Source organism: Pectinatus frisingensis (genome assembly GCF_015732285.1).
GTDB classification, from domain to species: domain Bacteria; phylum Bacillota; class Negativicutes; order Selenomonadales; family Selenomonadaceae; genus Pectinatus; species Pectinatus frisingensis.
Genome location: NZ_WIQU01000046.1, coordinates 57,672 through 115,342 on the forward strand (window position 1 = coordinate 57,672; position 57,671 = coordinate 115,342).

A 57,671-nucleotide genomic window follows, 5' to 3' on the forward strand; every position below is an offset into this window, starting at 1 on the left:
TTAAAGGGATTCGGTACAAAAGTAGTCGTTTATGATCCGTATATTGATAAAAGCAAGTTTGCCAATAGCGGTGTAGAATTTATGGAATTGGATCAATTGCTGGAAACAGCAGATTTTGTCAGTGTGCATTTACGTCTGTCAGAAAAAACACATCATTTTATTGGAGCAGAAGAATTACAAAAGATGAAGAAAACAGCATATCTTATCAACACAGCACGTTCCGGGTTGGTAGATACGGCGGCGTTAGTGACATCTCTGCGTAACAAGGACATTGGGGGAGCTGCAATTGATGTTTATGATGAAGAACCCCTGCCTAAAAATCATCCGTATTTGCAGTTAAATAATATTACCTTGACATCTCATTTAGCGGGAACTTCATGTGATACTATGAAAAATTCTGTGGAAATCGGGGTGGAGGATCTTAAACGTTATTTAACAGGAAAATCAATGTTGAACGTACGCAACTAATCGATGCTGATATCAGATCATAAAAAAATTGGTTAATAAAATTATTTTTACTTATTGATAGTGGCAGCGAATGATTATTTAATTGTGGGAATGGCAAGGTTTAATTTATTAATACCTTGCTTTTTCTGCTAATATAAGAAATTAATATTTTAGAATATGCTTTAGTTTTGACTTAGTTTAGTTTAAAATAATAGCAATAATATCTTGCCGGAGCATAAATTGGAAAATAGAATGATAATTAGTAAAAAGGAGCATATAGAGTGACTGTAACGTTAAAGGATAAAATTACAGCGTTAATTAATGCTGAAGATAAAAAAAATCCTCTTACAGATGAACAATTAGCAGTGCAATTATCTATTTTACGTGAAACTGTCACCGGGGTAAGAAAAGAACTTAAAATACCGAATTCACGTACAAGAAAAAGAGAAATAGTAAAGACTGTTGTAAGTAAAATAATGGCAGAAAAACCAGATATAAGTATTGGCGGACTTGTAAATAAACTGGAAGAATCAGGGATATGTATATCAAGAACATATGTAACGGAATTAATAAATGAATTAAAAGATATGCAAAAGGAAAATACAGAAAAATCGTCAGAGAAACAAAAAAATAATATATTTTCAAAATTAATCGGTTATGATGGAAGTTTGTTAAAAAACATAAAGCAGGGACAGGCAGCTATTTTGTATCCTCCTTTGGGACTGCCTACGCTTATTGTAGGCGAAAGCGGGACTGGAAAAACATTATTTGCAGAATATATGTATAAATATGCAGTTGATCAAAAAGTGTTAAAAGAAAATGCACCGTTTATGTTATTTAATTGTGCTGATTATAGTGATAATCCGCAGTTATTGGTTTCTATATTGTATGGGTATAAAAAAGGGGCATTTACAGGTGCTGATAAGGATACGGAAGGTATAGTGGAAAAAGCCGATAATGGTATGCTTTTTTTGGATGAAATTCATCGTTTACCACCAAAAGGACAGGAAATGTTGTTTTCAATTTTGGACAGAGGAAAATTCAGACGCATGGGTGAAGTGGAAGTGGAAAGGACCACTCATATATATTTTATCGGAGCGACTACAGAGAATATAGAATCATCACTGCTGCTGACTTTTAGAAGAAGAATACCGATGATTATTGAACTGCCTACGTTGGAAGACAGATCGCTGCATGAGAAAATAAAGTTGATTCATGGTTTTTTTCAACAAGAAGCTAACAGGATAAATTATAAAATATTAGTTAAGGCAAAAATAATGGAGGCTTTTGTTTTTAAGAAATACTCAGGAAATATTGGACAGTTGAAAAGTGAAATTCAAGTAACTTGTGCTAACGCCTACGTGGATAAAATCAATAATAAAAGAGAAGAAATATATATAGGATTTAATGAAGTGTTATATCAAAAATTTTTTTATGATATAAATACGCAGAAAAATACGATAAGATTCAATGATGCCTTATTTATTCCTAATGATGACGAAATTGAGGATTCAATGCTCACAGTTAAAAACCAGTATTCATTGCCACGTGACATATATGAAACCATTGAGAATAAATATTATGAATTAAAGAAAAACAACGTAAATGTTGAAGAAACAGAAAAAATAATATGGGATTTTTTGCTGGGGTACTTTAATAAAATAAGTTTGGATTCACAAGATAAAAATTTATCATCATTAGACGATCTAAAATATCTTTTTGATTCCTCAATAATACAATTATTGAAAGATTTTAAAGATTTGGTTAAAAATATTTATCCAGATAGGAAAATAAATGAAAAGGTATTGATTTATCTGGCGATACATTTAGAAGAAGCGGTAAAAAGAATAAAATTCAATCAGGAAATAATGAACCCCAATCTTATTTATATCAAGGAAAATTTTACAGATGAATTTGATTTAGCTGGTAAATTGGCGCAGAAATTGGCACAAAGTAAGTCGATTGAGGTGCCCGAAGGCGAAACCGGTTTTATAGCAATATATATACACGAATTGTTAAAGCTGCCGGATAAAAAAAATCGTATAGCTATAATTACTATTTCTCATGGTAAAGTGGCCTCGGAAATGATAAATGTTGTAAAAAAAATGCTGAATGTTGATTTCCCCATAGCAATAGATATGCCACTGGATGTTAATCCAATAAAAATATTTGAACAGGTGGTAGAGGTGGCAAAATCACTAAATGCAGACGAAGGGATACTTTTCTTCGTTGACATGGGATCATTGGTTACCATTGGGGAAATCGTTCACAGCAGAACCGGGATACAAACAAGAACTATTGACAGGGTAGACCTTATTTCTGTCATAGAAGCAGTGCGTAAAGCTGATGCCTCGGAAGAATCACTTGATAATATATATTATGATATTATTAATTCAAAGCATGACTATTCATTGGTGACAGTAGAAAATTCCAATAAACCACCGGCGTTTGTCAGTATGTGTCTTACAGGCCATGGGGTAGCATTGACAATAAAAGATACCTTAGCGCGCTACTATGCTAAGGTAAAAATCATTCCGATGAGTATAATGGATGATAATGTAAAAGAAAAAATTGATAATATAAAACATCAGTATAATATAATAGCTGTTGTCGGAACAATTAATCCTAAGATAAAGGGATTGAATTTCATACCTTATGACAATGACTTTGGTAAAGATAAACGAATGTTTTTGGACTATTTATTACAGGAAAATAATGGCGGTTTGATGCATACACTGATAAAAAAAGAATTTATATTGTTGGAAGTAGAATGTACGTCGAAAAAAGAAATAATTAACATGTTGGGAAAGCTTCTATTTAATAAGGGGTTTGTGAAATTTGAATATATAGACTCCGTGTCAGGCCGGGAAAAGATGAGCAGCACCTATTTTAGAAATGCAGTCGCATTGCCGCATGGATTACCTTCATTTGTAAGTAAATCAATTATCGTTTTTGCAAGATTGAAAAAGAAAGTAGTCTGGGATAAAAATGGAAATGAAGCTCAATTGATATGTTTACCAGCAATAAAAAGTGAGGATGTAGATGCTGTAAATAAGCTGTTTAGGATTCTCAAACAAAAAGAAAAGGTCGATAAATTGCTGCATGTGCAGCAACAACAGGAATTTTTGGAAGAATTGAGCAATATATACGAATAATTTGTGAAATGTCAGGGAGAATGCATATGGCAGTAAAATTAATTGTAAGTGATTTGGATGGGACTCTTTTAAACAGCAGGAAAACTGTAAGTGACGCAACGGCGCAAATATTGCAAAAAGCTTCACAAATGGGAATATATACCTCGATAGCAACGGGAAGAATGCATACCTGTGCGGCTTTTTTCGGTAAAAAAATCGACAGCAAGGTGCCAGTGATATCCTGTAATGGCGGTATGATGCGTACTGTTGATACAAATGAATTGATTTATGAAAAATACGTAGATGACTGTGTCGGAGAAGAAATCTTAGCGTTCCTTTTTGCAAATAAAGTATACTGCAGCTGGTATATAGGAATGAAAAATATTGCCCCGTATTTTTCTTGGTCAATGTTTCCCGATTATACAACTGTAGTTCCGTTTAATTTTATTGAAACAGGAAATGACTATAAAAAATACGCCCATAAAATAACACAGTTTATTTTGCGTGATAATGAAAAACTACCTCTAAGCATATTGGATTCATTAAATGAAAAATTTGGTAAATATGTGTCTTTTCAGCAAAATACTCAATATACGATAGATATTACGCCGTTAGCCACCACTAAAGCTACTGGACTGCAATCATTAGCCGGATATCTCGGCGTTAAACCGGCAGAGGTAATGGTGCTGGGGGATGGCAGTAATGATTTGGAAATGTTTGAATATGCAGGTATCGCTGTCGCCATGGGAAATGCTGACAACAGTGTCAAGGAAAGGGCAACTTTTATAACAGCAGATTGTGATAATAACGGTGTAGCCGAGGCAATAGAAAAAGTATTGGAAATTTAAGTCTTTATTTGCAGTCTTTTTTCGGCAGTCAATATATTCATATTACGGCAGGGATAAATAAATATGAAAGTAAAATATCGCTGCCGGATGCGGAATATTGATATTGTAAGAGTACAGGTCTTTAATTTGTTTTTTGCAAAAAAATAAGGGGCTGTCGCATGAACAACATTGACCTCATAAGGATGCAATCCACCGCCGCTGTGTGGTTCCCCGCCCTTTTAAGGGCGGACGAAAGGAACAGATGCATATTATGAATGAAAATGGCTGCGTGTGACAACCTCTTCAACATGAGCAAAAATTTATGTTAATAAATAATATGATTTATCTTTGAAAGCGTTTTACTTGTTCTTTTATAAGTTCATCATCATCAAAATAATTTATTTTCATGGCGCTTTTCACTGCTTTCAAAGTCTGGGCAGCAACTGCGCGTGCTTTTTGGCTGCCATCTTGCAGCATTTTATATATGGCAGGAATATTTTTCTCAAGTTCAGTACGGCGTTTCTTTATCGGCTCAAGATATTCCATTAATATGGCATAAAGGAATTTTTTTACCTTAACATCACCCAGACCACCGCGCTGGTAATGAGTCTTTAATTCGTCCAGATTGTCATAATCTGGCAGATAGCGTTTGAAATGTTCTGCAGTGCAGAAAGCGTCAAGATAGGTAAAAACAGTGTTGCCGGTGATTTTTCCCGGATCACTGAGACGTATATGGTCAGGATCGGTATACATATTCATTACCTTTTTTTTGATTTCATCGGCGGTTTCTGATAAATAAATGCAGTTGCCGATAGATTTGCTCATTTTTGCTTTCCCATCAATACCGGGCAGACGCTGGCATACCTCATTGCTGGGTAAAAGTATATCCGGTTCAGTTAAAGCTTTACCATAAGTGCTATTGAATTTGCGAACTATTTCTCTGGTTTGCTCAAGCATCGGCACTTGGTCTTCGCCTCCCGGGACGGTTGTAGCCTGGAAAGCTGTTATATCTGCAGCCTGACTGATGGGATAGGTAAAAAATCCGACAGGGATGCTGGCTTCGAAATTTCTTGACTGAATTTCTGCTTTCACTGTAGGATTACGCTGCAAGCGTGAAACTGTTACCAAATTCATGTAATAAGCACATAATTCCGGTAGTTGAGGAATTTGTGATTGTATAAAAATTGTCGATTTTTCCGGGTCAAGACCGCAAGCCAGATAATCAAGTGCAACTTCAATTATATTTTGTCGTATTTTTTCCGGATTATCAGCATTATCAGTGAGAGCCTGGGCATCAGCAATCATAATGAATATTTTATCGTATGTACCTGAATTTTGTAATTTTACACGTTCCCGCAAAGAACCGACATAATGGCCTATATGCAATCTTCCGGTAGGACGATCTCCCGTTAAGATAATTTTTGCCACGCATATTCCTCCAATTGGATATATAATAGTATATATTAAAACTATATCTATTATAGCAGTTTTTATTGTATAGTAATAGAAAAAGATTCCTGTCGCAATAATGCAGGAGGGGAAAATTTATACAAAAAGCTGCGGTAATGATAAAAAGAGGGGTAATCATATGGAAGTAACTGAAAAGGTCAAAGTCGGTATGGTAAAAAAGGTAAGCAGTATTGTGGATAAGAATAATACTGCTTTGGCAATGAAAAGCGGGACTCTTGAAGTTTATGCGACACCGGCTATGACTGCATTGATGGAGCAGGCCGCAGCGGAACTGTTGCAAACAGTTTTACCGGAAGGCTGGACTTCGGTAGGAATAGCGATGTCCGTTGCTCATACCAGTGCGTCACCAGTGGGAATGAAGGTCAAGGCCGAAGCTAAAGTTATTGCTGTTGACAGACGTAAAGTATCTTATGAAGTGGTTGCTTTTGATGAGGTCGGTGAAATAGGCAAGGGCAGTCATGAAAGATTTGCTGTGGAAAAGGAAAAATTTTTACAAAAAGCTGCCAGTAAAAAAAATAATTAATATGATAATACTGTTGGTATAAAATACTGCTGTCATAATGTCAATTATGACAGCAGTATTTTTGTTATATAATAAATAGTAATGGATGACAATAGAAAAATTATATATAATTATCGTTAGAAATTATGAAGGATAATGGAAACTGCAATTGAATATATTTATTATTTAATAAATTGGTTTAATTTAACAGGAGACGATATTAGAATGGCACTGAACAGTGTGAGAAAAAAATTTTTAGCAATTTTATTACCGCTTTTTATTATCAGTTTTGTTGTAATAGCAGGATTGATTTATTATATGGCAGGTAAAATGCTAAATGAAAGTAATGAAAGTATTGCCCAGAATATCAGCCAGCAAGTGTCTTCCAGTATCGAAGCAGAAGTCAGTAAAACGCTGCTTCCGTTAAAAACGGGAAGCCATAATGCGGTTTTTGCTGAACCGGGGAATGAGGCGGCAAAATTGCAGGCTCTGGCAGAAATAAAGGCAGATGATTCTTCTCTTGCAGAGACTTTTTACGTGGATTTAAACGGGAATGCTCTGCGCGGCGATGGCACATATTTGAAACGGGGCGACCGGGAATATTTTAAAAAAGCTGTAGAAACTAAAAAGCCCTATATTGCCGAACCATTTATGGGATCAACTACCAAAAAATTAATGACAATGGTTGTCCAACCAATAATGGTGAATAATGAACTTCGCGGAGTACTTATGGGGTCAGTAAATATAGAAGAATTGGCAAGAAATATTGATAAATTTAAACTATCGGCCAGCGGCTACACGTATATTACTGACGGACGAGGAATGGTGATCGGTTTTGCCCAAAAACCTGAACTTGAAGGCAAATTAAATGTTGCAGGAGAAAAATCCAGTGCCGATAATGGTGAAAAAATAGATGCTGTTTTTGCAAGTACCTTTAAAGAGGCTATGGAGATGAATGCGCAAAAACAGGTATATTTTAATGACACAGATGGAGAAAAATTGTATGCAATTATAACACCTTTTGAGTTGGCAGGTAACACTTGGACTGTTGTGACGGTCGCACCGGTAAAAGAAATAAATGCACCGGTATATACTTTGCTAAAATCAATAGCAGGAATTGTTGCTATTATTTTGGTGATGGTTGTTTTAGTTATTTTCCGTTTTTCTAAAAATATATCCACAGCGTTATCAATATTGCTCAACGAATGCAACCAGATAAATAAAGGGATTATTTTTGATACGAAATGTGCAATGAAACGTGATGATGAAATCGGTAAATTGGCTGAAGGCTTCAGTATTATGAAGCAGACATTACGTAATTTGGTAAAAATGATACAAGTTGAAGCCGAACAGGTATCGGCATCCAGTGAGGAACTTACAGCCAATTCTGATCAGTATTCAAAAATAGCAGAACAGACTGCAGAATCGGTCAATGAAATTGCGCAGGGAAGTGAAGCACAATCAACATCAGCACATAAGATATCTGATATGTCATCCGGGTTAGCTGCAATTGCTGCTTCAATAGCGGAAAAAACAAAAAATATAGCCGATAATGCGGTTGCAGCTAAAAATAATGTAAATAATAACAGTGTTGTTATGACAAAAGTTGTCGCACAGATGAATGATATTGCTAAAAATACAGAACAAGTAGAAACTTCGATACAAAAATTGGATACTAGTTCGCAAAAAATCGGTGATATATTAAAATTAATTATCAGCATATCAGAAGAAACTAATTTACTGGCACTTAATGCGGCCATTGAAGCTGCCCGTGCCGGTGAGGCGGGAAAAGGATTTGCCGTGGTAGCAGAACAAGTCAGGAAACTTGCAGAAGGAACAGCAACTTCTACTCAACAGATAACACAGTTGATAGAGGATAATCAGGCAGATATCAAAGTGGTTGTGGAAGCCAGCCACAGCGGGGGGATAAGTGTCAACAGTGGGATTGATGCAGTTAAATCGGCCAATACCGTATTTGATACAACAGTAAAGAGTATCGATTCATTAGCACAGGAAATATTGGAAGTGGCTGGATATATTGAAAAGATGTCGGATAAGACTGATGTGATGCTTAAGGCAAGTGTTGATATTAATAATGTCAGTGAACAAAGTGCCCAGGAAACAGAAAGCGTGGCGGCAGCAATAGAAGAACAGTCGGCATCAGTAAAGGAGATAGCGGCAGCCAGCCATAATTTGTCGCAATTGGCATGCGATTTACAGGAAAAAGTGCAGAATTTTAAAATATAGATACTAAGCTGTCAATGCTTAAAAAAATTGTTATTACGGTACTGCGTGGGTGTTTGATGAAATAATTCTTTGAAGGCCCGGGAAAATGTGGAGTAATCACGAAAACCGCAGTCAAAACATATTTTGGTGAGAGAAATGTCAGATGATAGCAAAGTACGAGCCTGTAATAAACGTTTATTGGAAATATACTGATGGATGCTGTAACCGGTGGCGTCTTTGAAACGGCGCATCATATGATATTTGCTCATGAAAAATTTCGTTGATAAAGTGTCAATTGTCAATTCTTCTGACAAATTGTCATTGATATATTTTAAAAGCGGTAAAATTTTCTTATCATAAACGGCTACATGTATCTCATCAAGCTCGTGGCTGAGCAGGGATCTGTTTAATAGTATCATAAATTCAATAAATAATATTTCAGTATAAAGATTATTAGCAAAATCATTTTGGCGGGCTGTATGCTCAAGCTTTTCCATATGATAAAGCAGATCATGGCTTTTGCCGGGGGTTAAATGCATAACACTGGAACTGCTGCGGGCCAGGGTAAAACAGTTAGCTAAATCTTCTTGCTGCCGTGTGTATTTTTGTAAAAAATCCGGAGCAACATATATTACTATCCGATCATAGGGAATGTTGGAATCAGCTATTGGGCGGTGAATTTCACCGGCACTGACAAAAATTATATCATGCGGTATTAATGGGTATGACTTGCCTTCTATTATATAATCGACTTTGCCACTGATAAACAAGATAATCTTGTGAAAGTCGTGATAGTGAAAGGGTACGGGAGCTAAACGGTCTTTAAGGCGAAAGACTTTAAATTCCGGAATTAGATACCCTTTTTTTTCATAATTTTCCATGGAAGTGTTCTCCTTAACCAAATATCTATTGAAATATTATAAAGCATTTTTTGCAATATAAAAAGCATATTTAGCATTTTAACTGTATATGATGCCTGATATACTAATACTAATGAAAGGCGGAGGCGATATATGATGCATGTGGTTATGAATTTTCTATATGGAGATATTGAATATATGGTATACGAAGCGGTTGATTATATGCCGGGATCGGCAAGCATGGAATTGCTTTGCAGTCGTAAATATGGTATTGGTGCCGACCGTATGCTGATTTTTACTGATGCACATACTGAACCGTCCTTTCGGGTATTCACAGCCGCGGGGGAAGAAGTAGCTGCGGTTGAACAGGATTTTTTGGTTTTTGCCTATTATTTGCGGCAGCAGAATGTACCGGGGAATGCTGCTGAAATTGTCAGAGTTTTAGGTGATCAGACATTGATTAAAGTTAAAAATATCGAGAAGGATTTATCGACGATAGAAATACATTTAACTGACAATTTTTGCGAAAAGATGCGTAAATTAGATAAAAAAAATAGTAATTTAGCTTGCTGACCTGATTAGAATACAGACCATGACCATTTTTTATGGCAGTTTTCTAATTTTACAATATTATAATATTTAAAGACAGCCTGTTATTATGCAAGATAGCAGGCTGTCTTTGTGTCTATAATCGGATATCTGCATGGATATAAATATTAAATCGTAGCAATGTGCTTATAAGATAACCATAAATGAAATCCTTGCGTGAGATAAAGTAGTTGTATGATAAACAAGAAAGCATATGGTATAATAAAAGCAATTTGATATATTGTAGTGCTTAATCGGGAGGATGACATGGGAGTATTTGATATAATTGGTCCGGTAATGATCGGACCATCAAGTTCTCATACTGCTGGTGCGGCCAGGATCGGTCTGCTGGCACGTCATATTTTAAAATCTGAGCCGACTGCGGTAAAAATAATATTTTATGGTTCGTTTGCTAAAACTTACCGCGGACATGGTACGGATAGAGCAATAGTAGCCGGACTATTAGGGTATGGTGCGGACAATCCGGCGATAAGAAATGCTTTTTCTCTTGCTGCTGAAAAAAAACTGCCCGTGAATATCGAAACATCTGAAAAAGAAATGCTGCATCCTAATACGGTAAAACTGGAACTTACGGGAATTGATGGGAAAAAGATGGAAATTGTCGGGGTGTCATTAGGCGGCGGTAAAGTATCAATATGTGAAATTAATGGTTTTGCTGCTGATGTACGCGGTGAAGAATATACACTTTTGATGGTTTATAATGATCAAAGAGGTGTAGTGGCTGTGGTTTCATCGTTACTATCGGAAAAAGATATCAACATTTCCCGGATGAGAGTTTTTCGTAAGGGTAAACATCAAGAAGCGGTAATGATAATTGATACCGATAGTGAAGTACCGGATGATGTGGTGCAAAAAATAAATTCATTGGAGATAATGAGTGTCGTGATAGCTATTGATCCGCTTTGAAAAAATGTTGCATAATAAGATAATTGAATTGCAGGTGGAATAATAGATGTTCGAATATGGAACATTGGCTGACTTGCTGGCATTGGCGCAGCAGCATGATATGTCTGTTGCACAGGTAGTTTTGCAGCGTGAAGCTGAAGAATATGAGATTACTAAAGCAGAAGTAATAGAAAAAATGCAGATGAGAATTAAGGTATGTGCTGATTCAGTTAAAGAGGGACTTTATGATCAACGGTTGTCAATGAGCGGCATGGTGGGAAGAGATGCTGAAAAAATTGAGCATATGGATCCGCTTTTATTGGGAAATATCGGACACCGGGCGTTGCTATACGCATTGGCAGTGAGTGAAGGAAATGCTAAAATGCATAAAATTGTTGCCTGCCCGACAGCGGGTTCGTGCGGTATTGTACCGGCTGCCGTTTTTGCCGTCGGTGAAGCTAAAGGGGCAAACCAGGAAAGATATTGCAATGCTTTTTTTACTGCGGCAGGGATAGGAAATGTTATTGCCAAAAACGCTTGTATAGCAGGAGCTGTTGGTGGATGTCAGGCTGAATGCGGCACGGCTGCAGCAATGGCAGCAGCGGCTGTGGTGGATATATTGGGAGGCAGCAGTGAACAATTGATGCAGGCAGCAACACTGGCTTTGAAAAATACTTTGGGACTTGTTTGTGATCCGGTGGCAGAATTAGTAGAAGTACCTTGTGTAAAACGTAATGGATTTTATGCGGTACACGCACTGACTGCAGCAGAAATGGCTATGGCCGGAGTGAAGAGTGTCATACCGCCGGATGAAGTTGTTACTGCTATGTATGAAATTGGCCGGATGATGCCGGTAGCCTTAAGGGAAACATCAGAAGGCGGACTTGCCAAGACGCCCACAGCAAGAACCATACAAAAAAAATTACAACATATGAGTTAGAAAATATTTGTCGACAAGAATAAGATGCAACGGGGGTAGATGACGGTATGGTACCGGCAATAATAGCAATATCCGCCTTTATAATAGATACAATTATTGGTGATCCGGATAGCAAATTCCATCCTGTAGCATTGATGGGGAAAGGTATAGCAGGACTCGAACATATATTGCGGCGTGATAAGAATAATAAATGGTTGAATTTAATAATGGGAATGATATTTTCTTTGGTATTATTGGCTGCATCTTACGCTATTACCTGGGGAATATTATGGGGCATGGAGAAATTTGCTCTTAATTGGTGGCTCAGGCTTATGGTCGAGGCATTGCTGCTAAGTTTTATGATTTCACCAAAAGCGCTCATGCAGGCTGGTGAGGGTGTAATTAACAGTTTATTGCACGATGATATAGAAATGGCTCGACGGAAAGTACACTATATCGTCGGACGGGATGTCGATGCAATGGAAGAACCGGAACTGGTGAGAGCAACAGTTGAAACAATTGCAGAAAATACTACTGATGGGATAATTGCGCCATTGTTTTATTTTTTTATCGGCGGGCTGCCATGGGCGGTTTTGTACCGAATGGCCAATACATTGGATTCAATGGTCGGTTATAAGAATGATAAGTATTTTTATTTTGGTAAGGCTTCAGCGCGTATTGATGACGCGCTCAATCTTGTTCCGGCTCGTTTAACCGGTGTTTTAATGATAGTGGCCGCAGCCATTTTACATTTTGACTATAAAAATGCTTGGAAAATGATGAAGCGCGATGCCAAGAAACATCCGAGTCCCAACGGCGGCTTCACAGAAGCGGCTATGGCCGGGGCTCTTGATATAAGACTGGGCGGGCAAAATTTTTATTTTGGACAGCCGCATTTTCGTGCTTACATGGGAGATATTTGTGAGCGTCTGTGCTCAAGACATATTATTTCTGCTATACAAATAATGTATACGACTACTGTATTGTTTATTGCACTGGTAATAGTACTATTGCCTGTTGTGCCGGCATGGTGGCATAATGGCCTTTGATACTGGGAGGGAAAATATGGATACGAAAGGGCTTGTCATAGTTAATACGGGCAATGGCAAGGGGAAAACGACCGCGGCTTTAGGACTGGCAATAAGAGCCTGGGGAGAAAATATGCGAGTGCTGATAATTCAATTTATCAAAGGCGGCTGGCGATACGGAGAACTCAATACTCTGCAGGCACTGCCGGGAGAACGGATAAAGATAATACAGATGGGGGAAGGTTTTACTCATAAAGATACCGGAGTAGAGCAAAAAGAACATATAAAAGCTGCCCGAACGGCTTGGCAAAAAGCATTGGAGGAAGAAACCAGCGGTGAATGGGATATGCTGATTCTCGATGAAATAAATTATGCAGTAAAGTTTAATTTGTTGACAGAAGAAGATGTATTGCAGCTTATTTCTAAAAAACCGGCGAAATTGCACTTAGTATTGACAGGACGTGATGCGCGGGATAGTATAATTGCCGAAGCCGATTTGGTGACTGAGATGAAAGAAATAAAACATCCTTATGCAAAAGGAATAAAGGCACAAAAGGGTATTGAGTTTTAGTGTCGGTATAATGAAGAGAGGGATGCTTATTGCTGTGTCTTGAAGGTGTTAGGAAAGTTTTTCCCTATAAAAATGCTGCGGGAAAAGATGATCTTAAAGTGGCTGTTGCCGGATTGGATCTGCAAATCAATAAAGGGGAAATTTTTGGATTGCTGGGACCAAATGGTGCGGGCAAAACGACTATTATACGGATGCTCACTTTGCTGACTAAGCCGACGGCAGGAAAAATATATTATGATGATTTAGATACGGCGATTGCTGCCAAACAGATAAAGCAATTAATTGGTGTTGTTCCACAACATATAAATTTTGATCAGGACTTGACAGTGGGAGAAAATATGCAGCTGCATGGGCGGCTGCACCATATACCTGCTAAGAAAAGGAAAATTATAATAGATAAGCTGCTGAATTACGTTGAACTGACTGATCGGATTAATGATAATGTACGGGCATTATCAGGTGGTATGAAACGGCGTCTGCTGATTGTGCGGGCACTTATGCATGAGCCGGACATATTGTTCCTGGATGAACCGACTGTCGCTCTTGATCCTCAGGTACGCCGGCGCATCTGGGATTTAATAAGGAAGATGCAGCGTAGTGGTGTAACTATAGTTTTGACTACTCATTACATTGAAGAGGCCGAAGCTTTGTGTGACAGAGTTGCGATAATGAATAAGGGGAGACTTATAGCACTTGATACTCCGCAGGCTTTACAGCAAAAAATTGGCAGTTATGTGGTTGAATGGGATAATGAAAAGACGGAACGTGAGTTTAAGATATTTCACAGCAAAGATGAAGCAAAAACTTTTGCCGATAATCTTTTTCAAGAAAATATATTGCGCCGTCATGCTAATTTAGAGGATGTATTTGTTGAGCTGACAGGAAGAAGGGTGAATAAGTGATGCTGTATGACATTATTACGGCTTTTTGGCGTGATTGGATAGTATTAAAACGTCGTATGATAAAATTTATCTTGAGCCGTATGGTAGCACCGATTCTTTATCTGGTGGCATTTGGCTGGGGACTTGGCCGCAGTATCACGACTGGTGGCGGGGCATACATTAACTTTCTGGTGCCCGGGATACTGGCCTTGAATTCGATGAATATTTCCTTTAACAGTTTAACATCACTGCATGGTGAACGAGTTTATCATAAGAGTATTGAAGAATATTTTACGGCACCGATAAATCCATTGTCATTTGCTATTGGGAAAATATTGGCAGCTATATTACGGGGAATGATTTCTTCAGCAATTATAATAATATTGGCATATGCTTTTGGTGCTGATTTTACAATAACGCCGCTGTTTTTGCTGGTGTTGATATTAAACTGTGCGATATTTGCTGAAATTGGTTTTTATGCGGCGATGACCATTGCTTCATATGAAGACATGGGAAGATTTAATACATATATTTTGTTACCGATGTCTTTTTTATGCGGAACGTTTTTCTCTCCGGATAAACTGCCCACAGCATTTTATTATTTTGTGCATATACTGCCATTGACACATACAAGTCTTTTGCTGCGGGGAATTGGCAGCGGAGGAGTGCCAAATATGATATCAGTAGCCGTTTTACTGTTTTATGTGATTACTTGTTTCAGTTTGTGCGTTTATGTGACAAAAAAAGCGCAGGAATAATCGACCTGAAGGATGAGATTTTGCGTTATAATTTTATCTATTGAATATAATTGTGAGGAAAATTAATGCCAGCTATTACATATGAGTTAATAAAACAATGTTCTGAAACCGGAGCACGAGCGGGGATCATTCATACACCGCACGGCAGTTTTGAAACGCCGATTTTTATGCCTGTGGGGACACAAGCATCAGTAAAAGCTATGTCACCGGAGGAATTAAAGCAGATAGGCGCCGGGATAATTTTGAGTAATACATATCATTTATTTTTACGGCCCGGTTCCGGATTGATTCGTGAGGCGGGCGGTCTGCACAAATTCATGAACTGGGATAGAGGTATTTTGACCGATAGCGGTGGATTTCAGGTGTTTAGTCTGGGAGCTTTGCGCAAAATATCGGAAGAAGGAGTTGCTTTTCGTTCTCATATTGATGGTTCACAAAAGTTCTTATCACCGGAAATAGCCACAAAAATTCAAATGGAACTGGGATCTGACATTGTCATGGCGTTTGATGAATGTATTCCTTATCCGGCAGATTATGATTATGCGAAAAAATCAACAGAAAGAACATTACGCTGGGCGCAGCGCTGTAAAAATACACTTACAAGTTCTGGTCAGGGATTGTTTGGTATTGTGCAGGGGGGAATGTATAAAGAACTACGCAAAGACTGCGCTGAAAGATTGGTCGCGATGGATTTGCCAGGCTACGCTATCGGCGGATTAAGCGTGGGTGAGCCGAAAGAAATGATGTATGACGTGCTTGATTATACTACCGGTTACCTGCCGCAAAATAAACCGCGTTATTTAATGGGGGTTGGGACTCCGGATTGTTTGGCAGAAGGTGTAAAACGCGGTATCGATATGTTTGACTGTGTTTTTCCGACACGTGTGGCTCGTAATGGAACAGCAATGACATGGCAGGGACGGATGATCATAAAAAATGCTGAATTTGAACATGATTTTTCTCCAATTGATGAAAACTGCGGCTGCTATGCCTGCCGTAATTATTCGCGGGCTTATATCAGACATTTAGTACGGGTAAACGAGATTTTCGGTCTGCGGTTGCTGACAATCCATAATCTATATTTTCTCATTGATTTTATGCGGAAAATGCGCCGGGCAATTATTGAAGATCGCTTTGTTGAATTTCATAATAAATTTGCTGCACAATATAAAATAAAGTAGAGGAGTAATTTTATATTATGTCGAAATGTATAATAAGTTATGCTTTTATTAATCATGATTTTATTTAAGGAGTGTTTTTATTAATGGATATGGAGCAATTGCAAGCTTTTGCTTTTCCGGTATTACTAGTTGTGATTTTTTATTTTCTTTTGTATCGCCCACAGAAAAAACAACAAAAGAAACGCCAGGCAATGATTGAATCAATTAAAGTGGGGAGCAGGGTAATTACTGTCGGCGGTGTGTATGGCGAAGTGACTTCGCTCAATGAGGATCGGGCACGTTTAAAAATAGCAGATAATGTGGAAATTGAAGTATCACGTGCCGCCATTGGCAGTAATATAAGCAAGCAAAAAAATGATGCGGAAAATGCAAAGTAAAAAGAACTTACGCAAAGCATCGCTGCTATTTAGGCGCAGTCTCACATCGCAGCAGCTGTCCCAATATAGTGCTGACATATGCAGACAAGTGTTGTCATTACCAGTCTATCAGCAGTCTGAGTGTGTTATGGCATTCGCGTCGATGCCGGATGAAGTTCAAACACAGGATATTTTACAAGATGTTCTGCGGCGGGGGAAAATTTTATGCCTGCCTTATATAGAAGATTTGACTAATGGTATCATGCGGGCTGCTGTAGTGCAGGATTTGGCAAAGCTTACAGCGGGTAAGTCAAATATTTTGACTGTTGCGGCAGATGAAAGGCACTTTGTTGATCCAAGTGATATTGATCTGATAATTGTGCCGGGAGTTGCTTTTTCTTCTTCTAAACAGAGATTGGGGATGGGGGGCGGTTTTTATGACCGCTTTTTGCCTAAAGCAGCCGGAGCTGTTAAAGCCGGAGTATTTTTTGCCGGACAGGAAGCAGCGGTATTACCTGTGGAACCACATGACATACTGTTAGATATGGTCATTACGGAGAAAAAAATTTTTTAATAAATTATTTTATTAAGAACGATGGGGAAGTCTGTCTGTTATGGAAATAAAAGTGGCTATGGCTAAAACTACTCGTTATGCAATGGAATTCAGCGGTGATACCAGTGATGTGGCAGAACGGCCGCAAGGCGGTTTATCGCTTATACTGGCCGATGGACAGGGACATGGACTATCGGCACATCATACTAGCGGGTTAGTGGTAAACCGGGCAGTTTCGTTGATTGGTGATGGAACTCGTGACGGTGCAGTTGCACGTGCTGTGCATGATTATTTATACGCAGTCAAGGATAAAAAGGTTTCCTGTACGCTTACTGTTATCAGTGCTGATCTCGATACACAGACCATGGTTATAAGCCGTAATTCCAATTGTCCCGTTATTATTAAAACTGATGATTATGTTTGCGTATATGACGACAATGTAAATCCGATTGGTGTGCATCACCATACTAAGCCGCTTATCTATGAATTGCCGATAACACCGGGGATGGTAATTGTATCTTATACAGACGGAATACAGTCAGCCGGCAGAAAAACAATTGGTAAAACGGCTGATTTTGATAAAATAATGGACATTGTAAAGGAAAATTCGGCTGAAGACGTTGATTTTATTGTTAACAGCATTATGGAATATGCATTGCAGCTTGATGAAAATAAAGCCGGTGATGATATGACAGTTGTGGCTATGAGCGTATGTGAAAAGGATAATCCACCGGTGCGGGTCAGCCGGGTAAATGTAGTATTTCCATTTTAACGGAGAGACAGCATGAAAATTATGGTCGTTGGCGTTTGTGCATCGGGTAAATCCACATTGGTTGGGAAATTACAGGAAAAAGGCTATGACGCCTGTAATATAGCCCAGGAACATTCCTGTGTAAAAAGGCTTTGGCTGAAAAGAAAACCGGATTTGCTCATAGTGCTTGATGCCACGTTGATGACAGTACAGAAACGCCGCCGTGAACGGTGGACGCAAGAACATATAGATATACAACATGACAGATTATCTGATGCCCGTAGTCATGCCGACTTGTATCTGCTGACGGATAAGCTGACACCAATTGAGGTACTATCAATTGTAGTTGATTTTATTGAATCACGACAATGTGATTGAAATATGGAAAAATTGACATTATGTATTTGATATGGCTATAATAAAAACAGATTGTATCAAAATGATTATGATTATTTTTTATTTTGGGGATAAAGAATTTATTTTGGAGGGATATTGTTGAAGCGGGAAAGTTTTGTAAAGCTCGCTGTCGTAGTCATATGCGTTGTGGTCGCATTTATTGCATTTATTAAGCCATTAGCATATTCGATACGGCAAGGTCTCGACTTACAGGGTGGGACACATGTAGTTTTGGAAGGGGTAGATACTCCACAAGCAAAAGTTAATGATGATGCGATGAATCGTGTTGTTAAGATAATGGAAAATCGTGTTAATGCTATGGGACTGACTGAGCCAGTCATCCAGCGTGAAGGACAAAACCGCATTATTGTCGAACTGCCCGGTGTAAAAGATCCGGATAAAGCTATTGATGTACTTGGCAAAACGGCAATGCTTGAATTTAAAGATGAAGACGGTAACGTCGGACTTACCGGGACCGATTTGAAGGATGCCCGCGAAGAAACCGACCAACAGGGACAAAATCTCGTTTCATTGGAATTCAGTGATGAAGGAGCTAAAAAGTTTGCTGATCTGACAGCTGAAAATGTTGGCAGAACTATTGCAATTGTTCTTGATGGCAATGTTTTAACGGCACCTAATGTTAAAGAACCAATTACTGGTGGCAAGGCGGTCATAACCGGTAACCGTTCTATTGAAGAAGCACACAATCTGGCATTGCTGTTGCGCTCCGGGGCGCTGCCGGTAAAAGTACAGGTTGTAGAAACACGTACGGTAGGACCGACACTGGGACAAGATTCAAAGGACAAAAGTGAATTTGCCTTTGCCATTGGTGTGGGCGCAGTAATTTTGTTTATGCTGGTATTTTATCGAGTGTCTGGATTTGTTGCTGACATAAGCTTGATGGCGTATGTGCTGATTTTGTTGTTCCTTTTGAAAATGCTGGATGCAACGCTCACTCTGCCGGGGATAGCAGGGATTATATTATCGGTAGGGATGGCTGTTGATGCCAATGTTCTTATCTTTGAGCATTTTAAAGAGGAAATGCGATTCGGAAAAACGATTCGCGCTTCAATGAATGCCGGGTTTAAACGTGCTTTTGTGACTATATTGGATTCACATTTGACGACAATAATAGCATCTGTTGTGTTGTTTTTCTTTGGAACCGGACCTATAAAGGGGTTTGCCATCACTTTAGGGTTAGGTGCAGTATTGAGCTTGTTTACGGCGACAACAATGACACAATATCAGATGAAATGGCTTATCGGTGCTGATATAGTACATAATCATCGCCTTTTTGGCGCATCTTTGTTTTCAGAAAAGGCGGTGAAATGATGAATAGATTTGATATAGTTGGTCATCGCAAGATATGGTATACTTTTTCATCGTTGATAATAATAGCCGGGCTTATCTGCATGTTTACCAAGGGGTTTAATCTGGGAATTGATTTTACCGGTGGTACATTAATCAATCTGGAGTTTGAAAATACTGTTGATATAAATGATATCCGGTCAGCAATGAATGACTATGGGCTGGGAAACAGTCAGATACAGATGTCGGGTAATGCCAGTAGTGATACAAAAGCACAGAACGTAATGATAAGGACAAAAGATTTATCGCAGACAGAGCGTCAGGAAGTCATGACTGACTTACAAAACAAATTAGGCGATTATAAAGTATTGCGTGAAGAAAAAGTTGGTGCAACCATCGGGAAAGATCTTATAATGAATGCCGTTTGGGCGACGTTGATATCATGGCTGTTGATAATTGCTTATATTTCCTATCGGTTTGAATTCAAATTTGGGTTGGCGGCAGTATTGGCATTAGTGCATGATACGTTGGTAGTGCTCAGTGTATTTTCTCTGACGCAAAAAGAAATAGATTCTTCTTTCATTGCGGCTATTTTAACTATAGTAGGCTATTCGGTAACAGATACCATAGTTATATTTGATCGTATTCGCGAAAATCTGAAATTACATTTTAAACGCGGTGGCGATATTGAAGAATTGGCCAACCGCAGTATTTATCAGACTTTGACACGGTCTATTTACACGGTGACGACGGTATTGGTGACAGCCGTTGCATTATATGTGTTTGGCGGAGACACAACGAAAGATTTTGCGTTTGCATTGATAGTCGGATTTGCCTTTGGTTCGTATTCTTCTATTTTTACGGCTACACCGCTCTGGGTAACTTTTCGTGAATATGGGGAAAAACGCAGGGCAAAAAGAAAAATTGTGGCTAATCCGGTAAAATAACTAACAAACTAAAAACTCCGCAGCTATTTTTCAGCGGAGTTTTTAGTTTATAATAAATATTATTACATAGGTTGGATGGAAGCGGACATGAAACAAAAAAGAATAGCACTTATTAATGATATAACGGGATTTGGACGCTGTTCGACGACAATCGAACGGCCATTGATGGCAGCCCTTAAAGTCCAGGTTTGTCCGCTGCCAACGGCGATTCTATCATCACATACCGGCTTTGACGGTTACTATATGGATGATTATTCTGATAGGATGCAGTCTTATATAGATAATTGGAGTAAGCTGCAGTTGGAATTTGATGGCATACTGACAGGATTTCTCAGCTCTGAGCAGCAGATACATATTGTAAATGACTTTATTAAGACTTTTAAGCGGAACGGAACAACTGCCGCTGATAAGACACTATTGATAGTTGATCCTGTCATGGGGGATGATGGACAATTATATGCATCATATACACCGCAATTATGCAGGCGCATGAAGGTGCTTCTGCCCGCTGCTGATGTGTTGACTCCTAATTTGACAGAAGCTTGTAATCTCATTGACAGGCCTTATCCGGTTGACGGATGGATAAGTGATACAGATCTTTGCCAAATCAGTGAAAAGCTGGCAGATTTTAATAAAGTACCTTCTAAGATGACCGTTATCATAACAGGAATTGAACGCGGTGTGAATATTGGTAATTATATTTATCAAAATGGACAGGGCAGGCTTTTACAAGTGCCTAAAACAGGGGCTGCTCATTCAGGTACAGGTGATGCTTTTGTGGCAATTGTAGCAGCTTCTATGGTAAAAGGTGAAACTGCTACGATTGCTGTGAATAAGGCTGCTGAGTTCGTGCGCAAAAGTTTGATTTATACTGAAAAAATCGGCATCCCAGGAAAAGAAGGCATTTGTTTTGAGGAATATCTGACGGAATTAAGATAAATATATTATAGTGCTTGTCAAATAATTTATTTCATGCTATATTTATAAGAAATTGAATAATGCTATTTGATAAGGGGAGTAGCTGAACGGCCGATAATCGTCAATACGAGTTATAACCTCCGGTGCGGCCGGCAGATAATGTAAGCAAGACCTTGTTTTACGGAAATATTCTGTAAGACAGGGTCTTTTTGTATATTATATAAAAATTTGAAGGAAATGAGGCGATTAATTTGGCAGGAATTTTTTCATTAGATTGGTTTGTTGCTTTAGGTGGCATACTGATATTGGATTTAATATTAAGTGGAGATAACGCTATTTTGATAGCATTGGCCTGTAAAAATTTGAATGCTGCGGATCGGTTTAAGGCAATGTTGATCGGCTGTGCCGGAGCAATAATCATACGTGTAGTATTTACCGTATTTGCCACAGAATTATTGACGGTGCCTTATTTGCAGTTTATCGGCGGTATAGCATTATTTTATATAGCGTTGAAATTATTGCTTGATGATAAAGCACAGCATGGTAAGCAGGCTTCAACAACATTTTTGGGTGCTGTAAAGACGATTATGGTTGCTGATTTTGTTATGAGTCTCGATAATGTATTATCAATGGCCGGTGTTGCTAATACTGTACCTGATGAAAAATGGAGTCTCATTTTGTGCGGACTGCTGATAAGCATGCCTATAATAATCGGCGGAGCGCAGTTGCTGCTGCTTATTATGAAAAGGTTTCCTGCCATTATCTATTTGGGAAGTGGAATTTTGGCATTTACAGCAGCTAAGATGATGTTGATGGATAAAGCATTGGGAATATATCTGCTGCTGATTGGCGGCTGGCTGGAAGTGATATTTGTTGCAGTTGTTGCAGTTTTGGGAATTGTGAAGATGAAAAAGCGGATTTAACGTAAAAACTGTCATATATAGTGCGTAATCTAAATAAATATACAAAGTTCCATTTTCGGTACTGTATTATGTGTGAGTAAAGATTCCCGATGTTATGGCTGCAGGATAGCTGTTAAATCATTGTAAGGTATAATGGTATGACTGCGTTAACCAGTATCCAGATTATTGACATATTATTTTCTCTTTAGAATAACTTTTTTGAAGAAATGATTGTTTATCTCCATGATTTCACGTGTTTCACGTCCATAAAAATTGACTCGTCCGGCCGCTAATGGTTTACTGAGACGGTCGGGTTTTTTTATTTCCCGCCAGATGTAAGCACGTTCATCAGTCTGGCCTTTATTGTCATAATAAATGATATCCTTGTGATGCGGTTTTTCTGTTCCCTTGCACGGAGTGAAATTTTTATCGATTTGTTCAATAAAAATTTTACAGATATCTGTCGGCATATCCAAGGTACCTTCTCTGTCGGTTGATTCACCGTTATAAGCAGCTATGAAAATGGCTTTGCCGAAAATAATTTGTTTTTCATCAGGTGCGGGAAAACAGCGATTGGGTTTCATACCGAGTACGGCACTAAAATCATTGACGAGGATAAACAAAGAAATATCATTTTGTATTTTAAAAAACTCTAAGGCTCCATAGTTACCCTCTAAAACATCACGAATAGCTTCTTCATGAGTCAGTCCTTCTGTGGGCAATAACAGTATTTCAGGTTTTTTTTCAGGTTCAAGCAATATGGCATGCATTGTATGTTGTTTCATTAATATCTCCTCATAAGGGTTAATTTACCAACAGTTGGTATGTTTCTCTGGTGCGATCAAGGAAAAATCGGCAAATCGTTTCATTTTCCCCTAGTCCATGTAAATAAGTGCTGATACGGAAATTTTGTCGTTGTAATAATGACTTATGGGAAGTCATGTTGTCGCCAGTCATATCATTATAAACATGTTCGCCTGCGACAATCATAAAAGGAAGTAATAAAAGGCGCTTATAATTATTAATTTTCAGCATAGGGATAATTGAGCTGAGATCAGGATAACCCTCAGCGGTATAAACAAAAACAGGCGGTTGCTGCTGGGAACAATTTAATCTGGCCTGTATTGCAGTGTAGTAGGCATTAGCGGGATGCTTAGTACCATGTGCGAAAACCAGCAATGCATCAAAATTGTCTTTTTTAATTGGCAGTTCATGTAAAAATGTGGCAAAAACATCATTAATGTCATCCCGGTGGTTTTTTTGTCCTTGCCAATATAACAAAGGAGTGGACATAGTCATTTTTTTGAAGTGATTTTTATATAGTTCAAACACTTTTTGTTTATAAGCATACTCTATACCGGGAATGATATCCAATGCCACTATCGCAATGCGTGTATAACCGTCTGCAGCCAATTTATCCAGTGCCTGTTCCGGTGTGTTGTATTTAAGGTTTTCATTTTCTTTAATGCGCCGGATGACGATATGCGAAGTAAAGGCACTGACTATTTTTAACAAAGGATAAGCCGCTTGTATTTTGTTGGTAATATTTTCGATAGCGTTCTGCCGGGCCTGTTTTTGTGTAGTACCAAAACTTATCACTAAAATAGCGTCTTTATCGTTCAGGTGCTGTAAGTTTGCTGTTTGATGGCATAACGCACCTATTGAGACCGTAGAATTTTTAGCAGGGCAGGATTTACTGGCAGCAGAATGATTATTAAACAAGATTTTCCTCCTGATCAATGAAATTATATAGCAATAAAATCAGATGATTGCTGATATTAAAGCACCATAACCTTCTTCGGTCATTTTTTCCAAAGGAATAAAACGTAAGGCAGCACTGTTTATGCAGTAGCGTAGTCCGCCGGATTCTCGCGGTCCGTCGGGAAAGACATGACCCAAATGATTTTCGCTGTGCCGGCTGTGCACTTCAATACGTTCCATAGAATGTGAAGAATCATGCCGTGTTTCGACGGCAGCTTTACTTATTGGTTTAGTAAAACTTGGCCAGCCGGTACCGGAATCAAATTTATCATTAGAACTGAATAGTGGTTCACCGGTCACGATATCAACATAAATGCCCTTGGCATGATTGTTCCAATATTTATTCAAAAAGGGCGGTTCAGTACCGCATTGCCGCGTAACACAATATTGTTCAGTTGTTAAAGCGCTGTCGAGTGAAAGATTGGCAGCATGTTCGTTATGATTTTGTTTTGTCATTGGATCTTGGTTCAGTATTGTTAAATCGATATGACAATAGCCGCCGGGATGTTTTTCCAGATATTTCTGATGGTATTTTTCGGCGGGATAGTAACACTTGAGTGGCAAAACTTCAGTTACCAGCGGTTTTTGGTATTTTTGCTGTTCAATGGTGATCTGTCGGTCAATTATCTGTCGGTCAATTGAAACTGTATAGTAGATTCCGCTGCGGTATTGGTTGCCAGAATCATTGCCTTGTCGTTCAAAGGAAGTAGGATCGATAACTTTGAAAAAATGGCTTAATAAATTATTAAGGCTGATAAGTGATGGATTGTATTTAACTTGTACCGTTTCCGCATAACCGGTGGTATTGGAACAAACTTGTTCATATGTTGGATTGGCGGTATTTCCATTGGCATAACCGACAGTAGTGTATGTTATACCATATAGTTTATCTATATAAGCCTGTAATCCCCAAAAACATCCACCGGCAAGATATATTTCAGAATATGATGTTTCATTAATCGGATTGTCCATTATGGTATCAACTCCCTTGCAGATAATTACTTTGATACTATTATGGCATAGATTAGAATTAATTTCAGTAAAATATGATAGTTATTGTGAATTGTTCTGAAAAAAATTCATTTATTATTTAAATTGTACTATGTAAAAACTAGGACAGATAAAGCTTTTCATTGCCCATGAGGTGGGTGATGAGACATTTATAGGCAGTTTTTTATATCAGTAGACAACTGATTTCTTCACAGTCATGCAGTGGCGTATAAAAAAGGTTTTAAATTATATTTTTCTTTGCCCTGAGTAATAGTATCTATAATTTGATCGAGATTTAAATCGGTAAAATACTCAGGCGGTACAGCTGTTTGTGCTGTTTTGTCAGATGTTTTTTTGTAAACAGAATACTATGGAAAAGCATAGTGAGTTTCCTTTCAGATTAAATATTGCTAAAGTTATATTAAATTTTTCAAAATTATTGATAATGCTTATCAGCTATGCTATAGTATTTATAGATAAATAGTAATGATAATTTTGTTAAAACATCATTCAAGAGACACTGCGGTATTGAAGCAAACGTTTCTTGGTATATTTTAAAATATTTTGCAGAGGAGTTGTATTGTCAATGATTTTGGAAAAATTTAAGATTGAAAAAGTAATCGGTCGGGAAATTATAGATTCACGCGGTAATCCAACAGTTGAGGCAGAAGTGTACTTGAAGGATGGCAGTGTTGGACGGGCAGCATCTCCTAGTGGGGCATCCACCGGTGAATTTGAAGCATTGGAAATGCGTGATGATGATAAAAGACGTTTTCTTGGTAAGGGTGTTATCAAAGCTGTAAATAATGTTAACACTATAATAAATGATGCTGTACATGGATTGGATTCATCGGATGTTTATGCAGTGGATCAGGCTATGCTGAAAGCTGATGGTACGAAAGATAAATCTAAACTTGGTGCCAATGCAATTCTGGCTGTTTCCATTGCCAGTGCCAAGGCGGCCGCGGCATCATTGCAAATTCCTCTGTTTCGTTTTTTGGGCGGCATTAACGGTAATAGATTGCCCGTACCGATGATGAATATACTAAATGGTGGAGCTCATGCGACCAATAATGTAGATATTCAGGAGTTCATGATTATGCCGGTGGGAGCACCTTCATTTAAAGAAGGATTGCGCTGGTGCACAGAAGTATTTCATACATTGCAAAAAATATTGAAAAATCGGGGACTTGCCACTTCTGTTGGTGATGAAGGAGGCTTTGCACCTGATTTATCAAGTGATGAAGAAGTGCTTGATACTATTTTGGAAGCTGTTAATACGGCAGGATATAAACCTAAAAAAGATTTTATGCTAGCGATAGATCCGGCGGCCAGTGAATGGAAGGGCAGTAAGAAGGGTGAATATTTGCTGCCGAAATCGGGTAAAAAATTTACCGATGATGAATTGATTGATTATTGGGTGCGGTTATGTGAAAAATATCCGATCGTATCGCTGGAAGACGGACTGGATGAAGAAGATTGGGAAGGTTGGCATAAGCTCACAGAAAAGCTGGGTAAAAAGGTTCAGCTGGTAGGCGATGATTTATTTGTTACCAATACGCAGCGCCTGGCGAAGGGAATTCACGCCGGCTGCGCTAATTCTATTTTAATAAAATTGAACCAAATAGGTACACTTTCAGAAACATTGGAAGCTATCAGAATGGCCCATAAAGCAGGCTATACAACTGTTACATCGCACCGGTCCGGTGAAACTGAAGATACGACAATTGCGGATTTGGCCGTTGCTCTTAACACTTGTCAAATAAAAACAGGCGCACCGAGTCGTACTGAACGTGTAGCTAAATATAATCAGCTGCTCAGAATTGAGGCAGCTTTGGGTGAAAATGCTGTTTATCCGGGAATGGGGGCATTTAATCAATGTCATTTTTGATTAAATGACATGATAATAAAAAACTTTGGTGATAAGTAGTGTGTACCCCATCAGGGGGACAATCAAAAAACAGTGGGAATTCTTTGCAGTTCATCCGTAAGGATGAACTGTTTTTTTGCGGCTTTGTGCTGACTAGGGTACTTGCAGGGTATTAAGTGACGTTGTAAACGTTCAAAGTTGTAGCAGTGAATATAGCCGCGGATCGCATACAATCAGTTTATGGTAACTGATAATTTTATGACGGCCATTTCTTTATTGCGATAACCAGACATCCATTCTCGAAGCGTTTTAGTCCGGCACATTGATAATGATTTTCCATCAATGATATTCCTACAGACCGTTATTTCAATTTCAGGTCAATTTTACTCTTATGTGGCATAAAAACACCTCCAGACAGGACAATGTATTTTTTTACTGTCCTATCTGGAGGTAGAATATCAAAGCTTTTGTCACCAGAGTATTTTATTATAGTTAAAAATTTTAATGAAATGTCTGTTTTGCAGTATTATTATTTATGGAGGAATTTTTTTTGCTGTGGCGGAGCTTATGCCATATCATAGGGATTATCATCATTGGCAGTCCGGTATATAAAGCGGAGCGCAGATCACTGGTAAACAGCATAACAATCAGGCATAATACCTGTATCCAGATGCCAAATAAAGTAAGATAAGGGAAAAATGGGGTTTTATATTTTAAAGTATGGACAAGGTTGGCTTTTTTTAAACGGCAGCGGAAGTTATACTGGCTCCAGCAAATGGAAATCCAGGCCATTGCACCGGTAAAACCGGAAACGGCCAACAGATAAGTGTATGCTAATGAACTGGTATCATAGGTGTATAGCAAAATAATCAACCAACAGCCAATAATGGAAACAAAAATAGAATTCTGCGGCATGCCATGGTGATTGAGTCGTCCCAGCCACTTGGGAGCCATATTGAGTTTCGCTAATGCTTGAAGAGCTCGGCCGCTTCCGTAAAGACCGGAATTTGAACAGGAAATTGCAGCTGTCAGTACGACGAAAGCGAAAAAAGAAGCCAATTGATTAAGTCCATATTCCCGTAGAGCAGCGGCGAAAGGACTTTCTGTAAGCCCTGCATGATTCCAAGGAAGAATTGAAATTAAAAGTGAAACCGGAATGATGTATAAAGCGATTATACGCCAGCTGACATTGCGAACAGCAATAGGTATGCTTTTTTCTGGTTCTTTACATTCACCGGCAGCTAAACCGATTATTTCTGAACCTTGAAAATTTACCAGGATGATTACCATTGTGATGAGAATGGACCAATAACCGTTAGGGGCGAATCCGCCATTATCTAAAAGAATCGATGTGCCGATATAATGTCCGCCGATGATGCCCAGGCAGATAGCTAAAGCTGTGCAGCTGAATATCACTAGCGCAATAATTTTTATCAGGGCAAGCCAAAATTCACTTTCACCGAATTTTCCTACGCTGAAAATATTTATTGACGTTATTAACAGACCGAAAATTATGGCCCAGCTTACTTGACCAATCTGTGGAATAAAGTTATGCATTATTATCCCGGCAGCAATCATTTCTGAAGGTACATAGGCAATCCAATTGAGCCAGTAAGCCCAGCCAACACCGCAGGCCCATGTGGGTGAAATATAATCATTGGCATAGTTTACAAAAGAACCGGATATTGGTTTAGCAACAGCCAATTCGGCTAAACAAAGCATTACACAAAAAACGATAAGTCCGCCGAGCAGATAGGCTAAAATAGAGGCGGGTCCGGCTTTTTCCAATATATAACCGGTACCAAGGAAATAGCCGCTGCCGATAATGCCGCCTAATGAAATTAACTGCAAATGTCTGTTTTTCAGCGAGCGATGCATAGTAGGTTCATTCATTAATATTAACACAACCTTTTTTTACTGATTACATTAAGGTTATTAATATAATCAGCGTACTTTATTTAGTACAATTGAGATAATACTACAAAAAATTAATTATTACTATAAAAAATACAAAAAAAAACGAAAATATTGTGGCGACATATATTAGCTATAAATGGACGAGTTTAAAATAGATGACGGTGAAATTAATATGGTAAATTTAATGGATATAATATTGTGTAATGTATGGTATACTAAATTAGTTGTTATTAATTAATGAATAATTAAATTAAGGTATATATATGATAAGGACAAATAAATTACGAGCATATAAAACAATAGCACATAGTGCTGTTTGTGAGCACGATGTCAATAAATCGCGTTTTATAGCGAATATAAGCAGAACAGATTCAGAAATTTCAGCTGTAGAGTATACGGAGAGCATCAAAAGAAAATATCGGGACGCACGGCATAATTGCAGTGCTTATATTATTGGTGCAGACGGCAGGCAACAAAAATTTGATGATGACGGTGAACCGTCGGGAACAGCGGGCCATCCGATGCTGGAAGTATTGCAAAAACAAAATATTTTTGATGTTACAGTGGTAGTAACGCGTTATTTTGGCGGTATAAAATTAGGCGCCGGCGGATTAATCAGGGCGTATAGCCATGCGGTGTCGCTTGTACTGTCTCAAGCGATTATTGTAAAGAGGATTCCATTTGAAAAAATAGTTATATCTTTCGGTTATGAATTTGTTGGAAATATAGAAAATTATTCAGATAAAAATAAAATTATTATTGTTAATAAGGAATATGCAGATAAAGTGAAATATACGGCTTTGTTCGATACAATTGAAAGTGAAAAAAATTTGGCGGCTTTGATGGATATTACGGCTGGTCAATGTAAAATTAATAGACAATGTCAGGTATATTGTGATATACCTATATTATGAGAGTATTTATCTACAATAAACTATTTAATTTAAAGATATAAATTATTTTAACTTTATATGTAAGGGGAATTTTACTGATGCACTTATTAGCTGATTTGAAAATTAAAACGAAATTGGGATTTTTAGTTTTTTCAACGGTGATATTTATAATTATAGTAGGATATATGGGGCATTACGCCAGTACCAGTCTTTCTGATAAGCTGGATAATATGTATAATGACCGGTTGCAGCCTATTCAGTGGCTGGATTCGGCTCGGGCTGAAAGCCGCAATAATGAAGCACTCACGTATTATATATTTTTGAGTAAAGATTCAACTGAACAGCAGCAATCGCTTGCTGACCTTAATGAACACAAAAAAAATTATATGGATTTCTTGGCTAAATATCAAAAATTAGATCTTGATGCTGCAGAAAAAGATGCTGTAAATAAAATTGAAACAGAAACCCGGATTTACCGTGAAGTATGGCAGAAATCCCTGACAATGGCGATGGCCGGCAACCAGGATAATGCTATGTTGTACTTTAAGCAAAATGCTGCACCGCATTTGACAATAATAAATAAAACATTAGATGATTTAGCCGCTTATGATACTGAAATGGCACAACAGGAAAATGCGCAGGGGAAAAAAATTACATTATTCAATAATTGGGCAAGCATAGTAGTTACTCTGTTAGCCATAATTTTATCAGGAGGACTGGGTTTTTTAATATCACGCTATATTGCAATTCCGTTGAATGGATTAGTAAAAGAAGTAGAAGAATTAACCAAGGGTAATTTTACGGAAAGAAATCAAATTTCGAATTACCATAATGATGAAATAGGGCAGCTGGGCAGGTCTTTAATGATGATGAAAACTGGTTTGCGCGAGCTTATCAGTAAAATTCATACCTCGGCAAATCAATTGGCTGCGTCGGCGGAAGAATTATCGGCTAGTGCCGAACAATCCGCACAGGCATCAGATCAGGTTGCAGGATCAGTTACACAGGTAGCTGATGGGGCAGAAAAACAGCTGAATTTGACTGATAAGGCCAATAGTATCGTAAAGCAGATTTCCATAGCGATTGCGAAGGTTGCCGATAATGCCGAAACCTTATCACAATCAGCCAACCAAACAGCAACAGCGGCTGACAAGGGGGAAGCTTCAGTAAAACATGCAGTAAATCAAATGAGTATTATTGAAGGGAAAACCAATGACACAGCAAAAGTTATCAGTGCATTAGAAGAAAAATCAAAACAAATAGGGCAGATCGTTGATGTTATATCAGATATTGCCAGACAGACTAATCTATTGGCTTTAAATGCCGCTATTGAAGCGGCGGGAGCAGGGGAAGCGGGAAAAGGATTTTCTGTTGTTGCTGAGGAAGTAAGAAAACTTGCCGAACAGTCTCAAGAAGCCGCTAAACGCATTACAGAACTAATTGGTGAAGTACAGTCAAATACTGATAGTGCTGTTGTTTATATGGATGACAGTAAAAAAGAAGTTGATAATGGGACAGGAATTGTGTCAGACAGCGGTGAAAAATTTGAACAGATTCTTCATAAGGTAAATGATATGACAGCACAAATTAAGGGCATATCTTCGGCTATAGAAAAAGTGACGGCACACGCACGAAATGTTGTCGATGCAGTAGATTCCATTGATAAGGAAAGCAAAAAGGCCTCTGCTGAAACACAGAATATTTCAGCGGCTACTGAAGAACAATCAGCGACTGTAGGAGAGATAGCTTCAGCTAGCGGTAATCTGGCGAAGCTGGCTGAAAAACTACAGTCTGCTGTTCAGAAATTTAAAGTTTGATGACAAGTAATTCAGTGTTGATTATATTGCTGCAGATAAGTGTTTAAAATGTTAACACGTTGTTGGTGCAGCCATTGGCCAATTTGTCTGCCCCGCAGATTTGCGGGGCATTTTTTTATATCAATTTCATGAAATAATTTTAAAATCAGTTTGCTGTCTTCAAGATAACATGGCAGACTTTTATTGTCCGCATGTATTATTATGGAAAAATTATCAATGCCAAGTGGATTTTTTTCAGCCGATAAAAGTAAGTCGGCTATTTTACCCGGTTTAGTAAGATGTGCGGCACGCATGTGCTCACTGATAACAAAAGAAGCACTGTTATACCAACGTTTTGGCAGAATTATCCGCTTGTTCCATTTTTGCAAAACAAGCAGGCCGGATTTTTCGTGTCCGTAATGATGTGGAAGCATTGATTGTGGTGTAAGTCCCTTGCCTAAATCGTGGGCTAAGGCGGCAAAACGGGCAGCAATATCAGTCGTTTGCAATGCTGTTTTGTCTAAAATCAACATAGTATGTTCAAAACTATCACCTTCGGGATGATAGATAACAGGCTGGGTTTGACCAATCAAGGCGGCAATCTCGGGAAAAGTGACTGTCAGTAAATTTGCTTTTTGTAAATAACGAAAGAATGTGGAGGGTTTATTGGCGGCCAGTGCCCGGGATAGTTCATTGATAATACGTTCACTGGGTTCATAAAGTAGTTCGGCAGCGCAGTCTTGCATTTGCTGTAAAGTGAGTTCGTCGATTATATAATTGAATTCAGCAGCTTGACGCGCTGCCCGCAACGCTCTCACGGGGTCTTCTTGAAAGTGGCTGGATACGGCACGGATGATTTTGTTTTTTATGTCATAAACGCCGTTGAAGGGATCAATAAGAGTCCTTTCCGGCAATTTTAAAGCGATGCTGTTTATACGGGTATCACGGCGCAGTAAATCATCTTCAATGGTTAAATCAGCATCATAATTTACAGTAAATCCCTTATAGCCGTGACCTTGTTTTTTTTCTTTGCGGGCAAAAGCAATTTCACAAAGTTTATTGTCAATGTTCATTAAATAGACGGGAAATGCATTGCCGACTTTTTGGGCCTGAGGGAAAAGCCGGCAAAACAAAATTTCGGTCATTTTGCATATTACATAATCCTTGTCTTTTGGAATATTATGGGCTATCATATCTCTTACCCAGCCACCGACAATATATACTTCGCCATTGTTATCATTAATTTTTTTTATAAAAGTGGTTTCAGTCAAGGCAGGTTCCTCCAAAAGATTATTTTGATACAGCAATGGGGCTGTATACACGTAAACATCTGCATTCATAAATAAGTATGCCGTTTCTTTTTCCACACTTCAAAGAGCGGGAGACTACATAGCGTAACGGATTGCATTTTTATGAGGTCAGTGCTGTTTATGTGACAGCCCCATTGAATGGGATAAATTAACATTGTATGTAAAGATAACGATTGGTATTACATTTGTTGTTCAAAGATGTTGCTAAATAAGACAGACACCAGTATTGTCGATGTTTAGGGCCATATAATAGGAATCCACATTATGCTCGGCAAATGCCTGTACCATGGCTTGTCCTATGAGATCTTCATTTTCTGTAGCAAAAGCAATGAGAGATGGCCCGGCACCGCTTATTGCTGCACCTAACGCACCTGCCTGTCTGGCTGCCGTGAATACCTCACACATACCGGGAATCAGACAGGCTCGGTATGGTTGATGCAGTTTATCAGCAAAAGCATATGATAAGACGGCAGCGTTGCCCGTGCAAAGCGCTGCCGTTAATGCTGCAACATGACTAATATTGAAGGCAGCGTCCTTTAATGTTACTTTCTCCGGCAGAACCTTGCGCGATTTTTTTGTTGATAAAAAAAATTGTGGAACTGTCACGATCATTTTTAGGGCAAGCTTGGGCAGAAAGGAAAAAGTCCTGATATCATCGGCATCTTTAAAGCTTATCGTTATACCGCCGAAAATAGCAGGTGCGACATTATCAGGATGTCCTTCAATCGAAGCAGCCAGTTTCAGCAGGCCATTTTTATCAAGGGGTTCATTCAGCGCATAATTAGCGGCCGACAATCCTCCTGCTATAGCGGCAGCACTGCTGCCCAGGCCACGTGAAAGCGGTATGGCATTGTGCATTTTTATATAAGCACCCTTATATGGTGCATCGGTTATATCAATCAGATCCTTAATGACTTTCCAGACCAGATTTTTATCATCGGTAGGAATGTACTCAGTGCCTTCCCCGGAAATTTCTATATGCAGATAATTTTCACTGTAAAGTGTAAGCTCCAGAATATTATATATATCACAAGCGATACCCAAAGAATCAAAGCCGGGGCCGCAGTTAGCTGTTGTAGCTGGTATGCGCACTTTTACTGTTTTGCTTTTGGTTGCCATCATATCTCCTGACTGGTCGGAGGTTCGACGCGGATTATATTGCATATTTTCTTTACTGCCGGTAAATTATTCAGCGTTTGTTCAGCCTTACGAATTTTTTCTTCCTGCACTTCATGACTTATGGCCACAATTTCAGCGCATGTATCGACTTTTCTCTTTTGAATTACGGCATTCAGACTTACACCAGTCTGACCGAAAGCCATAGCAATAGTACCTAGTACACCGGGTTGATCATCGACTAATAAACGAACATAGTAAGAAGAAATAGTTTTTTCTATCGGACAAAAAGGTTTATGTTCATAACAGGTGCAGCCGATACGTCCGAAACGGTTTTTTATTATGTCTCTGGCAACATCAATTATGTCGGCAATGACTGCTGATGCTGTAGGCAGCTGTCCTGCGCCGCGGCCATAAAACATTGTTTCTCCGACAGCATTACCCCTTACAAATATCGCATTGAATTCATTACGCACAAAAGCCAGAGGATGAGTCTGCGGCAGCAGCGCCGGATGAACCCGTACATCAATGCCCAGCTCATTTTCTCTTGATACAGATAACAGTTTTATTGTATAGCCAAGTTCTTTGGCATAGGCTATATCCTGTGGAGTTATTTTAGTGATACCTTCAGTTGATACTTTGTCAAGATCGACGCGGCTGTTAAAAGCTATTGAAGCAAGAATCGCTGTTTTTCTGGCGGCATCAAGTCCTTCAACGTCCGCTGTGGGGTCGGCTTCGGCATAACCCTTTTCCTGAGCTGCTTTTAATACATCATCATAGCAGGCATTTTCTTCACTCATTTTGGTAAGCATATAATTGGTGGTGCCGTTTACTATACCGATTACTTCGGTGATCTTATTGGCGGTAAGACATTGTTTAAGTGGTGTAATAATCGGTATGCCACCGCCGACACTGGCTTCAAACATAAAATCAACATTATATTTTTCTGCTGCGGCAAACATGTCTTTGCCAAATTGGGCAACCACATCTTTATTGGCGGTTACGACATTTTTACCGGCTTGCATAGCCTTGAGCATATACTCACGCGCCGGATGTATCCCACCGAGTAATTCAACGACTATTTCCACATTGGAATCATTGAGAATGTCATTAATATCATCAGTCAGGCTGATATCAGCAGGCAGATGACGATTTTTGCTGAGATTGTGTACCAGTACATGAGTAATCTTAAGTTCCGCTCCCACTTTGGGAAGTATTTCGTGCATATTTTCTTGTAATACCTTAACTACACCTGTACCGACTGTACCACAGCCTAAAAGACCTATTTTTATAATCTCACTCATTGGCAGAATATCCTTTCAAAAAATAAGCAGTTTAAGCTTGCCCAACTATTTCAAGCCGACGTACGCCATCGATGACACGCAGTTTATCAAGCAGTGCTTCGAGGTCTATGCTCATATTTTCAGTTTCAACGGACAATGTCACATTGGCCATTCCCTGTAAAGGTAATCCTTGGTTTATTGTCAGAATATTAGCGGAATCAGCGGAAATGATATTGAGTACATTCGACAGCACACCCTTCTTATGATCAAGCATAAATGAAATGGAGACTATTTTATTTAAACTTGCTTCATAGAAAGGAAAGACAGAATCCTTGTATTTATAATAAGCGCTGCGTGATAAACCAGTTGAAGCTATAGCTTCATTGATAGTGGAAGCTTCACCGCGTTTCAACATTTCATTTACCTTTATGGTCTTTTTTATTGCTGTTGGCAGAATATCTTCTTTTACCAGGAAAAACCCGGTATTTTTATTATTTATGACTTGTCTTCTTTTACGCATTTACGTCCTCCATGTTTATATGATGAATATTTTTATTCTCTGAGAGGAATCTCCCTGTGCTATTATAACTTGTTTCTATGATTTTTTCTACCCCTGGACAACATAATATTATTAATTTGTGCTTAAAATAATTCAAAGACAAATTTAAATTTGTAAATTATGCTAAAATATTCATTCGTACAGGAATAAAAAAAATGCCCCATCCTAATAGTATAAACTTTCGGATGAAGCATTTCCATCGATAGTGGAATCAATCTTTAAATATAATACGATCCATAATGTTTATTAACTGGCCTATTTCCGGTTTGGAGATTTGAGCAGTTGCACCTAACCTATCACCTTTTTGGCGCATTTCTTCATTTATTAAAGAAGAAAATAATATTAAAGGAACATTGGCAAGTACTTTGTCTTCCCGAACCAGTTTAAGCAGGCGATGACCATCCATCTGAGGCATTTCAATATCGGAAATTATAGCGGTAACTTGTTCTTCAATCGGACCATTGGCGTCCTTTAAACTTATTAAGTAATCATAGGCCGATTTGCCGTTATTGAAATCACGGACAAATTCGTAACCAGAATTATGGAGCGTTTCAACCAGTAAGTCACGCAGCATTCTTGAATCCTCAGCCACAACGATATGCTTAGTGCGGCGTCTGGCTTCGATAGGAGCGGTAACTTTGTCGACAGTGGATAATTTTTGGTTGATTTCCGTATTTATTTCAGCGATAATACGTTCAAAGTCAAGTAATAATACGATTTTGTCAGGCATTTTTATTACTCCGACTACCATGGCTTCATTGCCTACTTCCGGTGCCGGTTCCATATTTTCCCAGGAAATGCGATGTATGCGGGAAACATTATCAACTAAAAAACCAATAGTATAATTATTGATTTCTGTTACAATAATATTTTTAGGATCATCACTGCCCTTTGCTTTTATTGCTCTGGATAGATTTACCAATGGGATGGCCTTGCCGCGCAAGGTAAATAATCCATCGACATAAGGATGTGCTGACGGCATGGCCGTTACAGGAACTTTAGTGATGACTTCACGTACTTTGGCTACATTGATGCCGTAGTGAACTTCACCAATGTCAAACTCCACAATTTCAAATTCGTTTGTGCCGCTTTCTAAAAGAATCCCCTTATTGTTGTCACTGCTGTCCAACGCGGTTGCCTCTATTTTCTGCATGTTCATACCTCCGATTTTAAGTCACAAATTCATTAGGGCGATAATAGTGAGCTAAAATATAATATAACTTTACCTGATAATTCGGTGATTTTTACCTTAAATCCTTCTAAAAGATTTTTATTTTTTCATATTGTGTAAAAACAGCCAGCCATCTTCTTCTGTGACGGTACCGGTTTTAAGCAGATGTCCTACGGCTCTTTTGAAAGCTGCCTTACTGATATTGAAACGTTCCTTGATTATTTCGGGAGGAGTTTTATCGCTGTAGGGCATTTTACCATTGTGGGCGATAAGTTCTTGTAATATAACGTTAGAATCTGTTATTATTGCTTCTTCTTTTATCGGGCGCAAAGATGCATTTAGACGGCCGTCATCACGTAGATATGTCACACGTATAGTTACATTGGCACCTACGTGAGGGTGCTGGGGCATTTCCTTTTCGGCAACAAAAGCAATATAACGTTCAGTAGTAAAAACAAATGCACCTTGTTCTGTTAAATTATATACAGATCCTTCTAAAATATCGCCGACTTTTACATCAATAGCGGGTTTGGAAGCGCGGCGTATTTCATCTTCAACTTTCATGGTGACTGCCAGGCGTCCTGATTTATCAGTGTACAGTTTAGCCCAGACAAATTCGCCTATTTGCAGATTACCGCGAGTTCCGGCATAGGGTAGGAAAATACCTCGTTCAGCGCCGGCATCAAGGAAAGCGCCGTCTTTTGATATATTTATGACCTTAAGACGGGCAATTTGTCCTTCCTTCATTTGTGGAACCCGCATGCTGGCAGTAAGACGTCCCTTAGGATCTTTATAAAGAAAGACTGTCACTGTATCACCAATTTTTACCGGAGAAAGCTGCTGGGTCTTATGCAATAAAATATCGTCAGATGTGTTGCCGGTCCGGGCGTCCAGAAAAACTCCCATATCATTTTGTCGTACAGCTTTTAATGTAGCAACTGTACTGGGTTTCAGCTGCCTTGCAGAGGCGGTATCATTATCATTCATAATGTGTGACATGGGCATCTCCCCAAAGGTTTTCCAACCCGTAAAATTCACGACTTTCTGCGGTAAAAATATGTGCTACACAATCGCCGTAATCCAATAAAATCCATTCACCGGATTTATATCCTTCACGGTGCAGAAGCTGTTCACCTGCTAATTTCAGCTGATCTTCAATATTATCGGCTATAGCGCGGGCCTGTATAGTTGATCCGCCGTGACAGACAATAAAATAATCAGTTGCCGTAGTTAGTTCCTTCATATCCATTAACAGGATTTTCTCTGCTTTTTTGTCACTGGCTGCATTGGTAATTAACTTGCTTTTATCAAGTGAAGTCCGTTTGCTGTCGGATTTGATATTAATTATAAAAATCATACCTTTCTGATTTGAATTTATTTATTTTAAATTTTATTCATAAAAATTAACATGACATTAATTGCCATTTGAGAGCATTTGGGTCACAGTATCATTTATTTGTTCTGAATTTGGCTGCCATAATTTACCATCAGAGGAAAATTTTCCCGGTAATGTTTTAACTGTGACGGTGTTATTTTTAATCAGCCAGATATAATTTTTTAAATTTGTCAAACTGAATAAATCGATATTAGTGTATAAAGAGTTATTCAATATATTCACAAGACCAGGAATTTTAGGAATGGAATTTACTGTAAGAGTTTCAGTATAAAATGATTTCAAAAAAATTTCCTGCCTTTCTGAGCGTCCGATATCACCCAGATCATCACTGCGATACTGGAGATATCCCAGTGCCTGTCTGCCATCAAGATGCTGATAGCCATTCTTAAGATGAATTGAGATATTACCTTGAGGATCATCATAATCCATATCGCTGCCTACATATAGGTCAATACCGCCAAAAGCGTTGATAAAATCTACTAAAGAAGTTTCATCCATAATGATGTACTGACGGATACGAAAATTTACCAGATTAGATACCGCTCCCAGTGTTTGGTCAATACCGTTTTGTTGGAAAGAGCCTATTGGAACGATAGTATTGTTCAGGGGTACTGCGGTATTGCGAGGAATAGACAAAATCGATAACGAACCATTGCTGTGATCTACATGAAAAATGAACAACGCGTCGGCATAGGCATTAATGTCAGTATAGGTTGATTTATTGATACCAATAAACAGAATATTATCTGCATTATTAAACTCAGGTACTGGGGCAGGTTTTTCCTGTTGGGCAGATTTTCTGGTACTTTGGTAGTTTTTGTAAAGTCCAGCTGCATACGTATAAAGTTCAGTGCTTTGACCATAAGCAAAACGAAGTGCCTGGAACATTGCCGCCAAAATAAGTGCGATGATGATTAAAAATATAATTATCCGCCCTAATTTAGGACGACGTCTTCTCCGTTTGACTGTTTTCCTTGTTCGTCCTGTTGAGGAGGGAAATCGTTTATTTGCCATATTTTTTCTGTTGCTCTAACAAAAAATTGCGGGCAAGGATAGTCTGCGGATGAATCATCTGTTTTTTAGCAATAATGAATGATATTGATTTATCAAAAGCCGCAATCATTATCGTATTGAGATCATTTACTGCCATAAAACTGCGGAATTCGTCGATACCATCATAATCACGATGGGGCTCAACCATATCGGACAGGTAAATGATTTTATCTAAATCAGTCATTTCCGCCCTACCAATGGTATGTAAAGCTATGGCACTCAGAATTCCGGAATCGGTAATACCGTATTTTTCATGGGCTATCGCAGCTCCTAATGGTGCATGCAGCAAGATAGGTTGGTATTCATCTATTGTATAAATCTTTATATGATGTTTTCTGGCTTCATCAATGAGTGAACCAGTGGGAATTTCGCGTGCACAATCATGCAGAAGCCCCGCCACTTTGGCTTTTTCTTCCGAGATATGAAAGCGCTTGGCCAGTTTTACTGCCGTATTGCTGACACTTAGCGAATGGACATAACGATGGTCATTGTTGAGTCTGCATTTTAACTGTTTTTGCATCTCATTATAATTCAACGTTAAATAGCTCCTTTGTAAAATGTGATTGGTAAACCGGCATGATATTGCTGCTTATTCACATAATAGGACATTATATTATAAAATACAATAAATTTTAATTAATTATGAATAAAAAATAAACTGCCTTAAGGCAGTTTTATTATCATTGTGAGTAATCAATAAGCCGAGTTCTGTTCCGCTTAAGCGGTGACGATCATTTATCTGGATCAACAGTTGCCTGCTGACTCTAGCGACACAACCCGGAAGGTTCAGCGGGCCGCTTCATCCCTTCCCTATTCGGTCTTGCTCCATATGGGGTTTACCAAGCCGCACAGTTACCTGAACGCTGGTGCGCTCTTGCCGCACCTTTCCACCCTTACCTGCCAAAACAGGCGGTCTAAATCTCTATGGCACTTTCCCTAAGGTCACCCTCGCCGGACGTTATCCGGCATATTGCCCTGTGGAGCCCGGACTTTCCTCAGATATAAAATATCCGCGATCATCTTTCATACTCATAATAATACCCTTATATTATAGCATTTTTCGAAATAACTGTCAATTATAATGCTTTTGACGCATGATTTCATACATTATCATTGCAGCCGCACTGGAAGCATTAAGCGATTCATTTCTACCAAACATGGGAATGAAAATACATTTATCTGACAGACTGCACATCTGTGTGGAAATACCGGCGCCTTCATTGCCAAAAATAACGGCGACCGACTGTTGGTAATTTATTGAAAAACACGGAGCAGCATCTGTAGATAAAACTGTAGAAATTAAAGTAATACTATTTTTAACGGCAAAAGATTTAAGGTCGTTTGGCAGTACTCCGGTGACTATTGGCAGATGAAAAAGAGAACCCATTGTGCTTCGAACGACTTTAGGGGAAAATACATCTACAGTTCCCTTCGTCAAAATGACGGCATCAATACCAGCAGCATCTGCTGTTCTTATGATAGTGCCCAGATTGCCAGGGTCTTGCAGGTGATCTAGAATTATCATGGCAGGAACTGGTTTATTGGACAATAAGTTTTCATCAAGCGCGGCAGTGTTCTTTTGCACGACAGCAATAATACCCTGAGGGGAATCGGTGTCAGTTAATTTTTGTAATGATGCAGTTGTTATTTTGTGGAGAAAACAATTTTCCCGTTGAGATAATTGTTCTATTAAGGTAGCAGCCCGATTGTTTTCCAAGATTGCCGGAAGGTAAAAACAATCCCTTATACTGGCATTACTTTGCAGTGCCGTTTCAACCAATCGTATCCCTTCAATCAAAAACAGGTTGTTTTTGTCACGAAATTTTTTCTGTTTTAAAGCAGCAGCATTTTTTATCTGGATGTTTTCAGGGCTGGTAATGATATTCATGCAATAAATCCTTTGTAAAATTATAATATGTTTACGCTAATGTTCACTCCAATAAGCGCTTTAATATCCGGGTGATTACTAAAGCGCTTATGAACTTAATTCTTTAAGAGCAAACTTAATAATTGCCTCAACAGAAGATAAGTGCCGGGTCTTTTTTAATACAGCGGTACTTTCCTGCGGTGTATAGCCGAGGGAAAGCAAGGCCTGTTTAGCATCAGTCCAAATATCAGACGATGCAGTAATATCTGAGGCATCATCAGTAAAAGCATCTGCATCATTTACAATGGTATTGCCCAGTTTGTCCTTTAGTTCCAAAATAATACGTTCAGCTGTTTTTTTGCCGATCCCCGGGGCTGAGGTCAATAAAGATGACTGTTTGTTTTTGATAGCCCAGACAATTTTATCCGCTGACATTACCGATAAGATATTTAGTCCGGCTTTTGGACCGATGCCTGATACTGAAATAAGATGATTGAAAATAGTGTATTCTGCCTGAGTAAAAAAACCATAGAGCTGCAGGGCATCTTCCCGAACATTTAAATAAGTGTAAAGCGTCAATTCCTGACCAATTTTTAACTGAGAACGTGTTGAAGCCGCGATAAGAACGCGGTAACCGACGCCTGCAACTTCAATAAAACACATATCTGGGAATAATTCAGTAATTTTTCCATGTAGATAACCAATCATATTGTTCTCCTTGCTTAACTATTCCGCCAGACAATGCTATTCATGCAGTGAGTTGTACAGATAGCGGCAGCTAAAGCATCGGCAACATCATCGGGATGAGGAGCCGATGACAGATGCAGAATTTTTTGAACCATGTAAATTACCTGTTCTTTAGTAGCTTTGCCATATCCGACTACAGATTGTTTTATTTGCAGCGGTGTACGTTCCACCAGTTCTATATTATTTTCTGCTGCTGTCAGCAAGATGATACCACGTGCCTGACCGACAGGGATTGCCGTAGTGACGTTTCTGTTGAAAAACAGCTGTTCTACACCAATCACATCGGGGTGATATTGATTGATTAAAGAGGTTAATTCCTGATGGATTGTCAATAGTCTGTCCTGCGGTCTTGCCTTGGAGCTTGTGGTAATAGCACCATATTCTACAGCTTTTAATCTGCTGCCGGCAGATTCAACAAATCCGTAACCGCAGATGGCCGTTCCTGGATCTATACCTAACGCCAGCATGATTATTCTTCTTCATCTATTTCGTAATTTGAATAGACATTTTGCACATCATCGTGTTCTTCAAGAGCATCTATCAAAGACAGCATTTTGTCTGCATCTTTGCCTTCTAACTTTACCGTGGTATCAGGCAGCATGGTTATTTCTGATTGTACAGTTTCGATTTTATTGTCTTCGAGAGCCTGTGCCACAGCATTAAAGTCTTCCGGTGCAGCCGTTATTTCAAAAGAGTCGGTTTCAGCTTTTAAATCATCGGCACCGGCTTCCAGTACAACCATCATTAACTTTTCTTCGTCATCGTATGTTTCTTTGTCAACAATAAAAATGGCTTTTTGTTTGAACATCCAGCCAACACAGCCGGTTTCGCCCAGATTGCCACCATATTTTGAGAATAAATGACGGATATCAGCGGCTGTACGGTTGCGATTGTCAGTCATTATGTCAAGCATGACAGCACTTCCGCCCGGACCGTAACCTTCATAAACAAATTCTTCATAGGTGCTGCCATCAGCAGCACCTAATCCCTTTTGAATAGCTCTTTGAATATTATCCTTTGGAATATTGTTAGCTTTTGCCTTAGATAAGGCCAGTTTCAGACGCATGTTACCGATAGGGTCACCGCCGCCCATGCGTACGGCAACTGTTATTTCACGGCCAATTTTAGTTGTGATTTTGCCGCGGATAGCATCATTAGCACCCTTTTTTCGTTTGATGTTTGCCCATTTTGAATGTCCTGACATTTATTACACCTCATGTAATTATTAATATAGTTGTTGTTATTTAAAAATTAAACGGTAGTATTTTTTCTTACCCTTTCTTATCATGCAAAATCCATCGTTGAAGTCAGCTGTTGTGAGCAGCCGTTCAACGTCATTTAATTTTTTGTCATTAAGAGAAATCCCGCCTTGCTGGATAAGACGTTTACCCTCACCTTTGGAAGCAAGAATGTTATTAGTCACCAGTATATTGAGCAGTTTGCCGTTAAGCTGCTCTGTACTTATTTTTATTGTAGGAGCATTTTCAAGAGTACCCTGCCCTGTAAACAGAGCTTCGGCAGCTTCTTTAGCCTTTTCAGCCTCTTGTTTCCCATGGACCATTTTGGTTACTTCGTAAGCCAGAATTTTTTTAGCTTCATTTATTTTTTCATCTTTTAAGCTGCTGAGTCTATTGACCTCATCCATTGGGATAAAAGTCAATAAAGACAGACATTTTTTTACATCGGAATCGTTTATGCTGCGCCAATATTGATAAAATTCATATGGTGATGTTTTTTTAGGATCAAGCCATAAAGCGCCCTTGGCAGTTTTCCCCATTTTTTTACCCTCACTGGTAGTAAGTAAGGTAAAAGTCAGGCCATAAGCCGGAGCTTCATATTTACGGCGCAGCAGCTCAACGCCGGCAATAATGTTAGACCACTGATCATCACCGCCCATTTCCATTTTACAGTTATAACGACGGTTTAATTCCATGAAATCATAGGCCTGCATGATCATATAATTGAATTCGAGAAAAGTTAACCCTTTTTCCATACGTTGCTTATAGCATTCTGCCGTTAACATTCGATTGACAGTGAAATGTGGACCTACGTCACGCAGTAAATCAATATAATTCAATTTGCGCAGCCATTCACCATTGTTTACGAATAGGGCTTTGCCATCAGTAAAATCAATGAAATGACGCATTTGATCTTTAAAACGATTACAATTATGTTCAATTATTTCATCAGTAAGCATTTTACGCATATCAGTGCGGCCAGATGGATCACCGACAGTCCCGGTTCCACCACCGACCAGACAGATCGGACGATGACCGGCGCGCTGCATATGGGCCATTACCATCATTCCAAGAAAATGGCCGACATGCAAACTGTCTGCAGTAGGATCAAAACCAATATAAAAAGTGATTTTTTCCTTTTCCAATAAATTTCTTATTTCTTCTTCATGGGTAACCTGAGCTATATAACCACGCTCTTTTAATGTGTCATATACGTTCAATCAAAGTCCTCCTAAAGCTAATTTTGACCCTTGCCGCCTTGCTCACCTGGTTCAGGCTGCAGAGCCGGAGATTCCTGCGGTATAGCCGGGATATGTTTATCAGGGCTGGTTTTTTTATTATCGGCGGAGGCAGCAGCCTTATTAGCATTGTCGTTTTTATCCTTGTTTGCAGCTTTTTTATCTTGTTCAGATGGTTTTTGCAAAACTTTATTATTGTCAAGGTCAGTATGCAGCTCAGCATTACCGCTGCTGATAGTTCCATCGGCATCAGGAAAATTGTCTGCTTTAGTACCGGAAAGTGCCTTAGACATGAAAGCCTTCCAAATTAAGGCTGGTGTGGTTCCGCCATACATACCGGGCATTACTGCGTTATCATCACAGCCAACCCATACTGATGTGACCAGATCAGGGGTATAACCAATAAACCAGGCATCTTGATAATTATCAGTAGTACCGGTCTTGCCGGCTGCCGGACGGCCAATATTGGCTCGGGAGCCGGTCCCGTTGGCAAGTGCATTTTGCAGTATACTGGTAAGCAGATATGCACTGCGCTGTGTTATGGCCTGATGTTTTTCCGGTTGGTGTTCTTCAATGGTTTTACCGGTGCGGTCGACAATTTTAATTATAGCCGTTGGTTTGATATATACACCCTGATTGTCAAAAGCGCTGTAAGCTGCGGCCATTTCCAAAGGAGTCACGCCTTTAGTCAGTCCGCCAAGTGCTGATGCCAGATTACGGTCATTTTTGGCTCCATCTAGAACTAAGGTCGATATACCCAGCTTTTGTGCAGTGCTCAAAACACTGTCAATTCCTAATGAATAAGCCAATTTTATCGTCGGTATATTTATTGATTCAGTGGCAATCTGGCGAATATTGACTACACCATGGAATTGATGGTCATCATTTTGCGGCTGCCATGTACCAATTTTTATTTCACTGTCATCGACTCTGGTATCAGGTGTCATGTTATTTTCAAAGGCTGTAGCAAATACAAATGGTTTAAATGATGAACCGGGTTGTCGTACAGCCATAGTGGCTCGATTGAATTTATCCGTACCGCGTCCGCCGACCATAGCCTTTATATAGCCTGTGTGGGGATCAATGGCAACAAGTGCCCCCTGCGGCTGTTCGAGGTTGTTTTTATCTTTTCGGGAGTTGGGCAGATTTTTCATAGCTGCTTCAGCATCGCGCTGCATTGACATATCTATAGTTGTATAGATTTTCAAACCTTCTTTGTAAACTTTATCAGCGCCGTATTTATCAATTAGTGTCTGTGTTATATAATCAATGAAATATGAGGCCGTATCATCATCTGTAGATTTTTTACCGGAATTGAGTTTCAATTCTTCCCGGTCAGCCTGCTGCAATTGATTGTCATTTATGTAGTTATACTTTTCCATTTGTTGTAAAACTACAGTTTTGCGTTCCTTGGCAGCAGCCAGATTATTTAATGGGGAATAATAATTCGGACTGCGGGGGATACCGGCAAGCATGGCACATTCTGATAAATCAAGTTCAGAAACATCTTTGCCAAAGTAAGTTTGGGCCGCGGCTTCCACACCATAAGCACCCTGACCAAAGTATATTTGATTCAAATACATTTCAAGAATTTCTTTTTTTGTATATTGGTGTTCTAATTCCAAAGCCAGGAATACTTCCTGAATCTTTCTTTTCCAGGTACGGTCTTGGCTGAGATAGGCATTTTTAGCTAATTGCTGGGTTATCGTACTGCCGCCTTCCGCAATTTCATGGTTAGTGAGATTGGCCCAGACTGCGCGTAAAATACCGCGTGGGTCAATGCCAAAATGATCGTAAAAACGGGCATCTTCATTGGCAATGAAAGCATTTTGCAGGTTTATCGGTATTTTTTCAAGTGGGACAGGAACACGGTTTTCCACAGCGTGCACATTTTTTATCAAATTCCCGTTTATGTCGTAGAGCTGAGAAGAAGCCGGTGGGTCTATATTGTGAAGCATATCTGGTTTTGTATTTATTGATGCTGTTAAAAAACCACAGCCGACGCCAACCACCATTACGACGAGTACTATGGCAAAAATTGACAAAGTTTTTTGCCAACCGTTATTCTGGGAAGTACGACGCCTGCGGTTGTGCATTTGTGTGCGGTTATCCATGTATATCCTCCTAGCTGGATGCGGGGTAAAACCCCATGGTATTAACTGTTCCCATTAATAATTGAACAGTAATGATCATTATAGCATTTGATATGATAAAATATTTATCAAATGCTATGATACCATAAATTCGCAAATGTTACCACTTATCTGTATATGGTGGTCGTTTATTGCAGGCTAACTACTGTGGCACCGCTGCCGCCTTCATTTATATCGGCCAGGGAATAATCGAAGACATTGTGATGTTTTTTTAAATATTCATGGATGCCCTTACGCAAAGCACCGGTTCCTTTACCGTGAATGATAATGATTTGTTTTAATCCGGCCATGACGGCATCGTCAATATATTTGTCCAATACTTCTTCTGCCTCATCCACCATTAGGCCGCGTATGTCGATCTGTCGACTGACCTGAGCGGTTTTATCTGCCTGTGAAAAGCTCTTGCGATGATTGGGTTCAGTAGTATTGGGCAATGTATGATGTTTTATAAACAAGCACTGCGTTGCTTTTACTGTGGTTTTTAAACCGCCCAGCAGAATTACCAGTTCATCACCGCGAATTTCCGCTACAGTACCTTGTTGGTGTAGTTTTTTTAAGTATACTATATCACCCGGCTGAAGGGTCTCAATGTTGATTTTTGTACCGTCGTGTGCAGGCGTGTTATTGATATTGCTGTATTTATTCATACTGAAATGTAATTTTTCCCGGGCGGAATTTATGACGGATTGGCGCTTTGTTATACCTGCGTCATTAAATTGTGCTTTTAGTTCCTTGATGATGGTTTCGGCCTGACGACGCGTTTCCCGTAGTAAATCAGCACATTCTTTTTGTGTTTTGCGGATCGATTGATTTTTTTTCTGAGAAAGTTCATATTGCTGTTCTTTGAGTCGTTTTTCTAAATTGAATATGTGGTGTTCCTTTTCAGTGATAACTGCATTTTTTTGTTCATAAATAAGTTTTTCGGTTTCCAATGTATTTAAAACATTTTCAAAATTGGCATGGTCTGCTTTTATGAGCTGTTTGCCCCGCAAAATTATTGATTCCGGCAGACCCAGCCGACTACTTATAGCAAAGGCATTACTTGCACCAGGAATACCTATAAGCAGCCGGTAAGTCGGCTGCAGTGTCTTAATGTCAAATTCCACACTGGCGTTTTCAATATTATTATGACTGTAAGCAAAAGTTTTTAGCTCATTGTAGTGAGTCGTGGCTACTATAGAAGCATTGATTTCAAGTAATTTTTCAAGAATGGACATGGCAAGCGCAGCTCCTTCTTCCGGATCGGTGCCTGAACCCAATTCATCAAGCAGAACCAAGGCAGAAGAATCAACGTTTGCTAAAATATGGATTATATGTGTCATATGTGCCGAAAATGTACTCAGATTTTGTTCAATGCTTTGTTCATCACCAATGTCGGCGAACACATTTTTATAGATGGAAAGTTCTGAGCCTTCATTTGCCGGGATGAAGAGTCCTGATTGAGCCATTAATACAATAAGACCAAAGGTTTTAAGGCTGACCGTTTTACCACCGGTATTCGGTCCGGTAATCAGCAGTGCCCGGTACTTCTGGCCAATTTTTATATTAATGGGTACGACTTTTTCTGCTGGCAGCAGAGGATGACGTGCCGAAAGCAGGTCGGTGCGTCCGGTTTCATTTAAAATGGGAAAAACGGCGTGCATATCGGCAGCTAATTTTGCTTTGGCACAGGTAAAGTCAAGCAGGGCGATAAAATTACAATTATACCGTAAAATAGAAGCATTTTTGGCAATCTGGCCGGAGATATTCTTTAAGATCCGTTCTATTTCTTTTTTTTCATTCAACTGGCAGCGCTTTATGTCATTGTTCATGGCAGCGATTGTCATTGGTTCGATAAATAAAGTGGAACCGCTGGCCGATTGGTCATGTACTATGCCGGGAAAAAATTGCCGATATTCCTGTTTTATAGGAATAACATAACGTTCATTGCGAACAGTTATAATAGTTTCTTGAAAATATTTTTGCATATCGGGATTTTTTAATATATTGTCCATGGAAGATTTTACACGACGTTGCAAAGTTTTCAGTTCTTGCCGCAATTGATACAATTCATTACTGGCTGTGTCACGGATACTGCCATGTTCGTCGACAATATTGTTGATTTGATGTTCTAACTGTCCCAGAATTTCGATGGAGGCTGACCAGGTTTTGAGCTGGGGGCAATCTACAGGACATTCTTTAAAAAAAGTTTTTATATTGCGCATACCATACATAGTACTGGAAATATTTAATAAAGATTCCGGTTCCAGTATTATTTGCATAGCGGCTTTTTTTAAAGATAAGCGAATATCAAATATCCCGCCGAAAGGCGGTTCCGCTTCAGCCAATACAGCCTGAGCCTCATGAGTTTGTGTTAACGCTGACTTTATTTCTTCATAATCGATAGAAGGAAGTAAGACCTTGAGCATTTCCCGCCCTTGGACCGTACGGGCCTTTTGTTCCAATTTAGTAATTATTTTATTGTATTGAAGCAGTTTGATAGTTGATTGTTCCATTTATTCACCATTATTCATTGTTTAGTATGCCACGGAAAAAATGACCGCGGGTGAAGTTGGTTCCTTCTATACTTTCAATGCTATTGCTCTTAAATATTTTGTGATGTTTACCCCTTTGCAGAACTTCATGATAAATTTTCACTATTGATTCCAGCTTATTGGCAGTTTCGTAGCGACCGTCGATACGAATGCGGCTGATACCCGCATTCTGGACATCGGGTATATGGGCTAGCATCACCAGTTTGCGACCGTTTAAAATGTGCATGTGACAAAATTGGTCGGTGACAACTGGAAAGTGTTCGGACTTGCGGTCTTTTAGATAAAATCTGTTTTGGTGGCAAGGTGCCGCGCAATTACCCTTGTGGAGATTTCCTAGAAAACTACCGATTGCACAGTATTCAGATACCATTAATTCAATGTTGCCGCTGACTATTACTTCCAGTGGCAGATGTGAATTGGCTGAGAGGTTCTTTATTTGCTGCAGGTTCAACTCAGGAGACAATACAGCAGCTTGAACATCCATATCAGCCAAAGTAGTAAGACAGGCAGAATTAAAAGTGTTCATGGAAAAGTCGGCCCAAAGTGGTAGATTTATATTCGTATCCCGGCGAAAAATGTTGATTTTTCTTATTTGACCGGCAGTATGGGCATAAATACCGGCAAATTTTGTCAAATCCAATTGAGAAAAAAGTAAATCCATATATTTCATTTGTGATTGACATAAAATACGCGGCATCGCCAGATAAATTTTTACTTCAGCACAGTGACACAAGTCTACTGCCTGTTGATAGGTTTCTATGGATATATGCTGATGATTGTATGAATCACCGCCAAATAATATAGCATCACAGCCGCCTTTTAAAGCACCCTGTAGTTTGTCGATACTGTCAACAGCAGTTATCAAAGAGGTTTTTTGGGGGCGGAACACAGCATGATGAAAGATTGTTTTGTGCCAGTCGGTGAAATCAGGAGCAGGGTGGTTGAAGCGTTCACGACGCTTGACAAGCAGTTTGTCAACAGCCTGACGCCGAACATCATTTAGTACGCTCACTGGTACCATTACATCGGCACCAATATCACAGGTAAGCTCGTCTAATTGGTAGATGGTATTGCCGAGACGGCCCATTTGCTTATTGACGGTATCATAAGTGAGCGGTCGTTTTAATGCTCTTTCTGTAACAAAATCAGCTGTAAATTCAAGCCGGCCGCAGTCATCACTCAGCTGTAATTTTATTGGCGAACCAATATGGGCCGATAAATTTATTTTCAGCGGGATACGGCGTACAGGATCACTATTATTAAAGAAATTTTTGGCTTTTTCGTTCAATTTGGCATCGGCTATTTTAAATAAACGATCATGTTCTTGCACATGACCGGGCAGTTTTATACTCACAATATCACCGCATTCTGCGGTTTCGACCGATTCCCCGGCAACCTTCATTGCAGTTACGTTCATGTTTACCCGGCCGCCTACTTTTACCCAAAAATCAATTTTATCACCGAGATTAAGTTCATCTGACAGTTTGATATCGGCAATAAAAGTCTTTTTATTATATTTTTGGACCCGTCCAATGAGTAGACCCCGATTATTAGGTTTACGGTCACTCATCATGTTTTTGCCTTGATGTCCCTGAAGATAGGCCGTAGTAAAATCACGATTAAATATTTGCGAAAGTTCTTTGTCTGTCTGCCGGATATTGTAATTGGCAGACTTTTTATAATAATCGTCTATTTTATTTCTGTAAGCATTAACCGCAATGGCAACGTATTCTGGTTTTTTCATCCGGCCTTCTATTTTAAACGATTTGACACCGGCTTCAATTAATTGCGGCAACAGGTCAATTGTTTTCATATCACGCGGACTGAGCAGGTATTGACCGGCATCAGTGCCATTTAGAAGATCATTATCATTTTTGTCAACAAGAGTATAAGGCAGGCGGCACGGCTGTGCACAACAGCCACGGTTACCACTCCTGCCGCCGATCATGCTGCTCATGAGGCATTGCCCGGAATAGCATACACAGATAGCACCATGAATAAAAGTTTCTATTTCGATTGAAGTATTACGGCAGATGAATTCAATATCGTTCAGACTGACTTCTCTGGCTAATACGACTCTGCTGAAATGCAGTTTTTCCATCATCTTAACGCTGTCAAGATTATTTACACTCATTTGAGTACTGGCATGCAGTGGCAGATCGGGAACAATGCAGCGGGCAATTTTAGCAACTCCTAGATCTTGTACAATGATGGCATCAACGTTGATAGAATATAGATAAAGTAAATAATCAGCCAATTTATTGAGTTCACTGTCATCCACCAAGGTGTTGACAGTAACGTGGACAGCCGTATTGCGCAGATGGGCGAAGTCCACGGCTTTTTTTAACGCGGTAGTATCAAAGTTGGCGGCGAAAGCCCGCGCACCAAAATTCTCTCCTGCCAGATATATGGCATCAGCGCCGCTTTCAACAGCGGCTTTAAAAGCTTCCCAGGTACCGGCTGGGGCAAGTAATTCAACCAAAAAAAGTACCTCCACAACGTAGAATCGTTGATATAATGTAATAAAATAAACGGCATGGAAATCCATACCGCATTATCTTTTGTAAAAATAGTGAAATATTATTTATCTTCCAATAGCTTGATCAGCTCATCATAATCCTTTTTCAGCTGAAAATAATCATCAGCAATATGGAGTGCCGTCAATACGCCAATACGCTGAATAGGCAGGTATTGATTCTTTTTTACCAGCTTACGCATTTTGTTGTCGACCATATCAGCCAGTTCTCTCATATATTCGATATCGACATCACCCTTTATCGGATATTGTTCTCCATAAATTTCTATTGTCAGTTTGTTTTCCATAAGTGTCACCCGAGTATTATGTGAAAAATATTAATTTATATATTCATATGTATAGATTTTATCAAAATATAGCTTGAGATGCAAGAATTTGCGAGCGATAAGAAGATATAATGATGCAAATTTTCTCTATAAAATTAAATTCTTATGTTGGACATAGAAAAAATTTGACTTGGCAGATAGAAAAATTGGGTGGCGCTGATGATACAAATATCGGTGCGATATCTCCGTTATCAGGGCAGGATACTGTTACCCGGTGCTGCATAAATAATGACCGTCTTTTCCAGCGGGGGATTTATTGTTATAATTATAATGATTTTATTAGGAAATCCGGGAAATTTATAGTAAAATAATGTTTGTATATTTATGCTATAATGTATATAAATAAATAGCAAAACACTGAAAAGGATGAATGTTTTGTATAAAAGAAGTATATTTTTTATAGCGCTGGCGATATTTACTGTTGTTGTTTTTCAGCAGATAAGCTTCACAGGGCCGGAAAATAATGTAAATATTGAGCAAAAATATACGAAGTGTGTCTTGCTCGTTCCATTGGACAGCCGGCCTCCCTGTTCAAAATTTGTAATAGATGCTGGTAAATTGGTAAATATAAGGGTAATTGTGCCGCCACAGGAAATAATGGACTATTATACTGAGGCGGGTGACACCGGAAAACTGCGTGACTGGCTGATGAATAATGCTACAAAGGCTGATGGGATCATTGTGTCGACGGATCAATTGCTTTACGGCGGGCTTTTGGCTTCACGTCAGTCTTTTGGCAGACATACAGATGAAAATGCAGTGTGGTCGGCATTGAAACAAATACGTGAAACCAATAAATCACTGCCTATATATGTGTTTAATATATTGCCGCGTATAACACCGCCAGCTAATATCGATGCAGCGAAGGATATAAAGAATTTGATGGAATATTCACGGCTGGTTGATAGATTTAGTCAATTCTATGATGAAAAAGATTTGAAAAAACTGGCTGAGCTGCGAGGTAAAATTTCACAGAAGCATTTAGAGCAATATGAATTATTGTATGAAAAAAATTTACAATTGAATAAAGAATTGATTGATCTGTGCGCTGCTGGTGTTATAAATAAAATTGTCATTGGTCAGGATGATGGTGAAGAATACGGTATGCCAAATATTGAGCGGCGTTTTTTACAGCGCTATATAGTACAGAAGAATCTTAATGCCGGACAGGCTGTTGTAACGCATGGGGCCGATGAGGTCGCCATGTCATTACTGTTTAACATGGCGCAGCAGTTTAATGCCACGGTGTATCAACCTAAAATATATGCCGCGTACACAGATGACGCAGCTGCTGATAAAATATTTCCATATATGGCGGCACCGGTTAAACAGATTGTTGAAGAAAAGATAGAAATGACGGGCGGAAGACCCGTAAAATCACCAGATGAGGCCAATTTTATTTTATACATGCACATTGGTGATGTTGAAAGTCTATCGGTACGTCGTTTGGCTGCCCGGCAGTTAAAAAATTGGCTGGATGAAGGGAAAAAGGTTGCTTTGGTTGATCTCAGCAGACATTTTACCGCTGATGAAACATTATTTCCTGTGTTATTGGCAGACGATATACCGGTGAATCAATTAACCGCATATTCGGGTTGGAATACAGTCAGTAATTCTATTGGCCAGGCAGTAGCACAGGCGTCTATATACTGCCTGGCTCAGCATAATGAAGCAAATGAAGCAGACGCACTGAGGCTTTCCTATAATAATCTGACAATACTTTATGACCATTTTACAGAAGACTATTTCTATTTAAAGGGAACAATTGATGCCGTAAATACTGCCTTGCGTAAAGCCGGTATTGATAATGTGAGCGACCTTAATATGGATAATAATTATCTGTGGGCAAATCAGATGTTGAGCATATCACTGCAGCGCCAGCTGGATAAGTTTGCCTATAGTAAAGCGTCGCGTGCTCCTATAAGGATTGACACGCCGGATGGAAAGAAAAAAATATATATACGCAACCTGCGGGCGGCAGTATTTTTTCCTTGGCCGCGCACATTTGAGATATATACGGATGTAAAATTTAATTTACTGACAGAAAGTCAGTAATAATAGGATTTAAGTAACAATGTAATATAAATTTTAATTATATAGTATTGTCAAAAAGAACAAAACTCTTTATAATATAGCTTATTGCCGCAAAACGCATTTATTGATGGAATGCTGATAAGAAATACCAAATATATCATTAAATCGGCATCCTTTTAAAATAATTACAGAGAACTTATCGGTAAAAATTTCGATATATTTTTAGCTGAGGTACGTCGAGATGTATTTATTACCGACGGTAATCAAAAGACGATGCAGGGAGGAAACATTATGGACACAGAAATTTTTTTGAAATCGGAACGTTGCAAGGGATGTGGTATCTGCGTAGCTTTTTGTCCGAAGAAAGTTTTGCAGCTGGATACATTAGGACACTGCAGTGTTGTAAGACCTGATGATTGTATCGCTTGTGGTCAATGCGAATTGCGTTGTCCGGATTATGCTATTTTTGTAGATAAGAAGGTGTACGCATGACAGAAATGAAATTGATGCAGGGAAATGAAGCTTGTGCAGCAGGTGCTATCGCGGCCGGAGTAAGATTTTTTGGCGGCTATCCGATAACCCCTTCAACGGAGATTGCAGAAACGATGGCTAAAAAGCTACCCGCTTTGGGCGGTTGTTTTATTCAGATGGAAGATGAAATTAGTGGCATGGGTGTTGTTTTAGGTGCATCACTGGCCGGACGGAAAGTGTTGACAGCCACTTCAGGACCGGGATTTTCTCTTAAACAGGAATTGATTGGTTATGCGGCCTGTGCTGAAATACCAGTTGTGATAGTCGATGTACAAAGGGTAGGACCGTCTACCGGGCAGCCAACTTCACCTTCACAGGGCGATGTTATGCAGGTCCGGTGGGGAACTCACGGGGATCATCCGATGATTGCATTATCACCATGGACAGTACGGGAAACTTTTGATGCGGCAGTAATGGCTGTTAATTATGCTGAAAGATTTCGTACGCCGGTTATCTTACTGATGGATGAAATAGTTGGGCATCTGCGTGAAAATGTTCAGCTGCCGAATGCCAGTGATATTACTGTCTATCCGCGGCGTCGCCCGACCAAAAGCCGTGCTGCCGGCTATCAGCCCTATGAACCAGAACAGGACATGGTGCCTAATCCGGCTGATTTTGGCACGGGTTATCGTATTCATGTAACAGGTCTGATCCATGATTATACCGGTTTTCCATCCGGCAGCCCGGTAGTGACCGAAAAATTTATAGACAGATTGCATCGCAAAATTGCCATAGCACAAGATGAGATAACCCATTATGATGAATTTTTTATGGAAGATGCGGAATATGCCGTAGTATCATATGGTGGTGTGGCTCGTACAGCTTATGAGGCAGTACGAAAGGCGCGGGCAAAAGGATTGAAAGTCGGCATGATTAGATTGATGACAATCTGGCCGTTCGCCAACAAAATAATAGAACAAACGGCTGAAAAAGTAAGGGCAATATTGGTGCCGGAACTCAATTACGGGCAGCTCAAGTATGAAGTGGAACGCGCTGCAGCCGGCAGATGTCCGGTAAGCCTGCTGGCTAAATACAATACTCTATTATTTACACCGGACGAAATTGTGGACGGAATAGAAAACCTTACAGGGGGCAGAATATAATGCAGGAACGTACTTACGAAAAATATTTTCGACAAAATCGTCTGCCGCATATCTGGTGTCCCGGCTGCGGTAACGGAACTGTAATGAAAGCAATAGTTGAAGCTGTAGAAAAGAGGAAACTTCCCCGTGATAAAACGGTTATTGTATCGGGAATAGGTTGTTCATCGCGAGCATCCGGGTATATGGATTTTGATACGCTGCATACGGCGCACGGCCGGGCCATTCCTTTTGCTACCGGGATAAAATTGGCCAATCCGGAATTGAATGTGATTGTGATTACCGGTGATGGTGACTGCACGGCGATCGGCGGTAATCATTTCATTCACGGAGCCAGACGCAATATTGATTTGACAGTAGTGCTTTTCAATAATGCAATTTATGGGATGACCGGCGGGCAGGCTTCACCGATGACACCTTTACATAAAAAGGCTACTACGGCACCATACGGCAGTGTTGACCGGCCTTTTGATGCCTGCCAGCTGGCTTCGGCTGCGGGAGCTTCTTATGTCGCGCGCAGTACTGCCTTTCATGTCCAGCATTTAACGGATATGATTGCCGAAGGAATTTCTGTTGAAGGGTTTTCTTTCATTGAGGCTGTAGTTCAATGTCCTACAGCCTATGGACGAAAAAATAAAATGCCGGAACCGGCACAAATGATGGCTTGGCTGCGCGATCATGCTGTTTTGCAGAAAGCATGGGATAAGCTGCCAGAAGAAAAAAGATCGGATAAATTTCCTATTGGTGTATTTTTAAAGAGGCAGTTTGAAGAATATACAAAGGCCTATGCTGAAGTTATTGCAAGTGCCCAAGGGGGTAAAAAATGATGAAACAATTGAGGTTATCAGGTTCCGGCGGGCAGGGTGTAATCACTGCGGCAATTATTTTTGCCGAAGCAGCAATGCGTGAAGGCCGTCAAGTCGTTCAGTCGCAGTCCTATGGTCCTGAAGCCCGCGGCGGGGCTTCTAAGGCGGAAGTGATTATTGATGATGCACCTATTTATCATCCCAAAATAATCGTGCCGGATATTGTCTTGTCTCTGACGCAAAAAGCAGCTGATAATTATTATGGCGATTTGGACCGCAACAAGGGTATTTTGATAGTTGATGAGGATCTGGTGCCTGATATTCCGGATTTTCCCCGGGTAATAAAAGTGCCAGTGACACGTATTGCTTCTGAACAGGTGGGAAAAATGCTATTTACTAATATTGTTGCACTGGGAGTATTGGTCAAGATATCAAAAATAGTATCAATCGATAGTGCACGGGCTTCCGTGCAAAAACGCGTGCCGCCGCATACTGTAGAGCAGAATATGAAAGCACTGGAACTGGGGTATAATGCCGTTTGATATAACACGATCATTGTTCTTTATAAATAAATAAGTAATTTTATAAATATTACAAAGGGACTGTAGCATGTGAACATTTTCATCCATAATATGCAATATACCGTTTTCCCTGCTCTTCTTAAAAAGAATGGGAATCCGGTACAGCGGTGATTAATTGCATCTTTATGAGGTCAATGCCGTTCGTGCGGCAGTCCCTGTTTGGGTTATATTATTTTATTGAAAGGATTTATTATGCGGCTTTTGAAAGCAATGAAAGAAACTGAGCGTTTCAATTCAACAGAACAGTCAATAATAAAATATATTTTAATTCATTCTAAGGAAATTGCCGATTTGTCGATACGTGAGCTGGCTGAACGGGCTTTTGCGAGTCCGGCAGCGATATTCCGTCTTTGCCAGAAACTGAATCTTAAAGGATATACAGAATTTAAAATAAAATTTATAAGTGAAATAAATCGTACATCTGCATTGGAATATC

At 39.3% G+C, this 57,671-nt stretch carries 55 protein-coding genes and 1 other RNA gene (2 of these 56 cut by a window edge); 31 read left to right on the plus strand and 25 right to left on the minus strand.

Going from position 1 to position 57,671, the window contains the following annotated elements:
- From I6751_RS08540 to I6751_RS08550, 3 genes are all read left to right on the plus strand, one after another.
- Nucleotides 1–468: the 3' portion of a 2-hydroxyacid dehydrogenase gene (locus I6751_RS08540; RefSeq protein ID WP_182186408.1), read on the plus strand. Its footprint begins 573 nt before the window's first position; only the last 468 of its 1,041 coding nucleotides appear in the window; its start codon lies beyond the left edge, outside the window; its stop codon occupies nt 466–468.
- Between the two features lie 260 nt (nt 469–728).
- Nucleotides 729–3,602 (plus strand): sigma 54-interacting transcriptional regulator, encoded by a 2,874-nt coding sequence (locus I6751_RS08545; RefSeq protein WP_196591063.1) that lies wholly within the window; start codon nt 729–731, stop codon nt 3,600–3,602.
- Nucleotides 3,603–3,628: 26 nt separating this feature from the next.
- On the plus strand, nt 3,629–4,429 hold the full coding sequence (locus I6751_RS08550) for a Cof-type HAD-IIB family hydrolase (protein WP_196591064.1): 801 nt from the start codon (nt 3,629–3,631) through the stop codon (nt 4,427–4,429).
- Between the two features lie 321 nt (nt 4,430–4,750).
- Here the strand turns inward: I6751_RS08550 and trpS are convergent, their stop codons facing one another.
- Nucleotides 4,751–5,836, minus strand: coding sequence for a tryptophan--tRNA ligase (trpS, locus tag I6751_RS08555; RefSeq protein ID WP_196591065.1), 1,086 nt, complete (start codon nt 5,834–5,836; stop codon nt 4,751–4,753).
- A gap of 160 nt (nt 5,837–5,996) precedes the next feature.
- Here trpS and I6751_RS08560 point away from each other — a divergent pair, with 160 nt between their 5' ends.
- Together I6751_RS08560 and I6751_RS08565 are read left to right on the plus strand one after the other, a co-directional pair.
- The gene (locus I6751_RS08560) at nt 5,997–6,401 is read left to right on the plus strand and encodes a thioesterase family protein (protein ID WP_196591066.1); all 405 of its coding nucleotides are present in this window, start codon (nt 5,997–5,999) and stop codon (nt 6,399–6,401) included.
- A gap of 204 nt (nt 6,402–6,605) precedes the next feature.
- Nucleotides 6,606–8,627 carry a methyl-accepting chemotaxis protein gene (locus I6751_RS08565; RefSeq protein ID WP_196591067.1) on the plus strand — a complete coding sequence of 674 codons (2,022 nt, stop codon included), beginning with the start codon at nt 6,606–6,608 and terminating at the stop codon, nt 8,625–8,627.
- 11 nt (nt 8,628–8,638) lie between these two features.
- Here I6751_RS08565 and I6751_RS08570 read toward each other — a convergent pair whose 3' ends face one another.
- Complete coding sequence (locus tag I6751_RS08570; protein WP_196591068.1) at nt 8,639–9,487, minus strand: AraC family transcriptional regulator; 849 nt, start codon at nt 9,485–9,487, stop codon at nt 8,639–8,641.
- A gap of 132 nt (nt 9,488–9,619) precedes the next feature.
- Here I6751_RS08570 and I6751_RS08575 point away from each other — a divergent pair, with 132 nt between their 5' ends.
- The 16 genes from I6751_RS08575 to I6751_RS08650 all read left to right on the plus strand — a co-directional run bounded on the left by I6751_RS08575 (nt 9,620) and on the right by I6751_RS08650 (nt 22,450).
- Complete coding sequence (locus tag I6751_RS08575) at nt 9,620–10,039, plus strand: hypothetical protein (RefSeq protein WP_196591069.1); 420 nt, start codon at nt 9,620–9,622, stop codon at nt 10,037–10,039.
- Nucleotides 10,040–10,321: 282 nt separating this feature from the next.
- Nucleotides 10,322–10,981 (plus strand): L-serine ammonia-lyase, iron-sulfur-dependent subunit beta, encoded by a 660-nt coding sequence (gene sdaAB / locus I6751_RS08580; protein WP_196591070.1) that lies wholly within the window; start codon nt 10,322–10,324, stop codon nt 10,979–10,981.
- A 46-nt stretch (nt 10,982–11,027) separates the two neighbouring features.
- The gene (sdaAA, locus tag I6751_RS08585; RefSeq protein WP_196591071.1) at nt 11,028–11,900 is read left to right on the plus strand and encodes an L-serine ammonia-lyase, iron-sulfur-dependent, subunit alpha; all 873 of its coding nucleotides are present in this window, start codon (nt 11,028–11,030) and stop codon (nt 11,898–11,900) included.
- 47 nt (nt 11,901–11,947) lie between these two features.
- Nucleotides 11,948–12,928, plus strand: a complete 981-nt coding sequence (gene cbiB, locus I6751_RS08590) for an adenosylcobinamide-phosphate synthase CbiB (protein ID WP_182186394.1) — start codon at nt 11,948–11,950, stop codon at nt 12,926–12,928.
- A 16-nt stretch (nt 12,929–12,944) separates the two neighbouring features.
- Nucleotides 12,945–13,478, plus strand: a complete 534-nt coding sequence (cobO, locus tag I6751_RS08595; RefSeq protein WP_182186392.1) for a cob(I)yrinic acid a,c-diamide adenosyltransferase — start codon at nt 12,945–12,947, stop codon at nt 13,476–13,478.
- Nucleotides 13,479–13,507: 29 nt separating this feature from the next.
- Entirely contained in the window at nt 13,508–14,380 is an 873-nt protein-coding gene (locus I6751_RS08600; protein WP_182186391.1) for an ABC transporter ATP-binding protein, read from the plus strand.
- Nucleotides 14,380–15,117, plus strand: coding sequence for an ABC transporter permease (locus I6751_RS08605; RefSeq protein ID WP_182186389.1), 738 nt, complete (start codon nt 14,380–14,382; stop codon nt 15,115–15,117). Before I6751_RS08600 ends, I6751_RS08605 begins: the two co-directional genes overlap by 1 nt.
- Nucleotides 15,118–15,182: 65 nt before the next feature.
- Nucleotides 15,183–16,298, plus strand: coding sequence for a tRNA guanosine(34) transglycosylase Tgt (tgt, locus tag I6751_RS08610; RefSeq protein ID WP_196591072.1), 1,116 nt, complete (start codon nt 15,183–15,185; stop codon nt 16,296–16,298).
- 83 nt (nt 16,299–16,381) lie between these two features.
- Entirely contained in the window at nt 16,382–16,675 is a 294-nt protein-coding gene (gene yajC / locus I6751_RS08615; protein ID WP_182186386.1) for a preprotein translocase subunit YajC, read from the plus strand.
- Nucleotides 16,653–17,228 carry a 5-formyltetrahydrofolate cyclo-ligase gene (locus I6751_RS08620; protein ID WP_182186385.1) on the plus strand — a complete coding sequence of 192 codons (576 nt, stop codon included), beginning with the start codon at nt 16,653–16,655 and terminating at the stop codon, nt 17,226–17,228. Before yajC ends, I6751_RS08620 begins: the two co-directional genes overlap by 23 nt.
- A gap of 40 nt (nt 17,229–17,268) precedes the next feature.
- Nucleotides 17,269–17,979: a PP2C family protein-serine/threonine phosphatase gene (locus I6751_RS08625; RefSeq protein ID WP_182186384.1), complete on the plus strand. Its 711-nt coding sequence runs from the start codon at nt 17,269–17,271 to the stop codon at nt 17,977–17,979.
- A gap of 12 nt (nt 17,980–17,991) precedes the next feature.
- A complete protein-coding gene (locus I6751_RS08630) occupies nt 17,992–18,336 on the plus strand; it encodes a hypothetical protein (RefSeq protein WP_182186383.1) in 345 nt (114 codons plus the stop codon).
- 117 nt (nt 18,337–18,453) lie between these two features.
- Nucleotides 18,454–19,686 carry a protein translocase subunit SecD gene (gene secD / locus I6751_RS08635; protein WP_196591073.1) on the plus strand — a complete coding sequence of 411 codons (1,233 nt, stop codon included), beginning with the start codon at nt 18,454–18,456 and terminating at the stop codon, nt 19,684–19,686.
- Nucleotides 19,686–20,609, plus strand: a complete 924-nt coding sequence (secF, locus tag I6751_RS08640) for a protein translocase subunit SecF (RefSeq protein WP_196591078.1) — start codon at nt 19,686–19,688, stop codon at nt 20,607–20,609. The genes secD and secF overlap by 1 nt, the downstream gene beginning before the upstream one ends.
- An 87-nt stretch (nt 20,610–20,696) precedes the next feature.
- Nucleotides 20,697–21,548 carry a pyridoxamine kinase gene (locus I6751_RS08645; protein ID WP_196599073.1) on the plus strand — a complete coding sequence of 284 codons (852 nt, stop codon included), beginning with the start codon at nt 20,697–20,699 and terminating at the stop codon, nt 21,546–21,548.
- A 230-nt stretch (nt 21,549–21,778) separates the two neighbouring features.
- Nucleotides 21,779–22,450: a TerC family protein gene (locus I6751_RS08650; protein ID WP_231037940.1), complete on the plus strand. Its 672-nt coding sequence runs from the start codon at nt 21,779–21,781 to the stop codon at nt 22,448–22,450.
- Nucleotides 22,451–22,623: 173 nt separating this feature from the next.
- On the opposite strand, the gene I6751_RS08655 is transcribed toward I6751_RS08650, so the two are convergent.
- Genes I6751_RS08655 through msrB form a run of 3 tightly spaced genes read right to left on the minus strand, consistent with a single transcriptional unit; the run spans nt 22,624 to nt 25,162 of the window.
- Nucleotides 22,624–23,214, minus strand: a complete 591-nt coding sequence (locus I6751_RS08655) for a hypothetical protein (protein ID WP_196591610.1) — start codon at nt 23,212–23,214, stop codon at nt 22,624–22,626.
- A 19-nt stretch (nt 23,215–23,233) separates the two neighbouring features.
- Complete coding sequence (locus I6751_RS08660) at nt 23,234–24,151, minus strand: sirohydrochlorin cobaltochelatase (protein WP_196591611.1); 918 nt, start codon at nt 24,149–24,151, stop codon at nt 23,234–23,236.
- A gap of 39 nt (nt 24,152–24,190) precedes the next feature.
- Nucleotides 24,191–25,162 (minus strand): peptide-methionine (R)-S-oxide reductase MsrB, encoded by a 972-nt coding sequence (msrB, locus tag I6751_RS08665; protein WP_196591612.1) that lies wholly within the window; start codon nt 25,160–25,162, stop codon nt 24,191–24,193.
- Nucleotides 25,163–25,766: 604 nt separating this feature from the next.
- Here msrB and eno point away from each other — a divergent pair.
- Nucleotides 25,767–27,071, plus strand: a complete 1,305-nt coding sequence (gene eno, locus I6751_RS08670) for a phosphopyruvate hydratase (RefSeq protein WP_182186376.1) — start codon at nt 25,767–25,769, stop codon at nt 27,069–27,071.
- A 480-nt stretch (nt 27,072–27,551) separates the two neighbouring features.
- Here the strand turns inward: eno and I6751_RS08675 are convergent, their stop codons facing one another.
- Nucleotides 27,552–28,943, minus strand: a complete 1,392-nt coding sequence (locus I6751_RS08675) for an amino acid permease (RefSeq protein ID WP_196591613.1) — start codon at nt 28,941–28,943, stop codon at nt 27,552–27,554.
- 287 nt (nt 28,944–29,230) lie between these two features.
- On the opposite strand from I6751_RS08675, the gene I6751_RS08680 reads away from it, so the two are divergent.
- Both I6751_RS08680 and I6751_RS08685 read left to right on the plus strand, forming a co-directional pair.
- Nucleotides 29,231–29,881, plus strand: a complete 651-nt coding sequence (locus I6751_RS08680; RefSeq protein WP_196591614.1) for a YigZ family protein — start codon at nt 29,231–29,233, stop codon at nt 29,879–29,881.
- Nucleotides 29,882–29,958: 77 nt separating this feature from the next.
- Complete coding sequence (locus I6751_RS08685; protein WP_196591615.1) at nt 29,959–31,677, plus strand: methyl-accepting chemotaxis protein; 1,719 nt, start codon at nt 29,959–29,961, stop codon at nt 31,675–31,677.
- Between the two features lie 11 nt (nt 31,678–31,688).
- On the opposite strand, the gene I6751_RS08690 is transcribed toward I6751_RS08685, so the two are convergent.
- The 19 genes from I6751_RS08690 to I6751_RS08780 form a co-directional block, all read right to left on the minus strand.
- Nucleotides 31,689–32,927 carry an HD domain-containing protein gene (locus I6751_RS08690; RefSeq protein ID WP_196591655.1) on the minus strand — a complete coding sequence of 413 codons (1,239 nt, stop codon included), beginning with the start codon at nt 32,925–32,927 and terminating at the stop codon, nt 31,689–31,691.
- 243 nt (nt 32,928–33,170) lie between these two features.
- Nucleotides 33,171–34,088, minus strand: coding sequence for a homoserine kinase (gene thrB, locus I6751_RS08695; protein WP_231037941.1), 918 nt, complete (start codon nt 34,086–34,088; stop codon nt 33,171–33,173).
- On the minus strand, nt 34,085–35,386 hold the full coding sequence (locus I6751_RS08700; protein ID WP_196591616.1) for a homoserine dehydrogenase: 1,302 nt from the start codon (nt 35,384–35,386) through the stop codon (nt 34,085–34,087). Before I6751_RS08700 ends, thrB begins: the two co-directional genes overlap by 4 nt.
- A gap of 31 nt (nt 35,387–35,417) precedes the next feature.
- On the minus strand, nt 35,418–35,885 hold the full coding sequence (locus tag I6751_RS08705; RefSeq protein WP_196591617.1) for an ACT domain-containing protein: 468 nt from the start codon (nt 35,883–35,885) through the stop codon (nt 35,418–35,420).
- A gap of 250 nt (nt 35,886–36,135) precedes the next feature.
- Nucleotides 36,136–37,077 carry a chemotaxis protein gene (locus I6751_RS08710; RefSeq protein WP_196591618.1) on the minus strand — a complete coding sequence of 314 codons (942 nt, stop codon included), beginning with the start codon at nt 37,075–37,077 and terminating at the stop codon, nt 36,136–36,138.
- Between the two features lie 117 nt (nt 37,078–37,194).
- Entirely contained in the window at nt 37,195–38,094 is a 900-nt protein-coding gene (locus tag I6751_RS08715; RefSeq protein WP_231037942.1) for a CvfB family protein, read from the minus strand.
- Nucleotides 38,075–38,452: a ribosome silencing factor gene (gene rsfS / locus I6751_RS08720; RefSeq protein ID WP_196591619.1), complete on the minus strand. Its 378-nt coding sequence runs from the start codon at nt 38,450–38,452 to the stop codon at nt 38,075–38,077. The genes I6751_RS08715 and rsfS overlap by 20 nt, the downstream gene beginning before the upstream one ends.
- A gap of 57 nt (nt 38,453–38,509) precedes the next feature.
- Nucleotides 38,510–39,505, minus strand: coding sequence for an LCP family protein (locus tag I6751_RS08725; protein WP_196591620.1), 996 nt, complete (start codon nt 39,503–39,505; stop codon nt 38,510–38,512).
- Nucleotides 39,495–40,079, minus strand: a complete 585-nt coding sequence (gene yqeK / locus I6751_RS08730) for a bis(5'-nucleosyl)-tetraphosphatase (symmetrical) YqeK (protein WP_196591621.1) — start codon at nt 40,077–40,079, stop codon at nt 39,495–39,497. Before yqeK ends, I6751_RS08725 begins: the two co-directional genes overlap by 11 nt.
- Nucleotides 40,080–40,226: 147 nt before the next feature.
- Nucleotides 40,227–40,576, minus strand: an RNA gene (rnpB, locus tag I6751_RS08735) — RNase P RNA component class A.
- Nucleotides 40,577–40,616: 40 nt separating this feature from the next.
- Nucleotides 40,617–41,432 carry a TrmH family RNA methyltransferase gene (locus tag I6751_RS08740; protein WP_196591622.1) on the minus strand — a complete coding sequence of 272 codons (816 nt, stop codon included), beginning with the start codon at nt 41,430–41,432 and terminating at the stop codon, nt 40,617–40,619.
- 87 nt (nt 41,433–41,519) lie between these two features.
- On the minus strand, nt 41,520–42,119 hold the full coding sequence (gene ruvA / locus I6751_RS08745) for a Holliday junction branch migration protein RuvA (protein WP_196591623.1): 600 nt from the start codon (nt 42,117–42,119) through the stop codon (nt 41,520–41,522).
- Between the two features lie 14 nt (nt 42,120–42,133).
- Nucleotides 42,134–42,625 (minus strand): crossover junction endodeoxyribonuclease RuvC, encoded by a 492-nt coding sequence (ruvC, locus tag I6751_RS08750; RefSeq protein WP_182186358.1) that lies wholly within the window; start codon nt 42,623–42,625, stop codon nt 42,134–42,136.
- Nucleotides 42,626–42,627: 2 nt separating this feature from the next.
- Nucleotides 42,628–43,362 carry a YebC/PmpR family DNA-binding transcriptional regulator gene (locus I6751_RS08755; protein WP_182186356.1) on the minus strand — a complete coding sequence of 245 codons (735 nt, stop codon included), beginning with the start codon at nt 43,360–43,362 and terminating at the stop codon, nt 42,628–42,630.
- A 36-nt stretch (nt 43,363–43,398) separates the two neighbouring features.
- On the minus strand, nt 43,399–44,616 hold the full coding sequence (gene tyrS, locus I6751_RS08760; protein ID WP_196591624.1) for a tyrosine--tRNA ligase: 1,218 nt from the start codon (nt 44,614–44,616) through the stop codon (nt 43,399–43,401).
- A 17-nt stretch (nt 44,617–44,633) separates the two neighbouring features.
- Complete coding sequence (locus I6751_RS08765) at nt 44,634–46,748, minus strand: transglycosylase domain-containing protein (protein WP_182186352.1); 2,115 nt, start codon at nt 46,746–46,748, stop codon at nt 44,634–44,636.
- 167 nt (nt 46,749–46,915) lie between these two features.
- Nucleotides 46,916–49,282 (minus strand): endonuclease MutS2, encoded by a 2,367-nt coding sequence (locus I6751_RS08770; RefSeq protein WP_196591625.1) that lies wholly within the window; start codon nt 49,280–49,282, stop codon nt 46,916–46,918.
- Nucleotides 49,283–49,292: 10 nt separating this feature from the next.
- A complete protein-coding gene (locus I6751_RS08775) occupies nt 49,293–51,803 on the minus strand; it encodes a DUF3656 domain-containing U32 family peptidase (RefSeq protein ID WP_196591626.1) in 2,511 nt (836 codons plus the stop codon).
- 98 nt (nt 51,804–51,901) lie between these two features.
- Nucleotides 51,902–52,144 (minus strand): cell division protein ZapA, encoded by a 243-nt coding sequence (locus tag I6751_RS08780; protein WP_182186346.1) that lies wholly within the window; start codon nt 52,142–52,144, stop codon nt 51,902–51,904.
- Nucleotides 52,145–52,254: 110 nt separating this feature from the next.
- Here I6751_RS08780 and I6751_RS08785 point away from each other — a divergent pair, with 110 nt between their 5' ends.
- The 7 genes from I6751_RS08785 to I6751_RS08815 all read left to right on the plus strand — a co-directional run.
- Entirely contained in the window at nt 52,255–52,494 is a 240-nt protein-coding gene (locus I6751_RS08785; RefSeq protein ID WP_182186344.1) for a hypothetical protein, read from the plus strand.
- 64 nt (nt 52,495–52,558) lie between these two features.
- Entirely contained in the window at nt 52,559–54,238 is a 1,680-nt protein-coding gene (locus I6751_RS08790) for a DUF4127 family protein (protein WP_196591627.1), read from the plus strand.
- 270 nt (nt 54,239–54,508) lie between these two features.
- Entirely contained in the window at nt 54,509–54,709 is a 201-nt protein-coding gene (locus I6751_RS08795; RefSeq protein WP_182186341.1) for a 4Fe-4S binding protein, read from the plus strand.
- Nucleotides 54,706–55,851: a 2-oxoacid:acceptor oxidoreductase subunit alpha gene (locus tag I6751_RS08800; protein WP_196591628.1), complete on the plus strand. Its 1,146-nt coding sequence runs from the start codon at nt 54,706–54,708 to the stop codon at nt 55,849–55,851. The genes I6751_RS08795 and I6751_RS08800 overlap by 4 nt, the downstream gene beginning before the upstream one ends.
- Entirely contained in the window at nt 55,851–56,675 is an 825-nt protein-coding gene (locus I6751_RS08805) for a 2-oxoacid:ferredoxin oxidoreductase subunit beta (protein WP_182186337.1), read from the plus strand. The genes I6751_RS08800 and I6751_RS08805 overlap by 1 nt, the downstream gene beginning before the upstream one ends.
- Nucleotides 56,672–57,196, plus strand: a complete 525-nt coding sequence (locus tag I6751_RS08810) for a 2-oxoacid:acceptor oxidoreductase family protein (RefSeq protein WP_196591629.1) — start codon at nt 56,672–56,674, stop codon at nt 57,194–57,196. The genes I6751_RS08805 and I6751_RS08810 overlap by 4 nt, the downstream gene beginning before the upstream one ends.
- Nucleotides 57,197–57,427: 231 nt before the next feature.
- A protein-coding gene (locus I6751_RS08815; protein WP_182186334.1) for a MurR/RpiR family transcriptional regulator crosses the window boundary here: on the plus strand, nt 57,428–57,671 show its 5' end (the start). The gene runs 620 nt beyond the window's last position; only the first 244 of its 864 coding nucleotides appear in the window; its start codon is at nt 57,428–57,430; its stop codon lies off the right edge, out of view.

Coding starts and splice junctions, on each gene's coding strand:
- I6751_RS08810 (WP_196591629.1), top strand. CDS start 56,672: ATGATGAAACAATTGAGGTTATCAGGTTCCGGCGGGCAGGGTGTAATC.
- I6751_RS08680 (WP_196591614.1), top strand. CDS start 29,231: ATGATAAGGACAAATAAATTACGAGCATATAAAACAATAGCACATAGT.
- I6751_RS08675 (WP_196591613.1), bottom strand. CDS start 28,943: ATGAATGAACCTACTATGCATCGCTCGCTGAAAAACAGACATTTGCAG.
- eno (WP_182186376.1), top strand. CDS start 25,767: ATGATTTTGGAAAAATTTAAGATTGAAAAAGTAATCGGTCGGGAAATT.
- I6751_RS08700 (WP_196591616.1), bottom strand. CDS start 35,386: ATGAGTGAGATTATAAAAATAGGTCTTTTAGGCTGTGGTACAGTCGGT.
- I6751_RS08550 (WP_196591064.1), top strand. CDS start 3,629: ATGGCAGTAAAATTAATTGTAAGTGATTTGGATGGGACTCTTTTAAAC.
- I6751_RS08740 (WP_196591622.1), bottom strand. CDS start 41,432: ATGAATATCATTACCAGCCCTGAAAACATCCAGATAAAAAATGCTGCT.
- secF (WP_196591078.1), top strand. CDS start 19,686: ATGAATAGATTTGATATAGTTGGTCATCGCAAGATATGGTATACTTTT.
- I6751_RS08715 (WP_231037942.1), bottom strand. CDS start 38,094: ATGTCACACATTATGAATGATAATGATACCGCCTCTGCAAGGCAGCTG.
- ruvC (WP_182186358.1), bottom strand. CDS start 42,625: ATGCTGGCGTTAGGTATAGATCCAGGAACGGCCATCTGCGGTTACGGA.
- I6751_RS08765 (WP_182186352.1), bottom strand. CDS start 46,748: ATGGATAACCGCACACAAATGCACAACCGCAGGCGTCGTACTTCCCAG.
- cobO (WP_182186392.1), top strand. CDS start 12,945: ATGGATACGAAAGGGCTTGTCATAGTTAATACGGGCAATGGCAAGGGG.
- I6751_RS08805 (WP_182186337.1), top strand. CDS start 55,851: ATGCAGGAACGTACTTACGAAAAATATTTTCGACAAAATCGTCTGCCG.
- cbiB (WP_182186394.1), top strand. CDS start 11,948: ATGGTACCGGCAATAATAGCAATATCCGCCTTTATAATAGATACAATT.
- I6751_RS08630 (WP_182186383.1), top strand. CDS start 17,992: ATGAAAATTATGGTCGTTGGCGTTTGTGCATCGGGTAAATCCACATTG.
- I6751_RS08710 (WP_196591618.1), bottom strand. CDS start 37,077: ATGCAGAAAATAGAGGCAACCGCGTTGGACAGCAGTGACAACAATAAG.
- I6751_RS08785 (WP_182186344.1), top strand. CDS start 52,255: ATGATGCAAATTTTCTCTATAAAATTAAATTCTTATGTTGGACATAGA.
- I6751_RS08655 (WP_196591610.1), bottom strand. CDS start 23,214: ATGAAACAACATACAATGCATGCCATATTGCTTGAACCTGAAAAAAAA.
- I6751_RS08705 (WP_196591617.1), bottom strand. CDS start 35,885: ATGCGTAAAAGAAGACAAGTCATAAATAATAAAAATACCGGGTTTTTC.
- sdaAA (WP_196591071.1), top strand. CDS start 11,028: ATGTTCGAATATGGAACATTGGCTGACTTGCTGGCATTGGCGCAGCAG.
- yajC (WP_182186386.1), top strand. CDS start 16,382: ATGGATATGGAGCAATTGCAAGCTTTTGCTTTTCCGGTATTACTAGTT.
- I6751_RS08605 (WP_182186389.1), top strand. CDS start 14,380: ATGCTGTATGACATTATTACGGCTTTTTGGCGTGATTGGATAGTATTA.
- I6751_RS08570 (WP_196591068.1), bottom strand. CDS start 9,487: ATGGAAAATTATGAAAAAAAAGGGTATCTAATTCCGGAATTTAAAGTC.
- I6751_RS08685 (WP_196591615.1), top strand. CDS start 29,959: ATGCACTTATTAGCTGATTTGAAAATTAAAACGAAATTGGGATTTTTA.
- msrB (WP_196591612.1), bottom strand. CDS start 25,162: ATGGACAATCCGATTAATGAAACATCATATTCTGAAATATATCTTGCC.
- I6751_RS08795 (WP_182186341.1), top strand. CDS start 54,509: ATGGACACAGAAATTTTTTTGAAATCGGAACGTTGCAAGGGATGTGGT.
- tgt (WP_196591072.1), top strand. CDS start 15,183: ATGCCAGCTATTACATATGAGTTAATAAAACAATGTTCTGAAACCGGA.
- rsfS (WP_196591619.1), bottom strand. CDS start 38,452: ATGATTTTTATAATTAATATCAAATCCGACAGCAAACGGACTTCACTT.
- thrB (WP_231037941.1), bottom strand. CDS start 34,088: ATGATGGCAACCAAAAGCAAAACAGTAAAAGTGCGCATACCAGCTACA.
- I6751_RS08575 (WP_196591069.1), top strand. CDS start 9,620: ATGATGCATGTGGTTATGAATTTTCTATATGGAGATATTGAATATATG.
- sdaAB (WP_196591070.1), top strand. CDS start 10,322: ATGGGAGTATTTGATATAATTGGTCCGGTAATGATCGGACCATCAAGT.
- I6751_RS08780 (WP_182186346.1), bottom strand. CDS start 52,144: ATGGAAAACAAACTGACAATAGAAATTTATGGAGAACAATATCCGATA.
- I6751_RS08560 (WP_196591066.1), top strand. CDS start 5,997: ATGGAAGTAACTGAAAAGGTCAAAGTCGGTATGGTAAAAAAGGTAAGC.
- I6751_RS08565 (WP_196591067.1), top strand. CDS start 6,606: ATGGCACTGAACAGTGTGAGAAAAAAATTTTTAGCAATTTTATTACCG.
- I6751_RS08725 (WP_196591620.1), bottom strand. CDS start 39,505: ATGGCAAATAAACGATTTCCCTCCTCAACAGGACGAACAAGGAAAACA.
- I6751_RS08755 (WP_182186356.1), bottom strand. CDS start 43,362: ATGTCAGGACATTCAAAATGGGCAAACATCAAACGAAAAAAGGGTGCT.
- I6751_RS08625 (WP_182186384.1), top strand. CDS start 17,269: ATGGAAATAAAAGTGGCTATGGCTAAAACTACTCGTTATGCAATGGAA.
- I6751_RS08620 (WP_182186385.1), top strand. CDS start 16,653: ATGATGCGGAAAATGCAAAGTAAAAAGAACTTACGCAAAGCATCGCTG.
- ruvA (WP_196591623.1), bottom strand. CDS start 42,119: ATGATTGGTTATCTACATGGAAAAATTACTGAATTATTCCCAGATATG.
- I6751_RS08800 (WP_196591628.1), top strand. CDS start 54,706: ATGACAGAAATGAAATTGATGCAGGGAAATGAAGCTTGTGCAGCAGGT.
- I6751_RS08645 (WP_196599073.1), top strand. CDS start 20,697: ATGAAACAAAAAAGAATAGCACTTATTAATGATATAACGGGATTTGGA.
- I6751_RS08770 (WP_196591625.1), bottom strand. CDS start 49,282: ATGGAACAATCAACTATCAAACTGCTTCAATACAATAAAATAATTACT.